Below are 57,671 nucleotides of genomic sequence, written 5' to 3'. Positions count from 1 at the left end.
CCAGACTTCTCCTGTGTGAACGGATGGAACAGCTCTTTTTCGATAAATTCGCTGCTCATTCCGATGCCGCTGTCCGTGATGCGGAACTCGTAGACGACCCGGGTTCCGTCGCAGGAGACTTCGCCCGCATACGTATCGATCATTCCGCCCGGCTTGTTGTACTTGATTGCATTGCTGAAGAGATTCAGCATAATCTGCCGCAGGCGCAGCGGACTGCCGATCAGTCTCGTGTGCGTCAGCTCACCGCGGTGCGTACAGTGGGTAATACCCATCTCCGTAATCTGCGCATTGACAAGGGATGCCACATCATCCATCAGATGCTTCAGGTCAAAAGAAGCGCTCTCGATCGTCTCTTTTCCGGACTCCAGCTTATTCATATCGAGCACATCGTTGACGAGTGCCAGCAGATGGCTTGCGGAAAGATTGATTTTATCGAGGCAGTCGTCCACTTTTGCCTCATCCTGCCGGTTTTTGCGGATGATATCCAGCATGCCCATAATGCCATTGATCGGCGTGCGCACATCGTGGCTCATGCGGTTCATAAATTCTGTTTTTGCACGACTTGCACTGTCTGCAGCTCTAAAGGCATCCTGAAGCTGTATCTTCTCCCTCTCTTCCCGGCTGTGGAACTCTGACGTATCACGGAAAAGGATCATGCCGTGTACCACAACGCTCTCCCGCTTTGTCTTTCGGTCGTAGACGGTATCCTGTGACATAAGAACCGTCTTCTGCAGCCATATTCTTCTGCCGGACTCATCTGTTTCCTGATACTCCACGACTACCTGCTTATCTCCGTTTTCAAAGCGCTGCAGCAGTTTCTTCGAGGAATCCACAATGCGGTATGATTCCAATGTCTCCTCCGCGACAAAAGCACTGCATTCCCCGCAGTATTTCTCGTAGGAACACGGCAGATCTATATTGAGGCCAAATTTCTTCTGCCCGCTGTGGTAAAAAATCTGCTCCAGCGAATCATTCGTCAGATCAACGGCGAACACGGCCTCGGCCGTCTCGAGAAGTGCCTCGGCGTAGTGGCTGTTTTCAATGATCGACTGTTTCATCTGTTCATAGTATTGGTCGAGCTGTTCTTTTTCATTCCGAGCAGCTTCCTCATTGAAGCGGAACCGCTCAAAGCCCATCAGAAAATGGTGCAGTCCGCCGTCCTCGGCCGCGTCGTAGAACAGAATGGTGACTTTTCCCCGGCAGAGCGCTTCCCCTTCGCTGCCCTCCCGATACTCGCACAGAATTTCTACGCTCTCTTCTCCCTTCTGATAGCACTCCTTCAGATGGGTAAGATCCAGCATTCTACGCATTTCCTTTCTCTTTTCCTCATCCGTGATGCCCTGCACAATATGCTCGGCCGCACCGGTATAGCTGCCGTCCTCGGCAAGGAAAAAGCCCGAAACGGCGCGCAGAATCCGGTACTGGTCCTGTCTTGCATTACAGTAAATACAGTTGGAAAAATGGTATCCCTTTTTCTTTACGACGTCCAGCGCTTCCAGGCTGATCTTCCGCTCTGCGGCGGATTCTTCCATCTTCGCGCGGTTTTTGTCGATATACATGTTCTGGTCCGCATGGCGGAACAGTTCCCGGATATCACAGTCTTCAAATTCCGTGGACAGTGCATAGCCTCCGGCGTAGCTGATCGGCATCTCCGGGTGCTGGCGGGAATATTCTGCCGTCTGCGTGCGGATGTGATTCATGCACGCTTCCACTTCTTCGCGGTTCAGTCCGCGCAGAATGGCAAGAAACTCATCTCCGCCGTTTCTTCCGACGAAATACTCCTCCGGGACTGCTTTTCGAAGCTGAACGGCAAAGGAACGGATATATTCGTCTCCCTTGTCGTGACCCAGACTGTTGTTGATCGTGCGCAGATTGTTGAGGTCAAACACACAGACCGCATACACGCCGGAAATTTCTTCTCCTCCGTCGCTTCCCTCCAGAATCTCTTCGCATTTATTTTTATTTGGCAGGCCCGTCGCCTCATCGAGATAGATTTTCTTCTGCAGAATACGGTTCATCGCCGCATAGCGGACGGCCTTGATCAGCTCCATGCCGATGACAAACACCAGACCGATGATATCTCCTACTACTACCTGCTCCAGCTTCTTCAGCGAAGACGCCATTCTCTGCGAATACGCTTCCGCAAGGCCCGTCGCCTCGTCACAGATTTTGAAAAAGGTCTCACTCTTTTCGATAATCGCGGTATTCTCATATCCTTTTTCACGCACCAGCAGAATCTCTGCCTTCAGCTCTTCAAAATACGATGCCAGCTCAGTCATCTTATCCTGAAAATCCCGGTCATCCAGGCGCACCAGATCCAGCTCGCTGCTTCCGTTCTGCAGACCGTCGATATAAGCGTTGATGTCTGCAATCATCGTATCCTGCGGTTCTCCCGCATCCTCCAGCTTGATAATCCGCTGCGTTTTTCCGCGTACCAGACCGGCATAGTTGACAACGCGGGCCGTTCCCTGTATTTTCTCGACCATCGACATAATGCAGAAAAACAGAATAATCAGAATGATCGTCAAAACCGTCATTGCGGTTTTGGAAATAAAGGATGTTTTTTTCTTACTTTTCTTTTTCTTCATCGCTCTCCATCAGATCCTGTGTCATTTTTTGTCATATAGATCATATTATAAGCGCAATCCTCTCTTCGCGCAACCGCAAACCGGGCGCAGAAAAAATTTCAAAATTTTATCTGCTGTCTGACACAAAAAAACGGACACCGGAGAGGATGTGCTTCCTGTCCAGTGCCCGATCTTTTCTTATTTTGCTTTTTCTGCCGTCCAGATTTTACCGTCGCGGATGACAACCTGTTTTTCTTTCATCAGATGGCCGACCGCGCGCTTAAATGCTGCTTTGCTGAGGCCAAATTCTCTCTGAATCACTTCCGGTGATGCTTTGTCATCAAACGGAAGGACACCTGCAAATTCCTCGATCACAGAAAGAACGCTCTCTGCATCGATTGCGATCTGCTCGTACGCTTTTCCGCGTGCGGACAGGGAGAGTTTTCCGTCCTCTTTGACTTCTGTAACGCGGCACTCAAGTTCCTGGCCGACATGATAGTCTGCCTGTGCTTCTCTCTTTGGAATCAGGCCGGAGTAGCGGTCATCAACAGCAACGAAAACGCCGAAGTTTCCGCTGATCTCGTAGATTCTTCCCTTTACGGTATCGCCTACGACGTACGGAGAATTGGTTTTCAGGAAATGGTAAACCTTCATCGTTGCGCAGAGACGGTCGCTCTTGTCGATGTAGAGGGAAACCAGAACCTCATCACCTGGATGGAGGCGGCGGGTCTGCTGTTTAAACGGAAGAAACAGATCTTTTTCCAGACCCCAGTCCAGAAATGCTCCGATCTTTCCGGTAGCAGCTACGTTTAAGACAGCCAGCTCTCCAAGCACCAGCTTCGGCTCTCTGGTTGTCGCAATCAGACGGTCGCTGGAATCGCGGTACAGAAATACTTCCAGCTCATCTCCCTCTTTTGTTCCTTCCGGCACCTGTTTGATCGGCAGAAGAACGCGTTCCTTCTCGCCTGCTTCCCGGGTCTCCCCAAGATAAATACCGAATTCTACTTTCTTTACTACTACCAGCTTTTGCTTTCTTCCTATATTTAACATTTGACTTCCTTTCTTACTGCTCGCCGAGAGCCTTCATGCTCATCTCCTCGAGCAGGTCGCTCTTGATGTGGTACAGCTTGTCGGACAGATCCACGTAAACCTCATGCGGATTGACCAGACGTTTGGACTCCTCCCAGAGGGTATCTTTCTCTCTGGTGCAGATGTCGCGGATCTCCATGACGGATGGAGAAGTGTAGACGCATGCGCCCTTCTGGAAAATCGGAACGAGGAGCTCGCGTAAGGTGTAGGTTCCGCCTTTGATCTTTGTCTTTTTCCAGGTCTCGATCGGGTCGAAGATGATCATATCTTTGCTCTCGTCGAAGGTCTCGTCTGCGAGGCAGATCAGGTCGGCACGGATCTTTCCGGTTTCTTTATCATAAATACGATAAATCGTCTTATTGCCCGGGTTTGTTACTTTCTCGGAGTTCTCGGACAGCTTGATCTTCGGTGTGAATTCTGCGTCATCTTTATCTTTTGCTGCTGCCAGCTTGTAAACGCCGCCGAATGCCGGCCAGTCACCGGATGTGATCAGGTTGGTGCCGACGCCCCAGGAATTGATCTTCGCACCCTGGGTTTTCAGGCTGTCGATCAGGTACTCATCGAGGTCACTGGATGCGGAAATGATGGCATCGCCGAAACCTTCTGCCTCGAGCATCTGATATGCTTTTTTCGACAGGTAAGCCAGGTCACCGCTGTCGATGCGGATGCCGTAGCCCTTCATCGGTAAGCCCTCTGCTCTCATCTCTTTGAAGACGCGGATCGCATTCGGAACACCGGATTCGAGAACATCGTAGGTGTCTACGAGAAGAATGCAGGCTTTCGGATACATTTTCGCATACGTTTTGAATGCGGTGTACTCATCCGGGAAGCTCATGATCCAGCTGTGTGCGTGGGTTCCCTTGACTGGAACGTCAAACATCTGTCCGGTCAGGACATTGGAGGTTCCGATGCAGCCGCCGATCATGGCAGCACGCGCGCCGTAGATACCGGCATCCGGTCCCTGTGCACGGCGGAGTCCAAACTCCATGATGCCGTCGCCCTTTGCCGCGTAAACAACGCGGGATGCTTTCGTCGCGATCAGGCTCTGATGGTTGATCATGTTCAGAATCGCGGTCTCTACAAGCTGTGCCTCCATGATCGGAGCGACAACTTTTAAGAGCGGTTCTCTTGGGAATACGACGGTTCCTTCCGGGATCGCATAGATATCTCCGGTGAAATGGAAGCCTCTTAAATACTCCAGGAAATCATCGTTGAAAATATGGAGGGAACGGAGATAGTCGATGTCATCCGGTGAAAAGTGAAGATCGCGGACATACTCGATTACCTGCTCAAGTCCTGCACATACGGCGTATGCGCCGCCGCATGGATTCTTTCTGTAAAATGCATCAAATACCACGATCTGATCGGACGGGTTCTCGTAGTAGCCCTGCATCATGGTAAGTTCATATAAATCGGTTAACAGTGTAAGGTTCTGCGCTCTCATGGCAAATTCCCCTTTCCTCATTGTGTTTATTACGTTCGTATCGTATCTTATTCTTTCCGATTGTACCACAATCATTGAAATTCCACAACTACGTATGGCTGTCCTTTTTCATCGTTCAGCGAGATAAAACAGCCGTTTTCCGTCTCGGCGCGCAGCGGATGCAGGACGTCACCGAGGTGCGCCTGCTGTTTGTATTCGGCGCGCATCCGGCGCACGGTGAAGTTCTTCGGAAGGCATTCACCGGCAAGGGAAATGAACTGTGCGTTGTTGACGTGGTGGTTCGTATCGAGGTTGTGCGGCCGCACCGGGAACGGTTCGCCGATGAAATCTGCTTCCGGCATTTTCACTTTGCGCTCGCCGAAATCCTCGTCGATCGGACCGTCAATGCCGTAGGCGTCTGTCGTCTCTTTCGGTGCGCGGACGGGATGACCCGTTTCCATATTGACGTAAGACCAGATGGAGTTGGCACAGGCGAGCATTTCGCCGTCTTCTGTTTCCATCGTGAAGTTACGCATGCCAAGAAATCCTTTGAAGCCGCTCGCCCATGTAGTGATTTTTACCGCTTCACCGAGGGATGGATTGCGGCGCACATGAATCTGCCACGCGGACAGCACCCAGGCACAGCCTCGTTTTTTGAGCTCCGCAACGCCCTCGCCGATCGCTTCCGACTGGAAGGTACTGCAGTCCTGAAAGTAATTGATCAGCCCCGGCAGGGTGAGATTTCCGTCCTCACCGATTTCGCTGTAGCGGATTCTGCTTGTAAAGGAATACTTCATCGTTTGGTTCCTCCTGCTATATTTTTAATCTTTGACCGAAAATGTTTTGTCAAGCGGATGTTCGCCAAAGTTTCGAGCAAACACAGACTTTGGCTCATTGCCTGCACAAATCGAAAAAGGCCTCAGGTACGAGACCTGAGACCTTTCAATGAGCTGGGCTACCTGGATTCGAACCAGGAACTGACGGAGTCAGAGTCCGTTGCCTTACCGTTTGGCGATAGCCCATTGCCTTGCGACAAGATGTATAATACACTATCGCAAGAGAAAAGTCAACACCTTTTTTGAAATTTTTTTATTTTTTTCAAAAAACTGACTTTTGGAACATTTTGGAAGGGATTTGACGGCTCAACCCGGCCGTTGTCACTCTCCCGCCACGTATTTTTTGTCGATGTTGACGACGCATTCATACTTCTCATCCATTTCCTTCATCAGCGCCCCGATCTGCCCGATCACGCGATCACAGTCTTTCTTCTTATAAGAATACGGGATTTCAAGATCAAAAATCAGCTTCTTTTTCTCCGCCCCGTTGATCATACGGAAATCGTGGAAGGAAAGCTCCGGATCGAGAATGGAAATTACGTTTCTTACCTTCTCCTTTGTCGCAAGAACCGTCGCATCGTGGATCTCCACCGGATCCATGTGGATGACCAGCAGAATCCCCAGTTTTTCACCGACCTCATGTTCAATGCGGTCGATAATATCATGCGATACCTCGATATCGACATCTCGCGGCACCTCCGCATGGATCGATGCCATACTTCTGCCAGGCCCGTAGTTGTGGACAATCAGATCATGGGTTCCTACAATTCCTTCATAGGAAGCAACCTCTTTCATGATCCGTGCATACAGATCCGGATCCGCGCCCTGCCCAATCAGCGGTTCCAATGTATCTTTTGCAATGGAAATACCGGACCACATAACGAGTACCGCCACAACAAGTCCTGCGATTGCGTCGATATTAACCGAAAGGAAATGGCAGATCAATGTAGAAGCGATCGTTGCGCTCGTCGTGATCACGTCGCCCATGGAATCCGCCGACGTTGCCAGCATCACCTTCGACTGAATGCGGTTTCCCAGTTTTCGGTTGAAAAGCGCCATCCACAGCTTTACACCAACCGAGAGCACCAGAATCAAAAACGGAACCATCTGAAATGTGATCTCTTCCGGATTGCGGATTTTCTCCAGGGAGCTCTTTAAAAACGTAAAGCCGACTTCAATAACCAGAAACGAAACGATCAGCGCTGCAATATACTCGATCCGCCCATGCCCGAACGGATGCTCTTTGTCGGCCGGTTTGTTTGCCATCTTCACACCGACGAAGCTGATGACCGAAGATGCCGCATCGGAAAGGTTATTGAACGCATCCGCCATGATCGCCAAAGAGTTCATTCCGGCACCGATCAGCAGCTTTGCCGTAAACAGCAGAATGTTGCAGCAGATTCCCACGATGCTTGACAAAATGCCGTAGCTCGTGCGCACATCCGCGTTGTCGGTTTTCTCATAATCTTTTACAAAACGTCTTACCAGAAAATCTGTCATGGTTCCCCCTTCTTTTAAAAAAAGGCCTCCTGCATTGCCGCGGAGCCCTTACGTTTTCTCTGTCTTTTTCTATAGTAGGCAGTGTCGGAAAAAAAGTCAAGCCTAACATATTTTCGGGATTTCTACTAATAATTACAGGGGACTCTTCCGGCAGCATTTGACAATTGAATGAGAGTTTTTCTTTTCCCTCTGCCTTTTGAGTCCCCTATAATTTGATTTTTATTTTACTTTATAAATTTTCGCCATATCCTGCACATACAGCGGATAGAACCGATAGCCCGCAAAGTCGCTCCGAAGAGCAACCTCACATGCCATATCCTCGATATACAGGTTTGCCGCATCGTCACAGAGCAGTGTTTCCATTTTTTTGTAAAGCTCAACCTGCTCCTCTTCATCCGTGCTGGTCTTAACCTGCTGATACAGTTTATCATACTCTTCGTTGCTGTAGTTGATAAAGTTCTTGGATGATGTTGAGGTAAACCGTTCCAGCAACGCGCGTCCGGTCAGATATGCCGCGTCAACGCCGACAACCGTGGACTGGAACTTCCGGTCTGCATATACATCCGACAGCCAGCTGTCCCACTCGACCTGCTGAATTTTGGCAGTAACACCGATCGCTTTAAGCTGCTCTACCAGAACCTGGGCTGTATCGATATGCTGCTGATAATTGTTTGGCACTGTAATCGTAAGCTCAAATCCATCTGGGTATCCGGCTTCTTTTAACAGTTCTTTTGCCTTCTCAATATCCTGATTATATCGCTCTGACAGTTCCGGCACATAATATTTTCCAAATGCCGGGAACATGCTGCTTCCGATGATCGTTCCTTTTCCGTCCGCAATCATATCCAGCACTTCCTGACGGTTTGCCGCATAGCAGAGCGCCTGGCGCACCTTCACATTGTTGAGCGGTTCCACGGCATTGTTCAGATACAGCGCCTGTACCAGGTTCATACCGCCGTCATAAATCGTAAAATCGGAATCTTCGGCAAGCTGCGCTGTCTGTGTGGAACTGAGACGTGCATACATGTCCAGTGTACCGGATTTCAGGTTTGTTACGACTGCATTGCTGTCCTTGACAATTCGAAATGTTACCTTGTCCAGATACGCCTGATTTTCCGTATCCCAGTAATCGCTGAATTTTTCAAGGACAATGTTTTCCTGCGGGGACCGTGATACATAGTGGAACGGGCCTGTTCCGACCGGATCTGCTTCCAGATCTTCCACATGCTCAGGTACAATCGCCACCGTCAGATAGGCAAGAAACTCGGTGTCTGCCTCTTTTAAATAGATGTCGATCGTGCTCTCGTCCGGAATTTCAACCTTGTCTACATTGGAAAATGCCTCTACCAGAGGCGTTCCGTCTCCGTTGATACCCGCACAGCGTTCGATTGAATATTTTACATCCTCTGCAGTGACGGTCGTTCCATCGTGGAATTTGACACCATTCCGGAGCTTGAAGGTATAAACCTTTCCATCCTCCGAGATCGAATGGCTCTCTGCCACCGCATCGTTCAGATTTCCTTCTTCATCGGGCTTTACAAGGCCCTCATAAATATTGAATAGGATTTCTTTCGTTCCTGCCGCAACAGATTTGTGTGGGTCAAGACTATCCTCAATGTCCTGAGGAATTCCTACCGTGATGGAACCTCCCATAACAGGCTCCCCTGTCGGGGTTGATTCCGTTGATACCTGAGAACTTGTGGTATCGGAAGAATCTGCTTTCCCATCCTTGCCATCCTGGCATCCGCCAAGTACAACAGTAAGAGCTGCAACTAAAAGCAGCGCAAGTACGCTTCTTCTTTTCTTCATGATTTCTCCTTTTGATACGAGTTCTCTCATTTTGTAATTGTCACGCCTATTGTATCCGACCTGTTCCCAAATAGCAAGTACATTATTGTATACAATTTATTTTCCGAATCCGAAAATCACGTATATCCGCCCCGCGTATTCCGGATTCTTTCCTTCAGGATGTACCGGAAAAAATAAAAATTTTGCCGCCCGGGAATGTTAAAATTCCCGGGCGGCAAACGCTTTTGCTTTTTTTCTTTTATCCTTCAATGGAGATTGTCTTTTTCTGCTCCACAGCCGGTTTTGCTTCCTTCTTCGGTACGAAGAGTTTCAGCAGACCGTGTTTAAATTCAGCCTTGATATCCTCTTCGGTAATATCCTCACCTACATAGAAGCTTCTGCTGCATGCACCTGCGTAACGCTCTTTACGGATGTAGCGGCCGCTCTCTTTTTCTTTCTCGTCTTTGTCAAGACCTTTCTCTGCACTGATGGTCAGATAACCATTTTCCAGTGTGGCCTGAACTTCATCTTTTGTGAAGCCCGGAAGGTCAACCACTACCTCGTAGCCATCATCCAGCTCGCGAATATCTGTTTTCATCACATGGCTGGCTTTGCGGCCATACAGTTTCTTTTCTGTATTCTTCATCTCTTTGTCATAATCATAGAACGGAAAATCGTTGAAAAAGTCATCAAATAAATTTTCTCCAAAAATACTAGGCATTAACATAAGTCATCGCTCCTTCTTATTCTTCTCATGGAACCTGATCCATGCTTTTTCTCCGGTTTTTCTTTTCACCGGATCTTTTTGTTTACCTGTTTCTTTGGAACGGAAAGGCTTCCGGGTACCGGAGGTTTTCTTCTTTTCCTCTCTTTGTATCCCTCTTCCTTTGTTCTAGCTGTAATATAACACTTATTATTAGCACTGTCAAGAGGTGAGTGCTAATTTTTTGAGATTTTTTTTGCAAACCTTGATTTTACGGGGTTTGCAACACTTTTTCTTCCTTATAATCATCACTTTTTCTTGGTTTGACACCATTTTGACACCAATTTTTTATTTTTGGTGTCAGCTAATTGCTACGCTTTCCAGTCTTGTGATTTCACTCTCAATTCTGGACATCTCACTTACATGGTTGTATACGTCCATCGTTACGTCTATGTGGGCGTGTCCCATAATATATTGAAGAACTTTTACGTCCATTCTTTTTTCTGCCATTCTGGTACAAGCCGTATGTCGCATAATGTGAGCGGATACCGTTGGTAACAATTCAGCATTTCTATGTTCAGTCTTTGCAATTTGAACTTCTTTTTTGTTATATGCGTCTACAATATTATATAAGATATTGTTTATTGCACTAGGCATGAGCGGTCTGCCGGACTTTGCCATGAAAATGAATCCTTTATAACCGTCTATCTCAACATCTTTTCCTTTTTGAAGCATAAAGTTTAATTTCTTTTGTTCTTCAAATGCTCTTTGTACATCTGATGTCATAGGGATAGTTCGGATTCCAGAATCCGTCTTTGGCGTGGAAATATGGAATTTATAGCCATCTCCTAAATCTTTATAAATCAACTGATGGTCAATACTTACCGCTTTTGTTCTGACATCTACATCTTCCCAAGTCAATCCAATCAGTTCTCCGCACCTTACACCTGTTCCTAACATGATTCTAAGCATTGGATAATAGGTATTGTATACTTGATTATTTTTCACAAATTCCAGCATTTTTTCCTGTTGTAAAACTGTTAAGGCAATACGTTCTTCTGCCTGTCTACCATAATCACTGATAGAAAACTTTGCCGGATTTTTGCGGATAATATCATCATCAACAGCCATTTCCAGTGCCGGATAAATCATATTGTTAATAAATTTTATTGTAGAATATGCGTATCCTGCTTTAGAAAGTTTTGAGTAAAACGATTTGATGTGTGATGGTAAAATCTGAATAACCTTGATGTTTCCAATTTCATCTTTGACACGATTCTCCCATGTTTTCAGATAATTTGCTCTAGTGGATTCTTTCAGCTCCCTAGTAGACATATATCTTTCAAACAATTTATTAAGAGTAAGTTTTTTGATTGCTCCATCCGTTAAAATGTTATCTTCCAAGTCTTTTACAATCTGCTTTTCCTTTTCCCTTAATTCCGGTAAATCCTTTGCATATACTGTCAGACGTTTTCCACTTCTTATATCTGTATAACGGTAACTATATCTACCATCTTTACGCCAGCTTTCGCCCTCTCTTAATTTTCTTCCTTTATGGTCTTTTCTGCTATTTGCCATGAGAAACATTCCTTTCTGTAATAGCCCCCTTTTTTGTTCTCATGACGTGGTTATGTCTATAAATATTATACCATATATCACAAGAAACATAAATGAAAAAGGGTGTTATTCTTCCAGATATGAGAGGTAATTTTTGACTTTTTCTACCGAATAAAGAACCCTACGTCCAATCACAATTTTTGCTCCTGCCTGTTCTCCAATCTTTCTTGCAGTAGCATGACCACAAGATAACATTGCAGACAATTTATCTATATTTACCGTTATCGGCTGTGAGGTTGGTCTTTCTTTTGTTTTGTTCATCTGTCAACCCTCCTTTTACCGACCTGTATTATCGTCATTTTCTGCACACCAGTAAAAGTATCACTCTCCTTTACTATGTGCTTTTTTACAAGCAGTCAGACGGCTTCGGCAAGCTCCGCTGGTATCTCAACCATTCCCATTCCTGTGGGCTGAACCGTGTCATACGGGTGTATCATTATCCTGTGTTGCAGGTCATGGCAGAACGACTTTTCCAACGGTCGCTCCCAGATCATTGCATGAATCGCTATCTCCCGATTGGAAAAGTCACGGCGTACAACCTCTGATGGCTCACTGCAAGCACAAACGTATCTGACTGCTTTATTCACTTATCAAAGAACTGTTAGGCTCTTGTCAGCCTGTATCAATTCATTTTTACAAATGGACTGATACAGAATGATAAGAAAAAGCGGAACAGGAAAGAGGGGAGTTTGTTAAATCATGCTCCGCTCAAATATTACTTAATGTTCGTCTATTTCAAATTCACATATCATTTTCAAAAGGGCTTCTCTGATACGTCCCTTTAATTCCATATCAACCACAATGTATACGTTGCCGTATTCATCGTAAAACGGGCGTAAACAGCATTTTGATATGTAGGCTTCATAGAATAACAACAGCTTTTCTATGGCGTTTTCGTTACCGTCCACGGCTGATGATATGAGAAAAAATGATGGAAGTGTGTGTTGCTTATTCTTCATTTGTTTTCTTCTCCTTTAACTGCTTTCTGATTTCTTCAAGTGAATTTCTTCTGTGTCTGTATGATGTGCTTCGGTTGATGTTCAGCTTTTCGCCTATCTCCGAATCGCTCATATCCAAGAAGAAAAACATCAATACAATGTTCCGACTCTGCTCCGGCAACTGTTTCAGTGCTTCTGCAAGTTCTTCATCAAGTACACGGATTTCTGTACCGCACACATCGAATGTTGTATATTCACTTTCGTAATCGTCCCATACAATCAATTTCTCAACAACAATCTCTGGAAGCTCACAAAAGGATACTTCCTTTGCCTGTCGTCTGGCTAATTCCTTGCGGTAATTACGGACAATTCCTTTCACAACTTTTTTGAGCTTACAGTCGAACTGACACTGTATCGTCTTTTGGAAGTCTGACGGTTTCACAATCACACCCCCTTTCCGTTATGAAGTAAAAAGTATGTATCCCTCTTTCCGCACCATATCTGTACAGCAGGGTGTGATTTGTTGCAGAATCAAAAAAATTCTTTATGTTATAAAAAAGACAAAATGCGTCTGCTCGCAGAACGCAAGTAAACGCATAGGAAATAAAAAAGCCAGTATATTGAATTGTCAGTTCGTATTTATAGTCGAAATTACCCGGAGAGGGAGCTACGCTTTTTTTAATTGATGTAACTCATGTACACTATGAATAACCAAAACAGACACGGTAAATCAACCTCCAATCGGCTACCGTGTCCCTGCAAGTCGTCATAGGTTTGTGTAAACGCAAAGAAACGGCGGCTCTGAAAATCAAAGTCGCCGTTTCATACGCGCATGAAAATATGTCTGCTCCACGACGGCTTTTTTTCTTTTGCCGTCGTCCGGCAGATTGCATTTTTATTCTTTACTTATATGCTATATGTTAATTTTGTGGATTTCATAAAGATTTGAAAAATAATGAGCGATACCGCAGTACCGCTCACCAAATTTCTAATATGGAATTTTGATAATAACCTGTGCGCCGCCAGTCTTTTTAGAATTGCTTAAAACAAGCTGCCCGCCATGTTGCTTGATAATGCTGCTCGTGATATAAAGTCCCATACCAAAGTGCATATTAGAAATTCTGCTTTTGTCGCCCATGAAAAACTGTTCCTGTGCATGGTGTAGGGACTCTGGCGTGAAGCCGCTTCCCTCGTCTGTTATGGATATGTGCAAAAAGCAGTCTGTCATTTGCACTGTTACATAAATTGTCCCCTGTGTTGGAGAGTAGTCTAACGCATTGCTTATCACATTCATAATTGCCCGTTCCAACAGCAACTTATCCGCTTTGAGTGCGCCCAAGTCAGCTCCCGTTTCCATGTGCAGACAAATTCCTTTAGTAAGGCATAAAGAGCTTGCCTGCGTTTCAATCCGTCTCATGTAATCAGCTATATCAAATTTTTCTAAATGAAGCTGATACCCGGCGACTGTCCGGGAAATGTCAATTAACGTCTTAATATAAATGCCTATCTGCTCGGAACTTTCAGTGATGTAACCCGCATATAGACGTTGCTCGTCGTCAAGCTCTGTTTCACTTATCAAATCAATATTTCCTTGAATGACGGTCAAAGGTGTTTTCAAATCATGAGCGAGTGCTGCAATCTGTTCTCTTTGTAATTGTTCCGCGTGCCATTGCTTCTCTAAAGATATTTTCAGATTATCTTTCATATTAGCAAAAGAACAAAGTACATCCTCAAATTCTTTGATTTTTGAATGTTCCACTTCAAAATCAAGATTTTGTCCGGCAACCTGCCTTGTTGCTTCAAAAAGCGGGGAGAGCTGCGCCCGCATATTTTTTGCAAACTTCGCTGTCAATATCACGCATACCGCAATACAGTTGATTGCTATGAGAATATAAAGCAGAATTTCCGGTGAGGGAAAATGTTCATAAAGCCATTCATTTGTAAATTGTGAGCCGATGTAATATTGTAGCACCACATATTCATTTTCGCGGGTCACAAGCAAATACTGTTTGTTGAGGTTTGTATTTATCTTCCCGGATATTGCGTATTCCATAGCCCGGTCTAAATCGTCGCCCTCTAAGGTCGTTTCTGTCACTTGATAATTCTTATCCAGCACCAAATACTTGCAACCCATAGGAAGCTGCACATCTGTCAAATCCGGCGTTGCAGCAATAACAGGAACAAGGTTTTTTGCACTGCGTTCTGAATAATCCGCATAGGTAATAAGTCCCGTACTGGTTCCGGCTAAAATAAGACTGAATGGTATCACCACCGCACCTATTAGCCCAATCAGAAGCATACATAAGAATTTCCAAAAAGACGCTTTCAGTGATGTTGTTTTTTTTATTCCCATTTATACCCAATCCCCCAGACTGTCGCTATCGGCTGAATATCCAGTTTGTTCAATTTTGACCGGATATTCTTGATATGAGTAGAAATCGTAGAATTATCACTGTCGCCCTCTAAGCTGAAAACAGCTTCGTAAATCTGTTCTTTTGAAAATACCTGTCCTTTATTCCTTGCAAGATATTCACAAATCAGATATTCGCTTTTCGTTAAGGCAACAGGCGTGTTATCTACCCGTAATTCTTTTTCAGATAAATCAATTTTTATGCGGTCAAAGGTAAGTGCGGTATGTCGTTCCCTACGTTCACGCCGTAAGTGGGCGTTTACTCTCGCCCGCAATTCTGCAATACGAAATGGTTTTGTCAGATAGTCGTCTGCTCCCAGACCAAGCCCAAATGTGATGTCATGCTCCATTGTCTTTGCCGTCAGAAAAAGAATAGGACAGTCTACAAGGGAACGAATTTTATCACAATAGGAAAAGCCGTCTACATCTGGCATCATAATATCCAGTATAATCAAGTCATATCTGTTCAGCTTATCAATCGGTACCTGTGCGGCAGAGGTATAAGTGGTCACGAAATGCCCATCCTTTCGCAGCCCGTTTTTGACAAGCTCTAAAATAGCCTGTTCATCATCAATCATAAGGATCGTTGCCATATTGTTGCCTCCTTTCGTTGTCCTTTTTAGTATAACACAAGCTCCAAGGGTAGGAAGGTAGGAAAGCTGTCATTGTCGCTTTGCAATATAGTAGTTATCATTTACATTGACCGCAACCGCTTCCGCTTTATCGGTTCCGTAAATCTCATAGACATCTGTGTAAAACCAAAACTCTCGCCCCTGTCCGGCATTTTCCCCGTACCAGTCAATCTTGCTTAAATCTTCTTTTGACAAAGGGATTTTCGTTTCTGTATCGAATGTAACACTTTCAGCGAGAATATCAATGTAGCTGCCTAATTCATCATCTGATACCATATCAGACGTTACTTGATAAACCGTCCCGCCCCAAAGAAGTTGTGTCGCATTTTCTGGATTGACTTCAAAGCTGTCATTTATAGATTCTTCTGTTTTCTTAAAATCAAAAACAGTATCGCTATCTTTGACATTTTTGCTGATAACAGCTTTATGATACCCTCCGTTTACATCTACAATAAGATAATCGTCTGCGTTAGGAGCCGCATATACATTGAGAAAAGGAATAATGTAAGCGGCTTCTGGTGCTTTCTCCGCCAAATCCGCTAAGGATTGAAAAGTCACCGTTTCAACATTTTCTTGCAGCAATATTTTTCCGTTCTCGTCTATGGCAGCCAGCTGCCGGATATATCCAATCCATTCTCCAAGCCCGCCATTTGATACGGTATCTGCCAAAATGGTGTAATCGTTACCTTTATAGGAAAAACGTGTTACATTTTCCGTATTCAAATAGCATTGTTCCTTGTCACTGGAATATTCTTCGATTCTGTCCTGTAAAGTACAGCCAGCAAGAGCCACACAAACGATAAAGGTAAACAGCAGAAGTAGCATTATTTTTTTGCTTTTATTCATAATTTTTTCTTCCCTCCCAATGAGAAAACCATAATAAGGTCAGCAACAAGCCACCTGTCGTTAATGCTGCAATCCATATTTTTTCTGTTCCATAGTTGAAAATTTGTCGGCTCAAAATATCCTGTACCCAATTCATAGACCATGCAAAGGGGATATACCGGGCTACACCTTTCAGCTCAATATTGCTATATAAGATACATTGCAGACTTTCAAACACGCCCCAAAACAGGGATAACCCTAATCCAAATTTGAAGCTAAGGAACAGGTGCAAGATGTATATTATAAAATTACAAAAAGCCATCCCGGCGGCGGCTCCAATGAGCATTCCGAGCTGCACTGTATCAGCCATTCCCAAAAGATGTATGCCAATCACAAATAACAGGAACAGAAAGAACAATGCAAATACCCCCGAACCATAAAGATAAGTTAATTTTGCAAGCATATTTTTGTGTCTGTTTGGTACAGCAAGCAGCGTTTGGAAGTGTGAAGCCTTTTCTTCCAGTGCAACGTTCAGACCAACAATAACGCTTATCAACACCGGAAAAAACGTTGTCGTAATTTCCAATATCATTTTGAGCTTTTTACTGTCTGCGGTGCTGGCATACTGGGAATAGTAAGCAAGAAATAACAATGCCCCCATAACGGGTACACAAAAATGAATAGCCCAAAACGATGTATGCTTCGTTTTTTCCTGTTCAGAACGAAGCGCATAAATAAAACCCATTTCTGTCTACCTCCCTTTGGAAAAATCCTTTGCGTCGGCATAGGATAAAATAAGAAACAAGAGTATTGACAACGAAATGGAAATCATAATGGCTATAGAAAATCCACAATTCCCCGCATAAGTTCCGTTTATTTCAATTCCCATAAGTGGCTCTGCCAGTTTTGCTGCCCAACAATACGGTACAAACCACCATGCTATTGTATTTCCTAATGCGGTAGCAGTAGATAGGACAATCCCAAGTATTGTATTTAACACAATCGGCACAAACATTCCCGTTTTGCGTGCTAAGTACAGACACAAAGGAATTTGCCAGACAGACGCAAGGATAATTCCGATACTTCCTGTAATGCTGTGTAAAAGAGAATATACTGCCGTTGCCGGAGCAATGATATTACTGATAGAAATAAGCAATGCTAAAAATATCGCTGAAACAAGCAGTTTTTCGACTAAGATAATGCCCTTGGCAAATTCAAATCTCGAAAGATTTACAGGCATAGAAAATACCGAATAGTATTTCCCGGCGTTTTCTTCTTTTCTGTGTGACAAAGAACACAAAATTGCGATTGCTCCCGGAAGCAGGAACGCATACCACCAGTAAAGCGTCATGTACTGATACCCTATATATCCACCCATAAGCCATGCAAAAATAGCCGTAATTAGCGGAACAATGAAAATCAGTTTGTTCGATATTGTCCTCTTGAATTTCAAATGTTCTGATTTTAGATAGTCCATGCCTTAACCCTCCCTGTGATTGCTTTTTACAACGTCCATAAAAAGCTGTTCCAAATTTTCGTTTGCATTAAGTTTTCCCTCATAGCCTAAGACGCCGCCCGCAATAATGCCGATGTGGTCAGCGGTCTGTTGTACCTCGGAGAGAATATGACTTGATAAAATAACGGTAATACCCTTTGCAGGAAAGGAACGGATAAGCTCTCTAAGTTCTTCAATCCCAATCGGGTCAAGCCCGTTGGTTGGTTCATCAAGTATGAGCAGCTTCGGGTTGTTTAGTAATGCAACTGCAATTCCAAGACGCTGTTTCATACCAAGAGAAAACTGTCCGGCTCTTTTCTTGCCTGTTTCCGTCAGCCGGACGATTTGCAGCACTTCGTCAATCCGCTTATCTGTCAGCCCTAACACGGTAGTTCTCACTTTCAGATTTTCATAGGCGGTTAGGTTCTCATAAAGCGGTGGCATTTCAATCAATGCCCCGATATGGTTTAAGTCGCTACGCTTCCATGTATGACCGTCAAATTCGATGTTTCCAGAAGTCGGTTTCAAAATGCCAGTAATCATTTTTAGTGTTGTAGATTTTCCAGCTCCGTTCGGTCCAAGCAGTCCATAGACAGAATTTCTTTCAATGTTCAGAGAAATATTGTTTACAACCGTTTGCCCGCTGAAAGATTTGCAAAGGTTTGTTGTTTTTAAAATCATTTCCATATTTTGTGATACCCTTTCTTTTGATTATGAATAAAGAATAGTTTCTATTTTTGAAGATTTCATAAAGAATTTAAAATTTATCCAATCATATATTAGGAATTATTTAAGCTAGATGTAGGAATTGTATAGACGTATCTTGAAAAAGTTAGGAACTATACAATATAGCAGGGTGAATAATTATGGCTAAAAGACCTGTACCACTTTATGACTTCGCAGCTTTCGGGCAAGCGATAAAAGCGGCGCGGACAGCGAGAAAGGAAAGTCGCAAAGATGTAAGCGACGCAATGAATATTTCTCCGCGTTACCTTACCAATATTGAAAATAAGGGACAACAACCAAGCCTGCAAATCTTTTATGAGCTTGTGACACGCTATAACATATCGGTAGACCAATTCTTTTTTCCGAATAGAGACACTGAAAAATCCACTCAGCGGCGGCAGCTTGATACTCTGCTTGACAATATCAGCGATAAGGGATTAAGGATTGTGACTGCTACGGCGAAAGAGGTTGCGGAAATCGAAAACTCGGACAAATAAGCTGTCCGTACACAACTGAATATGACAGAAAGAAACGTTGCAACCTTTACGGGATTGCAGCGTTTTTTCTTTGTTCTCTTTGGCAAAACAAACCATTCGTTTGTAATATATGACAGCAAATAAAAGGCTTACACCCTATACCGAAATGTAAGCCTTTTGATTTTATCCTACAATCTTCCAGTTATCGTCCTTATGAAGTAAAAGCTCATACTGTGAGATTTGTGTCATTTTCGACTTGTTATCCAGATATTTCACAGACACACTGACCTTGAGGTTGTTGCTGTCTTTGGTAAAGACAGGGTTTACCAGTTCTGAAAATACATAGTCGCCGGAGACAGGAGCAAGCACTCCGGCTTTAACATAATAGGCAAGTTCTTTTTCCGTAGCTGTCGGATAGAGCTTAAAGAATGTTTCCAAGAAAGCGGTAGCGTCCTTGACTGTATCGGAGCTGACACTGACATCGGCTTCCTGTGCTTTCGGTTCATACTTTGATTTCTGTACTGCCGGAGCGAGGGTAGGATTCTGGGTAATGACCATTGCACCGTCCTTATCCACATGAACGGTTACAGTATAGTTTTCTGTGACTGCCTGTGTCTGTTCTCCCTCTTTTACCTGCTGATCTACTTCGTAGGCAACGGTAAAATCGTCCGTTCCAGACTGCTTTACATTCCAGACCAGCACATTTGTAACGGTCGCACTGGTTGGTATGTCCGTTCTGATGGTATCGGCGTTCAAATCCTGTAATTCTTTGGTAAGGTATTTACTGATTTCTGTTGTCCTTGCTTCAATGGCTTCCTTGCTGGTATCCCATGAGTAGTAGGCTTTCGCAAAGTTCTTAACGAAATTCTCAATCCCATTGGTATCGTTCAATCGTAGCTGAATGATTTCTTTTTCATGTACCGTGTGGGTGTCAATGGCGGTAAAGTTCTTGTACACGCCAAAACTGGTGCTTGCAAGAAGTACCGCCCACAAAAGCAGGACAGATTTCTTGTGTGTCCCGACTTTCATGGTACGCACTTTCTTTTCTTTGGGTTCTTTCATTGTTTTTTCTTTCTTCTTAAACATATTTCAAGTCCTTTCTATTGCTTAATTCTTCCGGCACAAATGATGTGCTGTTGCCAGTAGGCAGAGGTCAAATCGGTATAACCAATGGGATTTCCGGCATGGTACATCTGATTATTTCCAGCATAAATACCCACATGGGTAACATAGTCACTGGTATTGTAAGTGGAATGGAAAAATACCAAATCGCCAGCCTGTGCCTGTGACAATGGGATATGCTGTGTTGCGTCATACTGTGCCTGTGCGGTTCGTGGCAAACTAATTCCGGCTTTTCCGTAGCACCACTGGGTAAGACCAGAACAGTCAAAAGAGGTGTTCGGATTACTGCCACCATAGACATATTTCCAGCCTTGATATTTCAATGCTTCATTCATAACCGCCTGTACGGTTGCGTTGCTGAACTGCTTTACAGTCAGATATTGGTTGACCAGCTCCACATAAAACATATTTCCGTAGTTATAACGCCAGCCACCATTTTTACTGACAGCTATCGGATTTGTATAGGTCACTTTTGTACCGCCGGATTTATTCTTTGCGAAATTCTCTGCAAGATTGAAGCTGTGCTTTTTCCCATTCTTCGCAACATAGTCTGCATAGCCACCACCATAGTTATAAGATTGAATAACTACGTTAATGTCCGTCATGCCTTTGGCTTTACAGGAAGAAAGCAGGGACGCAAAATATTTACACCCCTGCTTGATAGAATCCTCTGTACTTAATGAGTTCGGCGGTAGCCCCAGACTTTCACTGGACTGCATGACATCGGTAGCTGTACCGCCACTTTCCACCTGTATGATAGCAAGCAGGACGTTCACATACTCCGAGATACCGTTTTCTCTGGCGTATTTTTCTACCATTGGCTGATGTCTGAGGACATCGGCTGACAGGTTCATGCCAGAATAGACAGGCAAATAACTGTTGGAACTGTCGTCATCTTCGCCGGAAATCAATATCCCGAAAAAGAGAATGATGGAGAAAAGGACAGGAAATATCGTACCTATGATAAGGATACGCTTTAATCTCATTTCTTCCGTCCTTTCTCTGGTTGCTTCGTAACAGTCTTACGATTTTGTTTTTGGTTGACCTGTGTTTTCTGTACTGTAGATTTCTTATGATTGCTGATGGATTCTGCTACGTTTGGCTGGTTCGCTCTGGCAACAGATTTAACCTGCTGTTCCTGTCTGATATTGGTTTGGACGGTTTCTTTTCCAGCCTTGATTTCTGCATTTTTTATCACAGGAGAAGTAGCAGGACGTTTCATATCCGGCTTCGTAACTATATCGGTTTGTGCTGGTTTTGGAACAGGTGTGGCAACAGGGCGTTCATGGCTTCTGGTAGCTCCGGCTGTCGCTGATCCATTCGCATGAACTGTCTGTCTTGCTTCCTGTGCTTTCTGCAATTCCTGTTTTTTCTGTGAGATATTTTCCCTGTGCAGATTGCGTTTCTGTGTACGCTGTTCCTGTCGGTTTTCCCGTTCTTCCACAACGCCACGCTTAAAGTCTGATACATTATCCTTTGCTTTCTGTTTTGCAGAGTGGACAGCATAACCAGCCTGTGTCGGCAAGTCTTTCACATTTTCTTTCAGAGAGGAAGCACTGTCACGGACTTTATTTTTCGTATCCATCACAGCACCTACCGCAGAACCGACACGGCTTCCCATGCTGGAAGAGGTATTTTCACGTTTCTTTGGCGGTTGGTTCGTTGCTGGCTTTCCGGCTCTAGCAACACTTGCACCAGCCATCGCACCTGCAACACTTCCAGCACCGACAGCCCTTGCAATCCTGTGTTCCATACGTCTTGCCCTGTGTCGCATGAACACCATCGGTCTACGGAAAATCCGGCGACCTATCTGCTGGCTGTCATTGGCATTAAGGCTGAACATACTCATTAGTTCTCCGAGTTTCATATAGATTCCGGCAAAGCAGATTATCTGCAAAAATGCCACCATGAAGAACGGGTAATCCGTGGAAATGTTGTAGAACATACTGGAAATCGAAAATGCCACAGTCACAATCAGTGTGATTCCGGCTCTTGTCATAATGGCATTGAATACACGGACAACTGCCTGTTTCGCCATGTTCTCATAGGTTGGTATCATGGACAGTAAAAAACTGATAGGTAGAAACATGGCATATATGATAAATAGTATCTGGGAAAATAACATCATTCCGGTAAGCAGGAAGATAAAGATTGTGATACCGAGATTGAAAATGAGCAGGAAGAACACCATACCCAGACGGTTGACGACCTGTGGAATAGTAAGGTTATCATTGTCGTTATCCTCAATCTCTGTTTTCACAACATTTTCCCTTGTTTCCCCATCTTCATCGGACGGGCTTGCAGATACCAGAGCTTCCACACGTTCAGCCCCGATTTCTTCGGTATCGCTGTTCCCGAATTGCAATAACAGCCACGGTTTTTCTACCTGTATCGCAAACAGGCTGTCACGGATAAGGTCTACACTGTCCTTGCCTTTGCTTTGTGAATCTGGGAGCATGATTTTTGTCCCCAAGTCCAGAGAAGCGGTGCTGATGTCCGAACTGAAATCATTGATTTTCTGTATGTAGTTGGGAGCATAAGCAATAAAGGACGCAGACACAATGAACACCACCACAAAGTTGATAACAGCGTGAAGTGCTTTGCTTGTTTCCCGTTTGAGAAGCCCTGTATAGGCGGTGTAAACACCTACAATCAGAATGATAATGAGCAGGAATCCCACATAGAATCCACTGCTGGAAAATCCATGTTCGGTCACTCCGGCAAGTGCCTGGATACTTTTCCCGATACCATCTGCCATGTCATTGATGAAGTCCAGCTTATACGCCTGTTGCACCACATATCCTGTGGCATTGCTAAGATACAGGCTGATTGTCCAGACAAAATTTGTGATACAGTAAAGCCCGTACTGCACCGATTTTCCAATGCCGTCCAGCCAGTTCCACGGTAGCCAAGACCAGCTATTGTCCACATAGAAATCAAGCTGATAGTTGGAAAGCGGATACTTTGAATACAGGTTGTCTGCATTGACCGTATCATCGACCAGTCCAGACGCATGAGCTACCGTCCCAAGTAGGGACAGCAGTACCAGCGTAACGGTCACGGCGAGCAGAACCAGTTTCAGTACATGGAATACCTTTTCTTTTGTGACAGATTTCATCATTCCAAATCCACCTCACTTTTTATCGGCGGTCTGGTATCAAAGGCATGGAGCAGTTCTACAAAGACAGGGTGTATCTGTACCACACCGACACGCCCGTATAAATCCTGCATTAAGCATTGTCCGTTCTCCAAATCCCTCAACCGTTTCTGGTTGTTTTCGTCCTCACTGTCCAGCCCGAAAAACTCTAAGGTCTGCTTGATTTCATTGGTATCTGTGGAGCGGAAAGCAAACTTTAAACCGATGTTATTTTTCAGACTTTCTTTCGATACGTCCCCAGAGGATTGTGTCACGAAATAGACTCCGGCGTTCATGGCTCTACCAGCACGCACCAGTTTATTTGAGAGTGTTTCGCCCTGTGCCACATTTAAGAACGCCCATGCTTCGTCCAAATCCACGATTTTAAAAATGCTTCGGTCACTGTGAATAAAGTCAAGGGCAAAGGTACTGATAACAATTAAGATGGATACCGACAACAGTTCAATGGTCGTGTATTCCTCAAAGGTAGTATCCTTATCCGGCAGAACCAAATCTGCAACCTGTATAATGTTGAGCTGGTTATCCAGACTGATTGCATTTTCCACCGAACCGTCCGAGAACAAAAGCTGTGCAAAATCATAGTCCGTAAAACTTTCGATATGGTCTGCAATGTTACGGGATACGGCGGTATCCTCTTTTCGCAGTTCCTCAATGACCTGCAACAGCCCGTGGTTTGTGTTCTGGGATACCGTGCGGACAGCTTTTCTAAGGACAGGGAACTTTTCGCCGTCCCTTGAAGAAATTCCTGTAAGGAATGTCAGAATGTCGATGGCAAGACTTTCAGCGTCCTTGACATCTTTCATAATCACATACGGGTCTAACAGTCCTTGATTGCTGGAATCACTGGTAATGTTTACAATGTTGATTTCCTCTGCAATCTCCGGCAGTGTTTCTTTCCAGTTCCCACGCTCACTTTTCGGGTCTAGGATAACTGCCTGTCCACCGAACAGAACGGAATAATACACCAGCAGGTTATTACAGAATGATTTTCCACCACCAAGCGAACCGACAAAAGCAGAAGCCAACGCATTTGTGACCGTACCTTTTACCCCTTGACTGGCAAGGGACGGTTGCAGGTAGATATTTCTTCCCGTATCCACGGAATATCCGATATAGATTCCTGTATTTTCGCCCAACATCTGGGTAGCACCGAAGCCAAGTCCGGCTAAAAAATCGGATTTCACATACTGGATATAATCATTGATATAACGCTTGCTGGCTGGAAGAAACTCTCCATGCAGTCCCATCATATCTCCGGCAGGACGTACCAGCTTCACGTTCAAATCATCGTAAAAGTCCTTGACTTCATCACAACGGCGTTTCAGTTCGTCAAGATCGGGTGCAGATACCCGTATGACGTAACTTAACTTGTACATACTTTCCTTGCTCTGGTCTAAATCTGTTTCCAGTTCATCGACACTGTCTAAGGCTTCCACCACATTTGAACTTGTTTCATTTCCGGCTTGATAGGCGTGATTGTCCAAGTCCTTTAATTCCTTTTTCTTATTACGGACAGTGGTTAAGGCTTTCTTATTTCCGACAATCTCAACATTCATGGACGTATCCACAGGGAATGTGAACTGCTGTTGCTGGAAATAAAAGATTTCCGAAGATGGAAAGTCCAGTTCTCCGACAATCGCATTGACCGTAAAGTAGGACACATAGCTTTCACTGTCCTCATGTTCCAGACGCAAATATCGCTGGCTTTCTTCCACCACGCAACGGGTAGGACGGATAAGGTCATAATACTTAATTAGTGTTTCTCTTTTTAATTTTCTTTTTGGAAGAGGATACACATAATCTTCATAGGCTATCCCGTCCCTGCCGTAGAGGTGTTCCATCAGATAGGCAAAATCTTTGGCTTCCAGTCGGCGGATTTTGAATCTACGGGAGATTTTGTTTTCCAGCAGTTTTTCCATCTTCGCATAACGGTTGATTTCATCATTGCTCATGGAAACAAAGTCATTCATCAGCGTGTGCCTTACCTCATTCAAAAACTCACGGAATGTCAGAAATACCGATTTTTTGATGTTCTTCAGATTGACTTCGTCCTCTGTGACCATGAGCTTGAATCCCAGAAAGAAACGGTAATCCACTTGATTGTCGCCTATCATGGATACAAGGGCTTCGGTCTGGTCGTCTATCTTTTGGATTGCTACCTCACGGAGCTTTCCAGTTACCAGCTTCTTTGACTGTTCCTGTATGCTTCGGATTGAGCTTTCGGTTGCAATCTGCAACGCATGAATCTTTCCCTCACGGGACTGTGCGATAAGCTGACGGAAGCTGTCATGCACAAGGTATTTCTGTTCTGGGGATAAGAATGAATAATTGTACGGTATCAGCTCATAGTAGGCGAACACCTCATTGTCCTTATTCCAGACAAGGTTATTGTCGATATATTTAATCGGGAACATAGGTCACACTCCTTACTGCCGTGATAGTTTCCTCAAATTTCTGCTTATGTAGGTTCACGGCTTTTCCGGCATAAGTCACTTTGGGACGCAGAGCATACAGCACCATCGTCTTGATGTAACTGTATGGCTTTTTCCCGTCAAAGGTTTTCTGTGACATAAACCATGTGAGGGCAACGGGAATCCCGAAATATTTTAAAAATGCTCCCTCAATCATGGAAAGTGGCGGTACATCTGCAAACAGAATGATGATAAATTCCGTCAGCACGAACCATGTAATCTGGGTAAAGGTCACAGGGAATGGCAGGTTTACATCATTGATGGCATACAGTACCTTTTCCACGTTCCAGATACTTGTATAACTTCGGATTTTCTTCACTTGTAAATGCTCCTTTCTTCATTTTTATAACAATAGGGACAGCCGGATTTCCCAGACTGTCCCCAAGAGAAAAGCTGACAGTAGCACCAGTGGCGGTGCTGATCTGCCAGCCCTTAACGCAGTACCTCACAGATACCAGCGTTTGTTGCAATAAATGTCCCCTCTATATCGAGGTCACGCCCGTAGGCTTCGTAGTCGATATAGTTCTGTAAAGAGGACGGGATTTCTCCGAGTACCTGTTCTTCATCAATCAGATAGTAGGCTAAATCGGTCATCGTTTCACAGCCGGAATACAGAATGATGTCGTCCTTATGTTCCACCAGTTCTTCCAGACTTCCATAGCAGGATATAAAACTGTCCAAGTCGTCCAGCAGGTAATCCGGTAATTCTTCCAACTGCTCATAGATACGGTTCAGTTCTTCGATGGAAATGTATTCGCTAATCTCCATCGGGAAGTTGTCCGTATCATGGATTGCGTATTCTTCGTACTCTGCATTTAAGCCGATACGTTCTGCAATCACTTCTTCGTCCAACGGAAAAGAGAACCAGTCCCCGACCAGTTCTCCCTCATTGTACTTGCCAAGATTGGCTATATAGACTTGCATATCATCAATCATAAGCGGTCACTTCCTTTCACTCATTGTATTCATAAAATCTGCCATGCACACACAAGAAATGTTCCGATGTTTCTTCTATACCTGACCAGTTCCGATGGTATGTAACATTGCAAAGTCCGGCTTCCAGCTCTTGCAGGTTTGAAAACCATTCTCTTTGAATTAAAGGTATATCTTCGGGTGGAATTTCACACTCCGAAATCGCAAGGCAGATATTGTTTAACAGGTCAAGGTCTGTATCTTGCAGGATTTCAAAAGGGAAATCATAATCACTGATAAGATAACGGTCACTGTCCGGCGGTAAGCCAATGGATTGTTTTAATGTTTCTATGTTGCAGGGCAGTGTAAACCATGCACAGCCTGTATCTTTTTCCTGTTCATCAAGATTGATAACAAATACTTTCATTTCTGCCATAAGCAATACCACCTGTCAAAGTTTGAACATACCGTTGTTGCAGAGAGCATAACGTCCTTTTTCTTCCAGTTCATGGGCGTAGGCTTCCAGATTAAAATATTTCTTTCCTTTTTCGGAAAGAGCAGAAAATTCAATGTTATGCTCCAAGCGGTAACGGGCAACGTCCATGATGTTGTGACACTCTGGATAAAACAAAAATTCTTCGGATTCCTGCAACAAATCCTCAACACCGCCAAAATAAGGAATCAAGTCTTTGTATGCCTGCTGAACTTCTGGCGATAAATCCGTGTAAGCAAAGTATAGCTTGTTTAATCGTCTTACAGAAGTTGTCCTTACAATATCGCCAGCAAAGGGGAGCTTCATATCTGTGATTTGATAGTCTTTGCTGTCAGCTTCCACACCGAGCAGGTCACGGAACAGCTCATAATCAATGGGTAAATCAAACCAGCGAGAGGTTTTATCCTCTGCTGATTTGGTCGTTTCAATCAATACGCTACATTCTTCCATAGGCTTTACGCTCCAATAATCTTATTGAATAACTGTAACAATACGTCTTTTACGCCGGACGCATTGAATACAAGACCAACGGCTACTAAGGCAACTACCAAGAATCCGATAAGTTTGGAAAACTCACGCTTGAATCCCAAGTAGATACCGATAACAACAATCGCCATCAGCACAAGGCTCTGTGCGTTGCTTAAAAACCAGTTATAAAGGTTCTGTCCAAAATTCATACTTTCTTTTCTCCTTTCAGTTCCATCATTTTTCGGTCAGACTGTCTGCCAGCCTGTAAAATACACATGGCAATCACGCCAACTGTTCCACCTAAAGAGAAGAACAGGAAGTCAAATAATAATCGTTGCATTTTTCAATTCTCCTTTTCTAAAATCACATCTTCGGTTGATGTGGTCTGTTGTTCGATTATCTTGTAGTGCTTTTCCGTCAGTTTCGTGGATTTACGGATTTCTTTCAGATAATCAATCCCTGTTTTCGCTGTGATTGTTTCCAGCATTTTGAGTGTCGGGTCAACCTGCCGTTGAATCCAGCGTAGGGTTCTGTCCAGTGTATAGGGTTCGGGTTTGGTCGTGAGCTTTAACGGCTCTCTGTTTTCCCCGATGAACCACGCCCAGCGGACAGATAATTTCCAGTCGCTCCGTTTCTTGTCTGCTTCCTTATCCACAAAGCGTACATAACGGTTGATGATAGAAAATGCCGTCCGTTCAGCGTCATAGTAAGTCAGCAGGTCACGGACAGCATAATAAGCACGTTCATTTTTCAACCGTATTTCAAATCTGTTTTTTATGGGTGCTTCCTCAATGGGAATCCCCAGTTTGATGTACTGCTCATAGCTTTTTTCATAGACACAGAAGTACACCTCACTTTTCAATGAGCCGATATAAAGCGTATAGCCCATGCCAGCCTTGTCCTGTTCCTCATGCTTGACCAGTTCGCCGGAAGCGTAGGACTTAAAGGAACGGAACACCGATACACATTCCTCATTCCGGCATTTTTCGGTCAGTTCTGGAATATCCAACATTCCTGTATGGTCATTGATGGCAAGGTCAAGGCGTTTCATCACACCACCGTCCACCAGAGCGTCCATAAGGAAATCATACCAGCTCCGTTCCTGTGCCAGCAGATAACTTTCAAACTGGCGACAGCCTTTTCCTTTCAGTTCCAGCAGGACACCTTTTTCTTCATCGGGAGAAGTATATACGAAAATATCTCCGATGTAGTAGTGTTCTGTATAACTGTAATGCCCGAAGTCCTCATGTATCATGTACTGAATATTGAGCTGTAAAATATCTTTGATGATATGTCCAATATCCAGTGTCGGAAACCGTATCCTCACATAATCAAACAGCATGGTAAGCGGTGCTTCTGGATTGAATTTTTCCAGAGCTTCCAAAAGTTTTACTTTCATTTCTTCTGTGACTGCCACCTTGCCGGATTCGATACGGCTTAAATGTTCACGGCTGATTCCAGCCATGACCGCAAGTTTCGTCTGGGATACACCGTATTGCAAACGTCTGTCTGCAAAATCCTGTATCCACTCTGTATCATTCAGTGCGATACCCCCTTTACGAAAAAACTGTGACATTTTATATCCGATGTCACAGCAGTAAAAAAAGCTACCAAACGCTTGATTTGAGCCAAGAATCGGTAACTTTTGTGTATGTTTCCTTGTGATTTGTGCCCCTCTGTTAGATACCGAGGGGCTTGATATATGCTGGCGTGGCTACCGCCACACCAGCAAGGCTAGTCCGTACCTGTGGCTTTCGCTTCGCACGCCACTTGTCCGTCCTGCCTTATGTGTGTAAGTTCCCCAATCGTACCTAAGAAATCATAGCCTTTGGGTACAAGGGGAGTGTAAAATTCTGATATGACACTTGTTCCCACATCACAGTATCCACGCCCTTTGATTCGCTTCTGGAAAAACTGCTTTTTCACATCACTTCCAAAGAGCATACCGTAACCGAGTTCACTCATGCGACCAAGCCCCACACGGAAGTTGAAGTTATCTCTGATACCGTCCCCGAAATACTTTGCGTCTGGACGCTGGCAAGCCACAATTAGAAAGTATCCAGCCTGTCTGCCGAGCATGACAATTTTCTTTAGCTGGCTTAACAGGGCGGTGCTTTCCTTTGTCGTGAGCATTTCCAAGAACGCCACATATTCATCAAAGATAAGGAACTGTGGAGCAAGCCCCAGATAGGCGTAGTTTTCTCCTGTGCGGTAATTCGGGTGCAGTTTCATTTCTTCCGAGCGTGTGACCATGCCCTCATAAAAGGCATTGACGCAGTCAATCATATCGTCTTTCGTGTGGTAGACGTTTCCCATGACCGTTCCCAAGTCCGCAAGGTCAGCGTTCTTCGGGTCAAGAATATATAAATCCGCATTGGTTTTAAGCAGGGCTTCAATGATGGTCAGCAGAAAATAGGTCTTTCCACCACCTGTACCACCGCAGATAAGGGCATGGGGAAGTGAATCATATTCCCACACCAGATTTTTCATTAACCGCAGACCGCCGTTTTCAGTAATCACTTCATCAATCGAAATACGGTTCGCTATCATATCATAGAGCAGGGTATATTCGATATAGCCGTCATGCAGTGTCTTGTCGGTCAGTTCACAGTACAGCCCCGATTCCAGTTTATCCTCTAAGGACAGGAGCTGTTCTTGATATTTTCCCATTGTGATTTCACAGCGGATATGAAGCAATCCCTTTTCCATTTGATAATAAATCTTTGGAAACCACACGATTTTTTCTCTTGATCTGCTTTGCAGGTCAGTGAAAAAACCGCTGTCTTTGGTGTTTTCCGCTTCATACCATTTATTTTCCAGCACCATGCGAGCCAGTTTTTGCCTGTGAAACAACCGCTTGATACGGTCATATTCGTAACGGTAGTAGAGAAAAGTGACCAATACACAAATACCAGTCGCTATCAGAACCGTAATGGAGTTGTAGGCAGTCCAAGTAATTCCGGCATGGAGCAGGTTAAATTCTTTCCAGTCTGTAACAAGGAGCTGTCGCAGATTCAGTAGCAGGAACACCGCAACGAACAGGAGCAACAGCCAACCGATACAGAAGTGATAGACCAGCGATTTGTCACTGGCACGAATCCTGTTACCTTTCTTTTTCCACGTCATACGCTAACACCTCTTATTTCTTCGGCGGTTGCTGTGAAGCATTGTTCTGTGGATTTCCGGCATGAGTGCCTTTGTTCTTCAAAACAATATCGTCTGCTTTTACATACCAGTCCACATCTGCACCACGGTAATTTGCATTTGCCACTGTATCCGCAACAGGATTGATAAGTTCTACTTCGGCATTATAATCATAATCCTTTAACGGAATAGTCGCTGGAACTGACACCTGTATCATGCGTCCTTGTGTGTTGCATTTTAAATCATAGGTACGCTCCTTGATTTCCTCACTGACCGTTCCATCTTCATTCTGTACATGAACTTCACGGCGTAATGCGGAGAACTTCAACACTCCGAAAGTCTTTTCTTTATCAATGACGATTCCATTTGCTAATCTCATAATCTGAATCCCCCCTTATTTACTTTCCACTGGTAACATATCGTCTGCAAGTAAGATGTAATTGACAAATCCACGTTCCCCGATTTTATAGCCATCGGTAGTGATTCGTGGGTTGATAAGTTTTACTTTCTGCTCCGGCGAGAAATGTTTTTCGCCAGCTTTGGCAGGAAGCACAACGACAACATCATCGGCTCTCTGCACATCGGAATACAGGTTGTAGCTTCTGTTAATGACAGCCATACGCCCGTTGATTCTCTGCTGTTCCGTAGTGTTTTCTCCGGCAAACTCCAAGTTTCCGAATGTCTTTTCCATATTTGGTACGACAAATCTTAATTCCATAATAATTGACCTCTTTTCTTTCTATTTGTAAGTTCTTTCCTGCTGTACATTGTAGGGAGCTACACTCCCCACGCCCCTAGTGGACTTCACGCTCCCGTAAATCAGAGCTTCACGGGAGCGTGAAGTTGCAAAAAGGGTGGCGACCTTGAACGTTCCACCAACCGCTACATTACCGCCTTATGATTTCTTTCTACGGCGTTTGAAGTAAAGCATACCGCCAAGCCCTACGCAGGAAAGACCGAGCATGGCAAGATAAGCATAGATATTGGTATTGTCGCCTGTTTTTGGGCTGTCACTTGTCTTAGTAACCGTAGATGGTGTATCCGGCGTGTCAGTATCCTTTGGTGTGTCTGGGATTTCCGGCACTTCCTTGATTGTCACAGTCTGTCCATCGTCTGTAATGTCCTTATGTTCCGTCACTTTCTTTGGTTCGTCTGGATTGGTCATATCGTATAATTCCTCAAATGTGACAAGGCTCTTTCCACCAAGAGAAGAACCATCAAAGGTAAAGGCAATCTCTACCGTCATTTTTTCATTGTCGGCTGTAAACTCATAATTATTGGATACTTTCTTTCCATCAATCAGAAGTTCGGCATTTTTCTCTTTTAACATCTGCCAGCCGGAAAGTTTGTATTTTGTTCCAACTTCCAGACCATCTAATGTGACTTTATCCACAATCGTTACATCTTTTCCGGCTTCGATTTCTTTCTTGCCGTTCTTGTCCGTAGCGGTCGTATGGATTTTGATGATACGTTCTGTGATAAGAACAGTCTGTCCATCATCGTTGATGTCTTTATGTTCGGCAACCTTGACAGGCTCTTTCGGATTGCTCATATCGTACAATTCCTCAAAGGTAACAAGGTTCTGACCACCAAGAGCTGAACCATCAAAACTGTAAGTAATCTTAACCGTCATTTTTTCGCTGTCAGCAGTAAAGGTATAATCACTGTCTACACGTTTCCCATCAATCAGAAGTTCGGCGTTTTCTTCCTTTAACATCTGCCAGCCGGAAAGTTTATATTTTCTGCCTGTTTCCAAGCCATCAAGTGTGACTTTGTCCACGATCTTGATGTCTTTTCCGGCAACAATCATTTTTTCGCCTGTTTTCTTGTCGGTCGCTGTGGTATGGATTGTGATTTCTTTTTCGTATTCATCAGTAAGTGTCCCTAAATCTACGGTCACTTTATTTCTGGATACGACCACCTCAAAGGCTGGAATCAGCTTAAATCCGGCGTTGGAATCACACTTTAATTCCTCAATCACATAGGTATCATAGAGTAATGCACCTTTGCTGTCGTCTGGTTCAGAAGTTCCAAACCATACACCGTCCTCACTGGATTTTCCGGCATTAGTATTGACCTTATGGGAAGCCCAGCTTGAAGCAGTGGAGAACTGACCGTTGTTGTCAGTAACTACAATATGGGATTCTCCCGTTGTCTTGCTTGTAATTCTGAATGGAACACCTGCAAGACGTTTGTGTGTACCTGCACCGATTTTTACACCCTCAATATCGCCACGTTTAATCTGGTTGTAGACAGAGTGAGATTTGTCGGTCAAGTCCACGATTTTTCCATCTTCCGTGATAGAAAAGTCGATTGTTTTTGCACCGTCTGTCAAGTAGCCCTCTGGTGCTTTGCTTTCTTCTAATCTGTAATTTCCGTAAGGAAGCAAGTCAGCAGAAGTAGAAGCAATTCCATCAACGCCTGTCTGAATCTTCTTGACAGTTTCATTCTTGTTGTATAATTTTCCCTCTACCAGTACAGGACTGTCATTTAAGGAAATGATATTAAATTCTGTGTACTGTAAGGTCGCACTTCCCTGTGCTTTGGTATCCTTTGTTTCAAGGTCACGTTTCTGGATTTTTACACCGCCACGGATAACCTTGTCAGATACGGAATACTGGTTACTTCCAGAAAGTATGGCAAGTTCGCCATCTTCGGAAATCTGTGTAAGGTACGTCCCCTTAATCTGTTCAGAACTTCCGTCAGCCTGCATATATGCACCATCTAATAAGTAGCCGTTTGGTGCTTTTGTTTCTGTGACAGTGAGTGTACCAAGTGGCAGTACATTCTTACCGTCCTGTGTATAGAAGCTGTCGCCGGATACTTTGTAGCTGTCGGCAAGTCTGGATACATAATGGATAGTTCCGTCACTGTCTTTTTCGGCAACGGTTTTGGTTGTCCATGTACGGGTAGCCTTGGCAGGAAGATTGTCTGCATTGTAGTATCCGTCATAATAGCTCCATGTGAACTCTGCACCCTCTAAAGAAGCAGTTCCCTGTGGAGTGGATTTTCCTGTTTCCATGTCGATTTTAAATAAATCAATCAAAGTTTCTGTGACCTTTGGAGTGTCAGCAACAGTCAAAGTCACTGTTTTTCCAACTTCCACATTTAAGGCATGGACAGTAGAATCCAGCTTGTAACCCTTTGGAGCAGAAAGCTCTTTGATGTAAACTGTTCCGGCTTTTACCTCAACTTCTTTGGTATCGCCGTTTCCATCGGCAGTAAGTGTGGCAAGCTGGCTGTTACAGCCCTTATCAGAATAGACACCAAATGTCGCACCCTCAAAGGAATAGCTGGCGTTACCATCTGTGACCGTTGGATTGGAAGAAGTCTTTTTGACTTTTGCATTTCCCACATTTAACTTCGCCCAGAACTGTCCGATGTCCTGTCCTTCGCCAGTGTAGATGTAACCGCCACATTCATAGCGTCCCTTATTTGCTTTCACAAATGCTTTCGCACCAGCGTAAACTTCATTCTGTACTGCCTGTGAGATTTCATTATAGGAAGCTCTGACGTTATCGCACTGCCAGCCGAGCTGTTCACTCAACCTCTGCCAGACAACACACTGTTCCAGCAAGTATCCCTGTTTGTAATTCAAGTTCGTATGAGAAGCGGTATATTGCTTGACGTACTCTAAGGAAAGAGCAACGTCCGCAATCTGATCGCTACTCATGCGGGTGCTTGCGTCAGAACGTGTTTTATATCCATTCTTAAAACTGGTGTTGATATCCACGCAGTAGGCAGTTTCGCCCTCAACTTTCATGTGTCCCTCATTGAATGTAGATTTGATAGAACCATCATTCATAACGTGTTCAATGTATCCGACACGTTCTGCTGATTCTGTCCAGTATTGATTGCCGGAAGCATGAACCGCCGTCACTGGTAATGCCGTGAGAATGGTTGCAAAAGCAAGAGTTCCTGTCAGCAATCGCTTTACTAGCTTATTCATATTTTCTCTTTCTCCTTTCGATTTTGGGTATGAAAAAAGCCGTCCATTTCTGAACGACTGGAAATAGAAAAGGAACGCCAAAAGTGTACGTTCCGTAGTCTATAAAATATTTAATTTTTCTCTCTGGTGTGCTATCTGACGCCAATTTTGACCCCAAATTTCTGAAAAATGACGATTTTTGATGAACAGCTACAAATTTTCAAAATCCGTGAAGCCCTTGTAACTAGGGCGTTACGAGACTATATGAAACTAGACAAAACCAACGTCACAATAACAATAGGTGAGTGCTAATTATTTTGTGAAAAAATTGTGAAGCCTTGATTTTACGGGCTTCACAGGGATTTTTCACTTGCTTTCGCACTCTATTTTCTTGATTTGACCACATTTTTACGACAAATCTTTGGAAAAATATATTCGTCTGATTTTGTTACCACATTTTACGACAACGACTTATGGTTTATACCACAGCAGGTACGGTTTCCGGCAGGTTCATTTTAGACATCTCGTTCTCCACATGAGACTTCTCTGCAATATGATTGTAGACATTCATTGTGATCTGTGCATCTGAATGTTCTTCGCTCCGCTACGGCCGGTGCTAAACGGATGTCCCCCGAACATCCAGCACCCCATCACATACTGCATAACTTTGGGATTGACATTATTCTCACCCAGTCTGGTACATCCCGTATGACGAAGGGTATGCGATGAAATAGGAGGCATCAGCTCCAGCTCTCGCTTCTCTCCTTCTGCCAGTTTGCTTTCTTTCTTATTATAGGTATTAACAATGTTTTTCAGAAAACTGTTCACTCCCGCCGGCATAATCGGACGTCCATGCTTTGTATTGAAAATGAATCCACTACGTCCACCGATCTCCACATTACTCTGCAAATCAAGCATCAAGTTCAGCTCTCTCTGTTTACGGAACGCATCATATACCATCTGTGTCATAGGAATGTCCCTGATTTCTGCATCTATTTTGGTTTCTGAATCATGGAAACAATATCCTTCATCACCTTCATAATATACAAGCTGTCCACCTACATGGATCTCCCGACAAACGGTTTTCAGTGCTTTTTTCATGTTTTTCCTATTAAATTTTCCTCAGACACCTACATAAGTGAAACTTAGATTATGCCCAATACACAGTATTATTACTTATAACAACTAAATTACTTCTTGTCGTGCAATCTATTATTTATTCCAATACATCAGGTGTCCACTTTGTTCCAATATCTTTAGTTGGAAGTCGTTTTGTCTTGTATACAAAAGCCACACTATACCGTGCTCTCGTCACTGCAACATAAAACTTAGAAAGACTTTCATCCTTCATGTCTTTGGACTTTCCTGACAACCAATCCAGCATTGGTTTCGTCGGGTATATCAAGACTCTATTAAAAGTAAGTCCCTTGGACAATCCAAAATTCATCGTTTTTGGGATGGAATTTACCTTGGTTCTTTTATCATACCGCAACTGAACAGGATTATATATATCTATATATTTATCAATATCATTCTCGTGAACCCAAAATATTCCATCATGTCCCGTTTTTTCATTCATGGCAGAATCGCATGGCTTCATATCAGGATACATCTGATTTGCAAGATCACATATAATCTGATTATTTCTATGAGATGTCGATAATGTTGTGGTATCAATATTCATTCCGGCAATATTATCCTGCACAAAAATCACTATTTTCCCACCTGCATATTTTTTATATTTTGCTTCATAATGAGTTCGATACGTCGTCTGACGAGGATCTCCTACTAAAGTCATGTTGCAACCAACCTCATGCAACTTTTTTATAACTTCTAAATCATATCCAACAAAATCTTGTATTTCATCTACAAAAACATAAGAAAAAATTTTTCGTATTCTGCGAAATACACATCCATTCGATAATTCGTCCAAAACACAGGGCAATTTTGAAATCATATTTGAATATACATTACCGGAAGCCGTGACATATTTTTTCTCATTTGTATCCTTTAGTCTCAACAAATTTTTATCTGCCTTATTCACTAATAACACACCGGATACCCTATTATTTATAAGATAGCTTTGGTAAGGTCGTATACCATGCTTGATTAGCAGCGAAAACCACGGCATAATAGTTACATTGGATGGAATACAACCATTTATTTCGTAAAATTTGTCTCTAATGCTTTGTTCATTAGCATCGGTATAAGTTGTTATCAAAACATTTTCAGAAATCTCCAATGCCTTCTTTACAAGAAATGTTGTTTTTCCTGCCCCTGCCGCCGCAATAATTAGACTACTCATTTTTTATCGCCCTCATTATATACTTAGGATATTTAATTTTCGTAGCCGATTCAAAAATTGCTATGGCACAATCCGTCTTATGAGCGTGCATATATTTGTGCATCTCATCATCCGTATCGTAGTTAGTTCCAAAAATATTGTTCATTGCTTCTCGTCCATTTTCTTTTAATATTTTCGGCTCTAAGGTATTATAATTAAAATCCTTATCTGACAGTTTCAAATCACCTGTATCCACTACCTCATCAACACATATATGAATACATTGTATTTCTTCATATTCTTTGTACTTTTTCTTAACAGATTCAATATTTCCATCATTATCCGTAACAACAGCTGTTTCTTTGTTTAGTGTCTGTGCAATTTCAAGATACCGCTTAAATGTCACCCCACCTACGGTCATTACATCTATTCCATCTTGGATAGGAAGCCGCCCCTCATGAGTATCCATATATGCCCGCTGAACAACCAGCTCATCTGAATCGCCCTCTACTAAGATTGATTTTTTACAAAGAATCAATCGCAGTGTATCATAACCTGCCACTTTTTTGAAAAATTCAAAAGTTTCCTTTTTGAGCGATTGCATCGAGCAACAATTATCGCCTGAAAGCAAAATTAAATTTTCCAGTCCGAGTTTATTAGCGACAAAGCTACTATGCGTTGATGCTATAATTTGTCTACCAGATGCAGCCTTTTCAATAACTCCCATTAGTTCGCTTAATCGGGAAAAAGACAAATGACTTTCAGGTTCTTCAATCAAAATAATACTTGCTTTTTCTGCCTGTTTATGACTTAAAGCTAATTGTGTTTTTATGATACATTGTGCACCTTTTCCAGCATGAGCAAACGGGATTCCATCCACCTGCGTAACCAAACTTGACTCCCAAGAATTTTGAACTCCCTGATCGGCACTCAATGATAATTTTCCATTCATAACAGTAGACGCTGCACTAATTTTCTCATTGATTGACTGAATTGCTTCATTTTGTGCAAACTCATCTATCATATTTCTATGGGCTTGTGTTATTGCTGTTATGTCCTCTGGTTCAAGGAAATCCTTTACTACTCTGGAAATATATACATCAGACCCATTTTGGTATCTGTAATTTGACGAATCAATCATTACAGACTTTATTGGTATGAATCTGGGCATTTTTTCATCTCGGCTAAAAGAAAACCATTTAGCTTCATAAAATTCAATAGGCAAACTTATAATTTTTTCTGTTTTCAGCAAACTTTCATATTCTGAATTAAATTTATCAGAAAAACTAATTGTGAATCTGATTCCCTCTATACCATCACTTTTTTCGGAATTACCATTTCCTTCATATTCAGGCAATGTTCCACTTTTGAAATATAACTCAATCATTATTTCTGGAGGTGCAATCGGCTGTCCATTTTCCACTGATGCCAGGTATTCCTCAACTGCTTCTCTATTAAATAAATATGTTGATAGCTGATTTCTAATATTTCGACCAGCATACATACCCGTTAAAGCCACATGAATGGCTTCAAGAATAGTAGATTTTCCAGATTCATTATCACCAACCAGAAGATTGATATTTTCATTAAATTTTACTTCAAACGGATTTTTAAACTTCTTAAAATTTTGAATGATTACCTTCTCAATAGCCATTCGTAGCCTCCTATCTTCGATTTTACTCTACCCCTAACGCCTTAAACACTGCATCTTCCGCACTCTGATACGGAATCAGCTGAAATGCACTCATCAGATCAGCTGGAACACTTGCAAAATCAACAAACGATGTACTTGGAATCAGCACCTTCTTTGCGCCGCTATCCAGACACACCTGAAGTGTATTGGCAAGTTCATCCACCTTTATCATTGTGCCACTAATTGTTATATCTCCCAACACTGCCAAGTTGCTGACAACAGGCTTTCCAAGAGCAATCGAACAAAGTGCAATCAATGTTGGAAGTGCCAATTTGTCTGTCATACCGATACCCTGCAAATCCTGATAATTGATGATGTAATCCTTGGTCGAGGTGCTGATAGAGCCACTGATCCGATTGCCGTTGGCTTTCAGATAATTAAATGCCGTGTTCACAGCTTCCTTGCATTTAGAATCGCTACCTAAGCCAGTCCGTTCAATTTTGCCATTGCCTGGAAGCATCTGGCTTTCCAAACGAAATACACCAATCATGCCACTTTTTCCTCTGGATACGGTATAAACCTGTCCCGGATTACACATTCCATCCGGTATCAGCTTACCGCCACCCTGTTCTGGTACGGAAACATAATGTTCTGACATATCTTCTAGATCTATATAAGAGAAGTTTACATCATAAAATTCCATACCGCCCAGTTTCTTCAATTGCTCCTTGACACGGCGACGCATTTCCAATGCAATCTGAATAATTTCTTCCAGTTCTTCTTTGGTAAACTCACCATTTGGGTACATCAACTTCAGATAACCGTCTATCATACGACGAACCGCAATTGTATCACGCTGATTCAGATTTCTCCCCAGACGGAAGTAGTGATCAAGTGCATCTCCATACTGCTCCTTGCGAAGCTCTCGGATGAACTCTGCCAAATAGTCACTGATAAAACCATAATCATTAGTAAAATGCTCCGGTCTGAACTTCGGTATCTCCCATCCTGGAAGATAACAGTGCATACGATCAAGAAATGCTGTATCTGTTCCCATTTCCTGCGGGAAAGGTGCAAACAGACTGGATGTTTTCAACAGCACGTCTACACTCTGATTGATATTTCCCACAAATACCATGGACGCAGTAGCAGCTTTTTCTTCTTTGCCACGGGCAAAAGAGCCGGATGCCATGTAATCCTTCATAATCTGAATGCCATCTTTATCTTTAAACTTGATACCAGCCACTTCATCAAAGGCTACACAGTCCCATAAGCCGACCAGTCCGACCGTTTTGCGTCCCATATTGTAAAACAGGTTTGCAACCGTCGTCTGTCCACCGGAGATTAAAATACTGTTCGGTGAAATCTCTTTGTAAAGATGAGATTTACCGGTACTTCTCGGTCCCAACTCACAAAGATTAAAGTTATTTTCAACTAATGGAATCATACGGGTCAAAAGTAACCATTTCTCACGGTATGTAAATTCATCTGGCTCCATGCCGATAGAACGAAGAAGGATATCCAACCATTCATCTTTCGTAAAAGCTTTTCGTCCCTGCTTCAGTTCATCAATATCAATGTGCGGCATCTGGATCGGTGTCAGCTTACGGATACTGATTGGTGAAATATCTTTCTGCTTTTTCTGTTTGGAACGAAGTGGATTTCCATCAATGTCCTCAATACCAAAATTATTGTCGCCTTCAACCTCATAATCCAGCTGAACAATACACCAGATACCGCCGCAGAGCAGGCGATCAAATTTTTCTGGATATTCATCGGCAATCGGTACATTACCAATGCCCAAATTAGAAAACTCTGCAAAAAAGCAATCTTTTTTCATATCCAGTCGAACAGTCACCATATCAATGATTGTGTGACTGCCTTTTTTACGCAGCTGAGACAGAATTTTCTGTGATTCATCCGGGCGTACAAAGTTGTCAGCAAGAATACGCTTCACATTCTGTACGCCTTTCTCTATAACCGTCTCATCATCTGAACTGCAATACTGTCCCAACAAGAACTCAAGAACATACACTGGGACATTCGCCCCTTCTTTAATTTTCTTTGTCAGGTCTTTCCGAACAATCTTACCGTCAAAGTTCTGACGGAGCTTGTTCTTTATTTCTTCACGGGTACTTTCACCCTCTGCAAATTGCTCCATCTTTCTCTCCTCCTGCGGCATTAACTAAAAAAATCAAACTCGTCCACCGCAAAGGCGATGTCAATCTGGAATGGCTCCCGCTGTGGCATCTGTAATCCCTGTTCATCTGCAATTACCAGATAATAAGTAGCTGTATTGCTGTATTTTAGAGATTTTAGATTAAACTGACAACGGAAAGTTCTTTCTGCACCGCTATCGCTGGTCTTATCTGCAATAATCTTCTGAATATCACTAATCTGTTTGCCGTCCTCATCTGTAAAATAAACTTGATAGGTTGCTGCTTCACGATTTGTACTGACCGCATCTTTTTGATAGAAGTTCAACGAAAAAATCATATTGCTGATCTTACGGTTTGCGGACAGTAAATTGACCGTTACCGGCTTGGTATCATATTTCTGCTTATTTCGCCTATATTCCATAGAATCATTGCGGAGATAATGATACTCAATCACCGGAACAACCATTTCCTGTAAACTGATACCACCATGCACAAAATTCATACCGCCGCCATTCATTTTGATACGAATACTTTCTCTCGGTGCAAATCCATCGAATTCCGTATTTCCGCCCAAGAATTTTACAGGCATCAAGTAATCTGGTTGCACACCCTTCTGCATAATTGCATATCTTCTGCCATACTCCACACATCGCTTGATGCTTTCTTTTTTTGTAATGTCAGGGTTTGTTACATCCACATCAAAAAAACCTCTTTTATCTACTTTGTCCTCTTCCTTCAAAGGACTGTATGTATAAAGAAATCCATGATCTGCTGTAATTAGAATATTTGTTCCGCCAAATTCATTTACGATAATACGCACAAGATTCTTCAATTCTGAAATCGCCTTGTCACAGGCAGCAAAAACAGCAGTATCCGAAGTGTGGCTGGCTTCATCTATGGTATCGTGGTAAATATAGACCACATCCATCCCTTTCACCAAAGCACTTCTTTCCGCTCGTTTCATAGCAATGATGTCATTATACTTTAAAGCCACGCTTGCCGAATCTTCTGTTTTCAGAACCTTATCCCTATAAGTACTTGCCGTAGACTGTCCATCTGCCAAAACCGTCAAAATATCGTTCCGAACCTCTACTGTCAGTTCTTTGTGCGGCAACAAAGCTGCCATACCAAACTTTGTAGTAGAAGGAAAGATGCTCTGCATACTGCTGATAGAAACCTTGCTTTGCGTTTCTCGCTGAAGCTGATCTGCCATCGTAGCCGCCACTTCATAACGCATGGCATCTGAGATAATTACAAATACTTTCGTATCCGAGGTTTGGATACGGGAACGGTAAAAATCCTCCTGTTGCGGTACTTCCAGAACTTTACCGTAAGTTGCCAGTTCATCCGCACATACATCCGACCAGTTGTTGCCCAACTCACCTAAGAACCAGTGCGTATAAAGTCCTTCCACCTTATCGACAACATGCTTGAACAAATCATCCAGCAGAATATTGGAAGTCTCCAAACTCTTTTGAAAACTAAGATGGAACAAACGGTAATAAGTGTCCATCTGATAGTAACTCTCAGTATATTCTTTCCAGATACTTTTCGCTTCTGCGGTATGGAATCCGGCAGAATGTTCCTTAAAGAAACTTTGCATATTCGCCACTTGTAAGATACCGTCATAAAAATTCTCAAATGGCTCATACCATACACAAGTTCTACGTTTTTCAACGGTATTCGTAATGGTATCCACATCAATAATATGGTCACTAATCTCTGTCATTAGCTTTGTCAGAATTACTTCGTTAATACACGGAAAGCACTCTGTTCCTACCAAATCTTCTACTGTCAGCTTTTCAAAACGCTGATACAGACAAGCTTCATCCTCAACATAACGTGCCACATCATATAATTGCGGAATGTTGTCACTATGAAGCCATTCTGAAATAAAATCATAGCAATATGCCTGATGTGGCATGGAAATAAAACCGTCCAGTCCGGCAAGATATTCCTGCCGCATGGTACGGGTCGCCGCGGTTAAAAGTAGATGAATTGCCAATCGCCCAAGGTCTGGTTCCTCCTCCACAAATCCGCATCCCTGACGAACCATCGCCCAAAATGCTGCGTCTGCATGATATTTTACAAAATCCTGATAAACCGTATTATTATTCAAATCCAGTCCCGCCTGGAACACACTACGGAGAATCATATTAGGCTGTGCATCTTTCAATCCACAGATTGCCGCCATGACAGCCATGTGTAACTGTGCCGGTGTTTCCGGAACTTTATTCTGCGTGCTAACTTTCAAACGACGGTCTTTCGCATTAAAATAAGCACGATAGTTTTTAACCTGTTTCCTCATTGCCGGATTTGATATAAGTCCCATCTCATCCATCCAGATAGAAATCAGATCTGCCCGAAACTCTTCACTGTAAAGCTCTACATCCAGAAGCCAGTTATCATCAGGGCAGTTATAGACACACGGACTGTAAACCAGATAATTTGTGGTCAAATCATCTACTGAAAGCAGTTTTTTTACAGAAAACGCATTATTTCCTGTCAGCGCAATCACCTTTGCATTTTCTAAAACCACTTCATCCAATTTATCCTCAAATTCCTTATCTTCATCGTACCAGAAAATGATACGACGCTGATAAAACTCAGGAAGAGGTGCAGCAAACCTGCGATTTAAATCTTGTATTATTTTGTCTGTATCCATGCTGCATTATCTCCCTTCCGTATTTTTTACATAAATAGTGCTTCGTGCCGCACCCTCTTTTCTCAAATAACCATCCTTAACCATATTCAGCAAGACAGCTCTGGCTCTACGATGTTTTACATCCAAAATCTCTACTGTTTCAGCAGTAGTAATAGAGCCATTTTCCAATACATATTTATAGATTTGTTGTTCCTGTTCACTATCCGGCATTTTCTTTGTCGTATCTGGCACTGTTTCTGTTTTATCCGGCACTTCATTGCCACTATCTGGCATTTTATCAATAGTATCCGGCACTTTAATGGCGTTATTGAGGTCATTGAGGTCAACAGTGCCGTCAACCTGACCTCGATAAATATTGATACGCAAATCCACTTCGCCACCAATAAACTCCGGCTCCCGAAGTCCGGCAGCTTTCACTTTATCAATAATTCTCGGAATACCGCTTCCCCAATGCTCGATCAGATTCATGTAAGCAAACGCATGGGCAAGGGCTTCATTTCTGATTTTGGAATAACCTTCTTTCATACGCTCCATCGTTTGTCCCATTGGCAGCTTCCCAGGAGAAGTGATTTCCAATCGGTTGTCATATACCGCTACCTGTATCGTACCATGATCCAGATAACTACGATGTACCATAGCATTGATAATCAACTCACGAATGGCATCCGGTGGAATCTCATAAACATCCTGGCGATAAATTCCCACAATAGTAGCACCCAGATGAATATTTCTTAAGACAAACTGAAATGCTTCGTCTATCTGTTCCCAAAGCGGTCCGGTATATTCTCTACGATCAACAAATACCGCTTTCGTTGTACCTTTGAACACACCACATTGCGTTGCAACATGAAGGCCTCCGTTGCCTGTCAAAATTGCAAACGCATTGGATGGAAAATCTTTTCCATCACGCTCGATTAAAATTCCCCAGGAACGCAACTGCTGTCTGCCTACATCTTTAATCGATGCTTTCTGTTCCTCTGTCCGAGCATTTCTGACAGCCTGCTCTTTCATAGCTTTGCAAAGGGTATCAATATCTTCATCTGTAACATTTAACCCAGTACATAAAGCCTGATCATAGTAGCGGTTACTGCCCTCAAACAACAACTCCTTTACCATATACTCATCGGCAAGGCGGGTAGTTCCGGCAACACGGACATATACACCGCCATCTCTACCAAGGGCTTTGATATAATACGGGCGCTGTCTGCCCTCAAAAACCTCTACCACAATGACAGTCTTACCATCAACCGTCTGTAAAGTGATATCTGGGATAATTGCCGGTTCACAGCTGTCTGATACGGCATTGGCAATGGCATCCATTTTCTTGAACACATCTTCCTTGTCAAAGCCAACAACCTCTCTGGTTTTATCGGCAATTCCGAAAATGATTTTTCCGCCGGTTCCATTGGCAAAGGCAACCACAGATTTCATATATTTGAGGCTTTTCTCCGGCAGGTTCTCTTTGAACTCCACATCCTTCGATTCTCCTGCAAGAATTTCTTCTATAGTCATTGTAACACCTCGCTCTCTTTGGCAGCTATTGCCACCATTCATATTATAAAATACCCGCAGTTTTCTTATTTACCACTTTGGAAATCAGCTCATTCATCAAGTCGTTCTTAATATCAATCCACGTTTTCGTATTGTCGATAGCGAGCTGACATTTAGATTTCTGCATAATTGCAGTAATAGTCTGACGAACATAATTTTCCATTTCAATGAGGTCTTGCTTTGAGATATTGCTTCCATCACCTTCATGTAAGGATTCTGAGCGATAACGATAAAAGTCCAGCATCTTATCATGTATTCCTACAACTTCTGCATCATTCTTTCCAAGCAAAACTGCAATGCGATTGGATAACATTTGTTTTTTACCTGGTTGATTTACCGGCAAAAGTGCCATTTCTAATGCTGTCGTATACTGTTCAAATCCAGTTGGAGCATCTGTCTGCTCCAATCCCCACACAAACTCATCAATAATAGGTTTCATCATGGAATAAATTTGTAATTTATAATCTCTTAAAAACTGATTACAGCGTTCAACATCTTCTGTTGCAAGTATATATTTTCGTTCATCATAAGCATTTCTGGTACTATTCTTGCTCGTATGGTTCTGAGTATTATTTATAAAACCCAACACCTTAAATCTGTAATTGAAAAATGTTTGATATAATCCAATGTTCCCGTTTTTATATAAACGCAACAACGAAAATATTTTATGCAAATATTGTACCTCTTGCTCTTGGTAAGCTCCAATTTCATCTTCACATTGGCAAGTCTTATTCGTGATTACAGCACCCGGAACAATCTGAGGACCATCTATCAAAAATACATCTTCTTTTTTTAGGCAGATAAAGTATGAACCATTTTCATCATGTAAACGTGAGCCTATATACTCAATACATAGTTGATTTTTTCCATTTTCAATTTCTGATTTGAATGGGAAATCATCATAATAGCACTTCTCGATAGTATAACCATTTCCCAATTCAAGATTAAGTATACTTTCATCGCAATACATTATAATCGCTGTAATTTTCACAGTAACATCAATCAAAATACCACCCCCATTAACGCAAGCCCTTATCCTTCAAATATTGACCAAGACTAAGTTTCTTTTCAACTTTCCAAGCCTTATACCCATTTGTACTTCGCCCCGTCACAAACTGAGCCGCTGTTGAAGAGCTGGTAAACTCACAGTTTTTAAGAATCTTACCATTCTTATCCACATACTCTGGATTGTCTCGATATGCTTTAGCGGTTTTCCCACCTCTGATATGATTTGCAAAATCCGGACTTATTTTGCCACCTGCCAGAACAGTAATTATCTTTCCATCATATTCTGCCGTTGCATATGCAACTCCTGTACGCTGTGTAAGTGTAACCATAATTTTCATGATTCTTCGTCTCCTATTTATAATTTTTTTAATACTGTATCAAATATTGCATAATTCTTCTTCACACCATCATCCAGATCAATGGAAATCATCTGGTCGGCAAGGTGATGAATCTTTTCCTCGTAAATTCTGATTTCAGTATCCTGCGCCTGCAAGGTATTCAACTTTTTGTTCAGCTTCACACGCTCGCCAGTGGAAGCATTGACCATACGCTGTTCCAAATCCGCAATAGCAGTACGATAACGAGCCTGCTGTTCATGCACATAATCGGTACGGATACGGGCAATGGTGTCCGGCTGATAGCGGTGCATATAAATCAGAGCCTTAAATCCATTCTTCTTGCCGCTGTCAAATAGCCAGTAAATCGGGCGTTTCTGATAAATCTTACAATGATCTTTATAAAAATCATTCAGAAAATAATTCCGAATCACATCTTTCGGCTGACCTTTTCCCCCCAGTGCATCGGCAATGAATTTCAGGTTTTCGTCTAAGGTATCTACACCGTAAACAGTTTTTACGAACTCCACGAATAGACCGACAATATCATCCTCAAAATATTCATCGTCGCAAATCGGGATAATGTTATCCTTATCCGCAGCAAAAGAACTATATTTGCTGTTATCCCATTCTCCACCTGCATAGACAAGACCATCCGCATCCAGAGAGTGGCGACCGAACATACAGCCAACCGCATAGGAAATGAACGAGCGAATATCTCTGCCAAGATCAGCTTTGCGGACAGTAACGTCCTTGTCCTCAACCTCTGGTGTCAGCTCATCCTGTAAACCGTAAATGTCGATGAAAATACGGTTCAATTTTTCCTCATTGGCTTTCAGCTGGTTAAAACGGTCATTGCATTCAGTCTGCCACTGGTCAAAGGCTTCCGCAATGGTAGAAACTTTGCGAAGCAGTGGATGCTTTTGAAAATCCCATGAGGTTTCAAAAGCATCCCAATCCTGCTTTGAAATACTAATATTATATTGGACTAAGGATTTAACCTGCGGATAAAAATTCATATCTTTGATAAATGGCATATTGAGTATATCTTTGATATTATTATTCATTGTCGGGTTTATAATTCTTAAAAGTGCTTGTGACACCTTGGAATTTAAAAATCCTAACACATAATCTATAATAGTTTCATCATTAAACAATATTGTTGCTGCCGCTTTATTAAATGTCAAATTTTTACCAAGTTCTCTTACGCCAAACAAAGGATTCATCGAAACAAGGGTCCATGTGATTCCTCTCCTAAAAAGGATTTCATCTTTGGGGAATCGTGCAATTTTATCTCTTTTATAATGCTGAATCGTGATTGGATCAAACTTTACTACGGTATCAATATTGCCATACCATCGCCTAAATTCACCTCCTTTAGCGTGTAACGCCCACTTCCTTGCTTCAATATCATGAGCATTCACTTCCCACAACAATTTCAAATACTTGTCATTATTACCAGTTAAAATTTGTCCATCAGAAAATGCAACTTTCTCCAATAACTCATTATCATAACAATTAGCAAACTGTTCACTAATCCAATAAGCTATCGGTTCACCTGGTATCTTTTGAAATCGTAGTTGATTAGATATATACCGTTCTTTTCCTTTAATGAAGAGTTCCTCTTTTCCAGTTTGTGTCGTCGGATCAACAAGTCTGCAATATGTACCAAGATAATTGTTCAAAAATGTGTTTCCTATTACAAAGCTGGTTGTTTGTACAATTTCTCCACCAATTTCTTCAAAGGCACGAGCTCCCAAATGCGCCATATTTATAATAGCTTTTTTAGAAATTTTCTTTCTAATATTCTCATAACTTGCAAGGAACATCCAAGCGTGTTGTGTAATCATTGCCTGACAGCCATTTTTCTTTGTCATTTGTCCGCAACGTTCAATAAACACAGCAAACAAATCACTTTTACTATCTGGGTAATCACTTTTAACATAATCAGAGAGCTTTATACTCATACCAGAGCTACCCATATACGGCGGATTTGTCACTACCACATCATACTTCTGCGCCAGTGCTTCTGCCACCTGCACCAACGGCAACAATTCTCTCAGTGCCGTCTCACGGGACATATTTATATCTTCCGTAATCTCTGCAAAACGGTCATACAGTGTAGACCAATCCTGCGGTGTTACGGTCAGAATCGAGCCGTATTCTTTTGCATCATGCAATTCTTTAATGATGGTATCCATAGCTGTCGTGAGCTTTGCATCCCCATTGCAGAAATAGTCCACGGCAAATTCATCTACATGATTGCTCTCTACAATAGCATACACATGGGGCTGAATGCCACGGCTGAAGAAGCGTCGGTCATACTGACGGGCTTTCATCATTACCGCAAAGTAAGCCAGCTGTGTTGCACGGTCATCAATATCCAGACCATAAATATTGTTCTCTACAATGCTTGCCACTGCTTCACGGGTGGTATAACCGTAAGATTCATATATCTTCATCAGCACATCAAACATATACGCAAGAATATGACCGGAACCGGAACATGGATCAATAACTTTCAGCTGATCCGGTGTCAGCGCGGCGTATTCCTTGCGAATCTCGGCAAGCTGTGCCTGCACTTCCGGCTCCTGCTCAGCTTCTTCCAGATAGTAGTGCCATTTGGTATCTTCCGGATCACGGTTTCCGGCAGCATAGGCAGACTGTTCTTCCTCGGTAGGAAGAAGCTGCTCTTTCACATCCGGATGTCCCTCCAGCCATAAACGACCAAGACTGTTCTCTACCATGTAGCGAACAATCCAGTCTGGTGTGAAAAGCTGAGTTGCTGCGGGGATGTTTTCTTTTGTGATTTTCACATTCTTTTTCAGTGCTGCGAAAACGTCATCCTTTTTCTCACTGTTATAATACTGATACAGCCAGCCGATGATCTGGACAGCATCCTTCCAGTCATCCTCCGGTATCAACTCGATCATCTGCTGAATGACACTGCCTTCACGGAGCAGATTGTCCGGCAGAAGAAGCTCGGTGTAGTCCGCAATCTTCTGGAACATTCCCGGCAGAATCTTATTCAAGGCGTTACACTGCACGATCAGCAGATATTTATACAGTTCTTCGGTCTTTTCGGCATCTTTCAGTTCATAGACCTTTTCCATATCCAATCCATCCAAATCCAGATGAATGGCTTCGGTTATAATCTGCGGCTTAAAGTTGTTTTCCTCGTCCGTGAATACACGCACATGGGAAGGAATGTAACCGTTGACTTCCATAAATCGTAGAGCAGAGAAGCGGTTGAACCAAGTGTAGGCAACCTCCTCCATGACCTGCTTATAGCCTTTATCGTTAATCTCGGCAATCAAAGCCTGACGTTGTTTCTTTTCATCAGCAGTGAGGACTTTGCCGCCAACGCTGTCCGCATTGGCGGCCTCGATATTATCCTCTGTGATACCGTATTCCACGCCTTTTAGGGAAACACGGGCGATCAGCTCTGTTCTTGCCCAGACAGCAAATTTTTTAATCGCATTCTTATCCATACTCGTCTCTCCTCGTTAGTTCAGCTTGATCTCATCGCAATTTTTCAAGAGTTGCTTCAGCTGAGAACGAATCTTCTCTACATAATCATCAATGTCTTCATCCGTTTGTAAGGTCTTTGCCTGGAATACAACCTGTCGGTTATAAGCACGGACAACCTTTTTCTTTGCCGGAGCAGTTTCTTTTCCTGGCTGTGTCGGCTGTACCTGCGGCTTCGGTGCAGGCGGAGCCAGAACTGACTCGATATTGCTGATAGTATCATCCTTGTACTGGCACATCGGCAAGAACATAGCATCCAGAAGGGCAAGGCTCTTTAATTCTGCGATTTTCTCCTTGCACTGACTGAAATACCGATCCGATTTTTCAATCAGATGGGATGCCTTGGAATCGCCGTTTGCAGCAGTATGGGTCGCTTCCATACACTGACGAACCGTTTCCAGAACCTCAGCACGTTTTTCTTCCAGCATCTTGTCATGGGCGGTGCGAACCGTATCCATCAACGGATTCAGTTCACGAATCCGGTTATAGTTGAACTTGCTTCCGGTCTGAACCATCGTAATCAATCGAATAGTATTCAGTGCCTTATGTGCTTCCTCATTTTCTGCAATCCGGTCAAGGTCATCATGCAGAGATTTTTCAAACTGCACTGCCTGGTCGAATACTGTTACCTGGGTTTTGAAGAAGTTTTCAATGCCGTTGCTCATGGCTTCTTTATTGTTGAAAAGAGCATCCTCTTTTTTCAGCACACGCTCAATCAGGGCAATATTGTCTTTCTTCTGAGAAAGAACATCATCCATCAGATGAATAGCTTCCTGCACTAATGCACGATCCGGGTATTTATGTCCGTCATAACAAGCATCCAAAGAAGCATAGTAATCACGCTGCTCGGTAAACTTCTCCGTCACAAAGCGAATCAGACCATCTTCATCATCCGGCACATCCATAATGTCGAAATACTCTCGGAGCATCGCTTTTACATCACGCATCATCGTAGCAGAAATGTTTTTACGCTTGCTGATGGAAGTCTTGCCGATCTCACTCTTTTTGCGGAGCATATCCGGCAACTTCGGGTCATCCGGCTGAATGGTATTGCCTGCATACTTGATGGTTACTTTCTGGGAATAAATCAGTTGTGCCGCAACCGCAGCAATATCGATTTCTTTCCATCCATACGGAATCGCACTGTATTTGCTTTGCACATCTGCCATAGAAGTCGGCAACTTTTTCACATCCTGCATTTCCAGATATTCTTCCATAGCAGAAGCAGCATCACGGTTCGGTTCCATGCCCGGAAGTGCCGTTACCGCACCTGTCAGAATCGCAATAATATCTACATCACTGCCTGCATTATCTGTAATCAGGTCGAGCTTGCTATATACATGGGCAACCAGATATTCAAGCAACTGGTCAATCTTGCTCTTAGCATTTCCAGCTCTGATTTCCAGATGCTCACCGTCTACATAGAACTGCGCCCCTTCAATAGCATTTTGCAATTCGCTCATGGCACTCAGCTCATATTTTCCGGCTTCGTCTTGCTGGTCACTGATAATTTTCTGCACAGTTTTTGGAAGCTGGCTTACATTTCTCTGCTTTACGTACTTACGAATCTTCATAGCAGATTCCAGAGATTCATAGTAAGGCGTATCAGCCAGAACCACGATTGCTTCATTACCTTTGGACTCCGCCATCAGACGGTAATCTGTTTTTTCAATAGCATCGGTAGCAACGGTCAGGAAACGCAGACGCATACCACCTGTTGCCACTCCAACTGTAATGCCGTCCACCATCTGATCGAAAGCAAAGTCATATTTTCCATAACGGAACTTCTTGGTTGTGAAAATATCACCGTAAATCATCTGAGCGATACGCTCTACGATAGAAGCGGTATCTACATTGGTATCCCGGATTTCACGCTGAATATCCTGTTCTTCATCCGTCAGGAAGTTATAAGTGTCTCCGGTTCTGCCGATATAGTTCTGGCTCATCAGACGGTCAAGGCATCCACGGACAGCTTCACGCATGATAATCTTATCCACACGAATATCATCTGCCATAAGGATAACGATATTGTCCAGATTGGAAGGAATATCATCAATATACCGAATCAGATACAGGAGTTTCAGTACATCTACATCCTGCTGTTCGATGCCATCACCGTTGTCGGCAGCTTTTTGGCAACGTTCAATTACACGACGAATTGAACCATCCAGAAAAGTATGTACGGTATCATAAAAACGGAAGAACGGAACAAGTGCATACTCATCCTTCTCCTGAATTTTCTGTGCAGCTTCCTGGAAACCGGACAGCATGGAACGCTCACCACCGGAAAGGTGCTTGCCGGAATTTCCGTGCTTGCGGATTTCAGCAAATACCTTCTGCATAATAATAAACTGATACGGCACGAACGGGAAGTTCTCAGTAAATTCCCTCGGACCGGAATAGCCTTTAATATCCAGAATAGAGCCATTGAAGCTGAACAGGTTACGCAGGACAGAATCATTCTGCTCATAAACGGTTTCCAAATCCATTGTTGCTTCCGGTTTCTTTTTCAGAATACGCTTCTGGATGACTTCATCCACGGAGGAAGAAGATAAGCTCAGTCTTGTTTTGAAACGAGCCTGGATACGGGAGAACTCATCGGCACGAACTTTGATGATTTCATCAATGGCTTCCTGTCCGGTGCAGATCACCCAAATCTTTCCTTCACACTCACTTCCGATTTTTTCTGTCAAAGACTGGAGGTTCAAAAGCATATCGGTGTCTGTGCCGACATACTGACCAACTTCGTCGATCATAAACAGCAGACGGAAGTTCGCTGGTTTAGTATCCACATAGGCTTTCATATCTTCCACAAGCTGAGCAATAGATATTTCTGTTGCCGTTTTATCATTGAACCATGCCTTGGCATCGTCCTCACTCATATCCAGAACTTCCATTAAAGTCGGAATAATAAACTTTCCATTGAATGCAAAGGCACGGCGCATTTCCATCCAGGACTTGCCTTTCTTTTCTTCAAAAACTCTGCGAAACTCCTCAGTTTTTCCCTGCTGGTCAATATAACGCTCCATCATGGCAACTTTCAGATTCTCACCGTAAAATCCCAGATGGTTGTAGAACATTTTGGCAAATACACGAAGAACCGCAGTCTTATCTTTATTGCTGAATCCCTCAATATCAATATTGAACAGAATTGTCTCGGTCTGTCCCTTTGTGGCACGATCAATCAGCATAAAGGTTGCCGGGTCGTCCTCAAACTTTTTACGGAAACGCTCCACACTGCGAATGCCTTTTACCTCTTTATTTTCCAAAAGGTAGGAAAGCATTTTCAGGAAGTGAGATTTACCACTTCCAAAGAAACCGGAAATCCAAACACCCATATCGGCTGTCGGCTGGTCAAAAGCATCACCGTAATAATTGAAGAACGTAATGAAATGTTTCTTCAATTCTCTGGTAATGACATATTCATTTAACTCCTGCTCGATTACATCATCAGCAGCCTGATCTACTTTAATTACACCATTGATTTTGCGGTTAATGTCATCCGCAAACATATCTCGAATCATCATGGCTTTATCCCCCTTAATCTATGACATTGAATGCCCGGTAATAATCATTTGGTGTCAGACGATTAAACAGTTTTACATGACGACCATCAAACTCACCCGGATACATAACCAAAATCGGAACATCCGAAAAATACGGTTGCAAGGCTTCCAATAACGTATGGATTCTCATAAACGGGAACACCTCGCCCACACCTGTCAGCATCAGCACATCACCCGGTTCGTGTGGCTCATACTGGATTTTATCAATGAACTCTCCATTGCCGATTGCGGAGTTAAGCTGCTCCAGAAGATAAGCACTTCCGTCAGCTTCTTCCATATCGGGAATTGCATCTGTGATGTCCATATCATCGCAGATAGAGAGAAATGTTTTATATAAATTACAAACGATCAAATGGCAATCTAAGGACTGATCAGTTTCCAGCTGATTCACAAAATGACGGACAACCATTTCATTCTCCGGTTCATAACAGAAGATTCTGATATTCACCTCATTGCTGAGTCCTTTGCCTTCCAGGAACTCCGGTTCCTGAATCAATGCCCGAACTTTGTCCAGGCGTTCTTTTATGTCACTCATTGGCTACCTCCTAAGAAAAGCAATTAAACGCCGGCAGTATCGCCATATCACCATTGCTTCTGATGGCATTCTCCAAAACAGGATGCAGCCATACTGGATTCAAATGATCTGCCCCCCGGTTGTCGAGATATTCTGTTTCAACAAGCACTCTGGCAATTATCTGTTTTAACTTTGTTATTGTAGTATCGCTCCAGGAAGCCACGGTATCATTCTGCTCCTGCAAGCGCATAAAAAATGTATTCAAATCTATCTTACCAAAAGACGTGTCCCTTAATCTGTACTTCTCGCCAATGACGGTCAGCATAAATTCCCAGACCAGTCGGCTCTGCTTCATCAACGCATACAAACAAATCTGTTTTGCCACATCCGTCGGCTGTGAAGCAATCGCAGAAACCAGAGAATCATCTTCCAGTGCCTGAAGCCGTTTGATGCAGGCTTTCGCCATGCGTGTAATAGATTTTTCCGTTGGATACTGAAAAAGATTCTGCTCTACAATTTCTTTAACAATTGCATCATCGGAATTTCCTTCTGCCATTAGCTTTGCGGTAGAACGCATTTCGTAGAAAAGGAACGGCTCTCTGGTCAAAGACGCAATATAAGGATAAGAATGATCCATGTTCCCGTACCTCCTTACTGCTCCTCTTTTTTATCAGGAACAAATTCCATGATGTCTCCCACATCACAATTCAAAGCAGAACATATCTTTGACAGAATCTCTGTACTTACATTTTCATCTTTTGATAATCGAGACATCGTTGTTGTACTAACTCCTGTCATTGCACGCAAATCTTTCTTCATCATTTCTTTATCAATTAACAATTTCCACAATTTCTTGTAACTAACTGCCATTTTTTCACCTCAATCTTATTTGCTTGAAATATCTGTTCACATGGTATTTATCATCATATCATAAAAATGCGTTTCAAACAATCTAATCTACCAAAAATCGTAATTCAATTCTGAAATATCGCATTTAAAATCACAAGAAACACATCTTAATAAGACAAGCTGAAAGTACAAGTGCCACTATATATCCGATTCCACAGAAAAATTTTATCTCGTTTATTTTCTCTGATTGCAATCTTATCCTTTTTTTCAATTTTTGCACTTCGTTCTCAGCTGTCTTTCTATTCTGTTCCGCCTGATACTTTAAACTTAACATCAGCGATAATAGACCTTTCGCTTTCAATGTCAGATTCTTATTCTTGAAATGATGATTACTCATTACCGTAAAATTCTTAGTTCTCTCTACACGAAAAATCTGTGCCATGCTCCCATCCTTCTTTCCAGTTCAAAAGGAAAAGACGCAAGCCATATCTTATGACTCACGCCTTACTTCGCTCACAATATTCTATTTTTATCAGTTACCTGCCAGATTAGTTACTGGCAATCCTTATACATAAATCAATTCTTTCAGGATAATCTCTTCTGCAATCGCTCTGTGCTGATTGGCAGCTCTTACCCATGCCATCTGATCTTTCTCCTTATCCGGCAGTGGTTCTTTTTCTTCCAACTGTTTCAGAATCACTTCTTCCCGTTCCCTGGCTGCCTTGTCCACTTCCAGAAGATGCTCTCCTATCGTATCCTGCAGAAGCATCACCTGATAGGTTGAATTTCGATGGTTTTTCAGATAATCTCTGCGAAGAAAACCATACTTGCCAAGTTGCTCCATCTGTTCACCGGATTTATAGGTGAGATTCGGGATTACTTCAAACTGTCTTACTCCACTTCCTCCAGTTCTGTTCCTTCTGGAAGAATATATCCGCAGTTATCACATACTCCATCCTCTGCAAGTATCCCGTCTTTCACAAAGGCTTCAATGCCTCCCGGTTCATGACAGTGTGGACAATCTAATTCCTGTATCTTTTTCTGATTTCTTACATCCTGGCAATTGGCAAATTCAATTTTACCCATAGTGATTCCTCCATTTTCATTCCATATCAATTTGTCTTCGCAAAAAAGTTCCTACTATACGGGAAAAATTGCTGATATTACGAATATAGGCAAAGTCTTTTCCATAGATTCTCTTTTCCACGGAGAGCTCTTCTTCATTCCCTACAAAAATACCAATTACGAAAATTCCCTGATTTCTGGCCCGACGTACCTCATATGCAGTATCTTTCACAGCTTTTTCTCCGTCATAGATCTTGGGCTGGCGGGTTCCTGGTCGTTGTATGCTCATATCACAGGGTTTTCCATCACTTAATACGATTAAAATCTTATTTTTTTCCGGTCGCTCCATGAGAGAGGAACCGACTGTTTTCAGTGCAAGCCCATCTCTGTTATTGGCATATGCACGAAATTGAAAGATTCTTTCATTTGTTTCCCTTGGTTCTTCATAATTCCGAAATCTCTGAAGAGGCAAAAGCATATCTTCTCCAGCAGAAAAATGTAATTTTTTCATCAAATACATGCCAAGTTTCTTCTGATCAAAATATCGTGCAAAGGCACCCTGCTTCACTGCCTCATACAGAACCGTTTGTTTTGAATAAACATATTTTTCTGTATCCGGTTCAAATTCCGTATCATAATCACCACTGACTGTCCAAAAAAGATTTCTGATACGATTGCTGATCTCCAGATGATGTTCTTCCAGTTGTTCCGCCGGCCATCTGACATCCTCCATACAAGTTTACCCCCATATGTCTTTTCCGGTCCAGGAAGATGGGATTCTGGTAGAAACCACATCTTCTACGATCTCTTTTTCAAATACATCAAAACTTTTATTTATGATTCCCATCTGGATTGCATCAATTGGAGAAAGTCCGCTTCTTGTTGCTTTTACAGCAGAAACCAATCCTCTCAGGTCAAGAGATTTTGTTGAGATTTCTCCATGGTAAGCTTTGATCTGCAAATCCAGAAACAGTCCTGCAAAAGCTTTCAGTGCACTTTTTTCCCCATCTGGAAAATGTTGTCTTAATACAAAAAGGACACTATCCTCATCCATTTCAGGCATATCAATTACCATAAACCTTGAAACCAATGCTTCATTTAGCTCTCTGGTACCTGCGTAACCATAATTCATCGTGCCGATAAATCGTGTTGCCGGATGAAGTAAAATCCTGTTATATCCTGGAATATCGATTCTGCGCCGATGATCCAGTGTGGCATGCAGTACAGAAACCGCATCATTTTTTGCCATATTGATTTCGTCCAGGATTCCAAATCCTCCAAATTCCGCGCATTGGTAGATGGGGCCTTTCCGAAGGCGAACCTCATTATTTATAAAGGTATCCGTTCCAATCAGATCGGCACTGTCTGTATTTACATGAAAAGAAATATCATATTCCGGTCTTCCGAATATCCATGTCAGTGTCTCACATAGTACATTTTTTCCTGTAGCTTTCGCGCCGGAAAGTAAAAGGTTATCTCCCTGAAGAAGCGCTGCTATTGACATTTCCAGAATCTTTTTCCCATAAAATAGGATATCCGGTTTTTCTACTCGTTCCTTTACCTGATCCTCTACCTCATAACGCATGTGAAAATCTCTCAGTTCTCCAATCAGTTCCTGCGCTACCTTCTGGTCTTCTAAATATTTTTCTATTTCTGTCCAATGACTTCTCATGAAGATTTTCCCTTCTTTGCAATTGGTTATATCAAATCAGATAATATTTCTGTTTACTCAATCGTGAACCTCACATGACTAAAGCCACGTGCTTCCGGCCGCTTTAAGCGGCAGACCAAATA

The 57,671-nt window shown here is 42.8% G+C and carries 50 protein-coding genes, 1 tRNA gene and 1 pseudogene (1 of these 52 running past the window's edge); 1 reads left to right on the top strand and 51 read right to left on the bottom strand.

What is annotated here, in order from left to right:
* The 18 genes from DW915_RS10915 to DW915_RS10825 form a co-directional block, all read right to left on the bottom strand.
* Window positions 1–2,588: the 5' portion of an ATP-binding protein gene (locus tag DW915_RS10915; RefSeq protein WP_118742125.1), read on the bottom strand. Its footprint begins 589 nt before the window's first position; the window shows 2,588 of its 3,177 coding nt (coding positions 1–2,588); the start codon lies at window positions 2,586–2,588; its stop codon lies beyond the left edge, outside the window.
* Between the two features lie 177 nt (window positions 2,589–2,765).
* Window positions 2,766–3,617, bottom strand: coding sequence for a CvfB family protein (locus DW915_RS10910; protein ID WP_055218974.1), 852 nt, complete (start codon window positions 3,615–3,617; stop codon window positions 2,766–2,768).
* A 13-nt stretch (window positions 3,618–3,630) separates the two neighbouring features.
* Window positions 3,631–5,100 carry a nicotinate phosphoribosyltransferase gene (locus DW915_RS10905; RefSeq protein ID WP_118742124.1) on the bottom strand — a complete coding sequence of 490 codons (1,470 nt, stop codon included), beginning with the start codon at window positions 5,098–5,100 and terminating at the stop codon, window positions 3,631–3,633.
* Window positions 5,101–5,171: 71 nt separating this feature from the next.
* Window positions 5,172–5,876, bottom strand: a complete 705-nt coding sequence (locus DW915_RS10900) for an acyl-[acyl-carrier-protein] thioesterase (RefSeq protein WP_118742123.1) — start codon at window positions 5,874–5,876, stop codon at window positions 5,172–5,174.
* Between the two features lie 153 nt (window positions 5,877–6,029).
* A tRNA-Gln gene (locus tag DW915_RS10895) sits at window positions 6,030–6,101 on the bottom strand.
* Window positions 6,102–6,236: 135 nt separating this feature from the next.
* Window positions 6,237–7,415 carry a cation diffusion facilitator family transporter gene (locus DW915_RS10890; RefSeq protein WP_055226259.1) on the bottom strand — a complete coding sequence of 393 codons (1,179 nt, stop codon included), beginning with the start codon at window positions 7,413–7,415 and terminating at the stop codon, window positions 6,237–6,239.
* A 219-nt stretch (window positions 7,416–7,634) separates the two neighbouring features.
* The gene (locus tag DW915_RS10885) at window positions 7,635–9,224 is read right to left on the bottom strand and encodes an ABC transporter substrate-binding protein (protein ID WP_055218982.1); all 1,590 of its coding nucleotides are present in this window, start codon (window positions 9,222–9,224) and stop codon (window positions 7,635–7,637) included.
* A 238-nt stretch (window positions 9,225–9,462) separates the two neighbouring features.
* On the bottom strand, window positions 9,463–9,930 hold the full coding sequence (locus DW915_RS10880; RefSeq protein WP_118742122.1) for an Hsp20/alpha crystallin family protein: 468 nt from the start codon (window positions 9,928–9,930) through the stop codon (window positions 9,463–9,465).
* A gap of 336 nt (window positions 9,931–10,266) precedes the next feature.
* Window positions 10,267–11,484 carry a tyrosine-type recombinase/integrase gene (locus tag DW915_RS10875; RefSeq protein WP_044925121.1) on the bottom strand — a complete coding sequence of 406 codons (1,218 nt, stop codon included), beginning with the start codon at window positions 11,482–11,484 and terminating at the stop codon, window positions 10,267–10,269.
* 105 nt (window positions 11,485–11,589) lie between these two features.
* Window positions 11,590–11,784, bottom strand: coding sequence for a hypothetical protein (locus DW915_RS10870; RefSeq protein ID WP_005423220.1), 195 nt, complete (start codon window positions 11,782–11,784; stop codon window positions 11,590–11,592).
* 458 nt (window positions 11,785–12,242) lie between these two features.
* On the bottom strand, window positions 12,243–12,482 hold the full coding sequence (locus DW915_RS10860; RefSeq protein WP_005423216.1) for a helix-turn-helix domain-containing protein: 240 nt from the start codon (window positions 12,480–12,482) through the stop codon (window positions 12,243–12,245).
* Entirely contained in the window at window positions 12,472–12,903 is a 432-nt protein-coding gene (locus DW915_RS10855) for an RNA polymerase sigma factor (RefSeq protein ID WP_044925118.1), read from the bottom strand. The genes DW915_RS10860 and DW915_RS10855 overlap by 11 nt, the downstream gene beginning before the upstream one ends.
* A gap of 546 nt (window positions 12,904–13,449) precedes the next feature.
* A complete protein-coding gene (locus DW915_RS10850) occupies window positions 13,450–14,814 on the bottom strand; it encodes a sensor histidine kinase (RefSeq protein WP_005423212.1) in 1,365 nt (454 codons plus the stop codon).
* Complete coding sequence (locus DW915_RS10845; protein WP_005423211.1) at window positions 14,805–15,464, bottom strand: response regulator transcription factor; 660 nt, start codon at window positions 15,462–15,464, stop codon at window positions 14,805–14,807. Before DW915_RS10845 ends, DW915_RS10850 begins: the two co-directional genes overlap by 10 nt.
* Window positions 15,465–15,533: 69 nt before the next feature.
* The gene (locus tag DW915_RS10840) at window positions 15,534–16,349 is read right to left on the bottom strand and encodes a NisI/SpaI family lantibiotic immunity lipoprotein (protein WP_005423210.1); all 816 of its coding nucleotides are present in this window, start codon (window positions 16,347–16,349) and stop codon (window positions 15,534–15,536) included.
* Window positions 16,342–17,073: a lantibiotic immunity ABC transporter MutG family permease subunit gene (locus tag DW915_RS10835; protein WP_005423209.1), complete on the bottom strand. Its 732-nt coding sequence runs from the start codon at window positions 17,071–17,073 to the stop codon at window positions 16,342–16,344. Before DW915_RS10835 ends, DW915_RS10840 begins: the two co-directional genes overlap by 8 nt.
* A gap of 6 nt (window positions 17,074–17,079) precedes the next feature.
* Window positions 17,080–17,805, bottom strand: a complete 726-nt coding sequence (locus DW915_RS10830) for a lantibiotic immunity ABC transporter MutE/EpiE family permease subunit (protein WP_005423207.1) — start codon at window positions 17,803–17,805, stop codon at window positions 17,080–17,082.
* Between the two features lie 3 nt (window positions 17,806–17,808).
* The gene (locus DW915_RS10825; protein ID WP_005423205.1) at window positions 17,809–18,510 is read right to left on the bottom strand and encodes a lantibiotic protection ABC transporter ATP-binding protein; all 702 of its coding nucleotides are present in this window, start codon (window positions 18,508–18,510) and stop codon (window positions 17,809–17,811) included.
* Between the two features lie 179 nt (window positions 18,511–18,689).
* Here DW915_RS10825 and DW915_RS10820 point away from each other — a divergent pair, with 179 nt between their 5' ends.
* Window positions 18,690–19,046, top strand: coding sequence for a helix-turn-helix transcriptional regulator (locus tag DW915_RS10820; protein ID WP_005423204.1), 357 nt, complete (start codon window positions 18,690–18,692; stop codon window positions 19,044–19,046).
* 162 nt (window positions 19,047–19,208) lie between these two features.
* On the opposite strand, the gene DW915_RS10815 is transcribed toward DW915_RS10820, so the two are convergent.
* The 33 genes and pseudogenes from DW915_RS10815 to DW915_RS10650 form a co-directional block, all read right to left on the bottom strand.
* Window positions 19,209–20,111 (bottom strand): conjugal transfer protein, encoded by a 903-nt coding sequence (locus DW915_RS10815; RefSeq protein ID WP_005423203.1) that lies wholly within the window; start codon window positions 20,109–20,111, stop codon window positions 19,209–19,211.
* 14 nt (window positions 20,112–20,125) lie between these two features.
* Complete coding sequence (locus tag DW915_RS10810; protein WP_005423202.1) at window positions 20,126–21,133, bottom strand: bifunctional lytic transglycosylase/C40 family peptidase; 1,008 nt, start codon at window positions 21,131–21,133, stop codon at window positions 20,126–20,128.
* A complete protein-coding gene (locus DW915_RS10805; RefSeq protein WP_005423201.1) occupies window positions 21,130–23,268 on the bottom strand; it encodes a CD3337/EF1877 family mobilome membrane protein in 2,139 nt (712 codons plus the stop codon). The genes DW915_RS10810 and DW915_RS10805 overlap by 4 nt, the downstream gene beginning before the upstream one ends.
* A complete protein-coding gene (locus DW915_RS10800) occupies window positions 23,265–25,718 on the bottom strand; it encodes an ATP-binding protein (RefSeq protein WP_118742121.1) in 2,454 nt (817 codons plus the stop codon). Before DW915_RS10800 ends, DW915_RS10805 begins: the two co-directional genes overlap by 4 nt.
* Window positions 25,705–26,094: a conjugal transfer protein gene (locus DW915_RS10795; RefSeq protein WP_005611098.1), complete on the bottom strand. Its 390-nt coding sequence runs from the start codon at window positions 26,092–26,094 to the stop codon at window positions 25,705–25,707. Before DW915_RS10795 ends, DW915_RS10800 begins: the two co-directional genes overlap by 14 nt.
* Before the next feature lie 113 nt (window positions 26,095–26,207).
* Complete coding sequence (locus DW915_RS10785; RefSeq protein ID WP_005423194.1) at window positions 26,208–26,711, bottom strand: antirestriction protein ArdA; 504 nt, start codon at window positions 26,709–26,711, stop codon at window positions 26,208–26,210.
* 16 nt (window positions 26,712–26,727) lie between these two features.
* Entirely contained in the window at window positions 26,728–27,123 is a 396-nt protein-coding gene (locus DW915_RS10780) for a hypothetical protein (RefSeq protein ID WP_005423189.1), read from the bottom strand.
* Window positions 27,124–27,138: 15 nt separating this feature from the next.
* Complete coding sequence (locus DW915_RS10775) at window positions 27,139–27,630, bottom strand: antirestriction protein ArdA (RefSeq protein ID WP_005423187.1); 492 nt, start codon at window positions 27,628–27,630, stop codon at window positions 27,139–27,141.
* A gap of 5 nt (window positions 27,631–27,635) precedes the next feature.
* A complete protein-coding gene (locus DW915_RS10770; protein WP_004844214.1) occupies window positions 27,636–27,857 on the bottom strand; it encodes a hypothetical protein in 222 nt (73 codons plus the stop codon).
* The gene (locus DW915_RS10765; RefSeq protein WP_005423185.1) at window positions 27,854–27,988 is read right to left on the bottom strand and encodes a DUF3789 domain-containing protein; all 135 of its coding nucleotides are present in this window, start codon (window positions 27,986–27,988) and stop codon (window positions 27,854–27,856) included. Before DW915_RS10765 ends, DW915_RS10770 begins: the two co-directional genes overlap by 4 nt.
* 3 nt (window positions 27,989–27,991) lie before the next feature.
* A complete protein-coding gene (mobT, locus tag DW915_RS10760; protein ID WP_005423183.1) occupies window positions 27,992–29,224 on the bottom strand; it encodes a MobT family relaxase in 1,233 nt (410 codons plus the stop codon).
* 158 nt (window positions 29,225–29,382) lie between these two features.
* Window positions 29,383–30,774 (bottom strand): FtsK/SpoIIIE domain-containing protein, encoded by a 1,392-nt coding sequence (locus tag DW915_RS10755; RefSeq protein ID WP_118742120.1) that lies wholly within the window; start codon window positions 30,772–30,774, stop codon window positions 29,383–29,385.
* A gap of 13 nt (window positions 30,775–30,787) precedes the next feature.
* Entirely contained in the window at window positions 30,788–31,171 is a 384-nt protein-coding gene (locus DW915_RS10750; RefSeq protein ID WP_118742119.1) for a YdcP family protein, read from the bottom strand.
* A gap of 15 nt (window positions 31,172–31,186) precedes the next feature.
* Window positions 31,187–31,510: a YdcP family protein gene (locus tag DW915_RS10745; RefSeq protein ID WP_055200570.1), complete on the bottom strand. Its 324-nt coding sequence runs from the start codon at window positions 31,508–31,510 to the stop codon at window positions 31,187–31,189.
* A gap of 177 nt (window positions 31,511–31,687) precedes the next feature.
* On the bottom strand, window positions 31,688–34,741 hold the full coding sequence (locus DW915_RS10740; RefSeq protein WP_118742118.1) for a VaFE repeat-containing surface-anchored protein: 3,054 nt from the start codon (window positions 34,739–34,741) through the stop codon (window positions 31,688–31,690).
* Between the two features lie 546 nt (window positions 34,742–35,287).
* Window positions 35,288–35,821: a tyrosine-type recombinase/integrase gene (locus DW915_RS10735; RefSeq protein WP_243033820.1), complete on the bottom strand. Its 534-nt coding sequence runs from the start codon at window positions 35,819–35,821 to the stop codon at window positions 35,288–35,290.
* 115 nt (window positions 35,822–35,936) lie between these two features.
* Window positions 35,937–37,025 carry a UvrD-helicase domain-containing protein gene (locus tag DW915_RS10730; protein WP_118742117.1) on the bottom strand — a complete coding sequence of 363 codons (1,089 nt, stop codon included), beginning with the start codon at window positions 37,023–37,025 and terminating at the stop codon, window positions 35,937–35,939.
* Window positions 37,018–38,658, bottom strand: a complete 1,641-nt coding sequence (locus DW915_RS10725) for an ATP-dependent nuclease (RefSeq protein WP_118742116.1) — start codon at window positions 38,656–38,658, stop codon at window positions 37,018–37,020. Before DW915_RS10725 ends, DW915_RS10730 begins: the two co-directional genes overlap by 8 nt.
* A 22-nt stretch (window positions 38,659–38,680) precedes the next feature.
* Entirely contained in the window at window positions 38,681–40,798 is a 2,118-nt protein-coding gene (brxL, locus tag DW915_RS10720) for a protease Lon-related BREX system protein BrxL (protein WP_118742115.1), read from the bottom strand.
* A 20-nt stretch (window positions 40,799–40,818) separates the two neighbouring features.
* The gene (pglZ, locus tag DW915_RS10715; protein WP_118742114.1) at window positions 40,819–43,461 is read right to left on the bottom strand and encodes a BREX-1 system phosphatase PglZ type A; all 2,643 of its coding nucleotides are present in this window, start codon (window positions 43,459–43,461) and stop codon (window positions 40,819–40,821) included.
* A 6-nt stretch (window positions 43,462–43,467) separates the two neighbouring features.
* Entirely contained in the window at window positions 43,468–44,973 is a 1,506-nt protein-coding gene (locus DW915_RS10710; RefSeq protein ID WP_118595776.1) for an RNA-binding domain-containing protein, read from the bottom strand.
* Window positions 44,974–45,016: 43 nt separating this feature from the next.
* Window positions 45,017–46,018 carry a hypothetical protein gene (locus DW915_RS10705; protein WP_118742113.1) on the bottom strand — a complete coding sequence of 334 codons (1,002 nt, stop codon included), beginning with the start codon at window positions 46,016–46,018 and terminating at the stop codon, window positions 45,017–45,019.
* A 13-nt stretch (window positions 46,019–46,031) separates the two neighbouring features.
* Window positions 46,032–46,358, bottom strand: coding sequence for a DUF4357 domain-containing protein (locus DW915_RS10700; RefSeq protein WP_118742112.1), 327 nt, complete (start codon window positions 46,356–46,358; stop codon window positions 46,032–46,034).
* Between the two features lie 17 nt (window positions 46,359–46,375).
* The gene (gene pglX, locus DW915_RS10695; protein ID WP_118595779.1) at window positions 46,376–49,846 is read right to left on the bottom strand and encodes a BREX-1 system adenine-specific DNA-methyltransferase PglX; all 3,471 of its coding nucleotides are present in this window, start codon (window positions 49,844–49,846) and stop codon (window positions 46,376–46,378) included.
* 15 nt (window positions 49,847–49,861) lie between these two features.
* Window positions 49,862–53,410 (bottom strand): BREX system P-loop protein BrxC, encoded by a 3,549-nt coding sequence (gene brxC / locus DW915_RS10690; protein ID WP_118742111.1) that lies wholly within the window; start codon window positions 53,408–53,410, stop codon window positions 49,862–49,864.
* Window positions 53,411–53,423: 13 nt separating this feature from the next.
* On the bottom strand, window positions 53,424–53,984 hold the full coding sequence (locus DW915_RS10685; RefSeq protein ID WP_055219002.1) for a DUF1788 domain-containing protein: 561 nt from the start codon (window positions 53,982–53,984) through the stop codon (window positions 53,424–53,426).
* Window positions 53,985–53,994: 10 nt separating this feature from the next.
* Window positions 53,995–54,600, bottom strand: a complete 606-nt coding sequence (locus tag DW915_RS10680; protein WP_055219004.1) for a DUF1819 family protein — start codon at window positions 54,598–54,600, stop codon at window positions 53,995–53,997.
* A 14-nt stretch (window positions 54,601–54,614) separates the two neighbouring features.
* Window positions 54,615–54,833 (bottom strand): helix-turn-helix domain-containing protein, encoded by a 219-nt coding sequence (locus tag DW915_RS10675; RefSeq protein ID WP_002578407.1) that lies wholly within the window; start codon window positions 54,831–54,833, stop codon window positions 54,615–54,617.
* 301 nt (window positions 54,834–55,134) lie between these two features.
* Window positions 55,135–55,254: pseudogene (locus DW915_RS10670) on the bottom strand (helix-turn-helix domain-containing protein); the annotation flags it as partial.
* Window positions 55,255–55,377: 123 nt separating this feature from the next.
* Window positions 55,378–55,746: a TnpV protein gene (locus tag DW915_RS10665; protein ID WP_118601697.1), complete on the bottom strand. Its 369-nt coding sequence runs from the start codon at window positions 55,744–55,746 to the stop codon at window positions 55,378–55,380.
* Window positions 55,704–55,898: a hypothetical protein gene (locus DW915_RS10660; RefSeq protein WP_118247149.1), complete on the bottom strand. Its 195-nt coding sequence runs from the start codon at window positions 55,896–55,898 to the stop codon at window positions 55,704–55,706. Before DW915_RS10660 ends, DW915_RS10665 begins: the two co-directional genes overlap by 43 nt.
* Before the next feature lie 16 nt (window positions 55,899–55,914).
* Window positions 55,915–56,610, bottom strand: coding sequence for a cobaltochelatase CobT-related protein (locus DW915_RS10655; protein ID WP_118595781.1), 696 nt, complete (start codon window positions 56,608–56,610; stop codon window positions 55,915–55,917).
* A 6-nt stretch (window positions 56,611–56,616) separates the two neighbouring features.
* Window positions 56,617–57,549: an AAA family ATPase gene (locus tag DW915_RS10650; RefSeq protein ID WP_118742110.1), complete on the bottom strand. Its 933-nt coding sequence runs from the start codon at window positions 57,547–57,549 to the stop codon at window positions 56,617–56,619.
* Window positions 57,550–57,671: the final 122 nt, after the last annotated feature.

This window comes from Blautia sp. AM42-2 (assembly GCF_003480245.1).
GTDB classification, from domain to species: Bacteria; Bacillota; Clostridia; order Lachnospirales; family Lachnospiraceae; genus Fusicatenibacter; species Fusicatenibacter saccharivorans.
The sequence above is the reverse complement of the archived record's forward strand: the minus strand, read 5'-3'. Positions and strand labels throughout refer to the sequence as shown.

Excerpts from the sequence above, each read along its gene's own strand:
- DW915_RS10745 (WP_055200570.1), bottom strand. The coding sequence starts at position 31,510 with ATGGAATTAAGATTTGTCGTACCAAATATGGAAAAGACATTCGGAAAC.
- DW915_RS10685 (WP_055219002.1), bottom strand. The coding sequence starts at position 53,984 with ATGAGTGACATAAAAGAACGCCTGGACAAAGTTCGGGCATTGATTCAG.
- DW915_RS10700 (WP_118742112.1), bottom strand. The coding sequence starts at position 46,358 with ATGAAAATTATGGTTACACTTACACAGCGTACAGGAGTTGCATATGCA.
- pglZ (WP_118742114.1), bottom strand. The coding sequence starts at position 43,461 with ATGGATACAGACAAAATAATACAAGATTTAAATCGCAGGTTTGCTGCA.
- DW915_RS10730 (WP_118742117.1), bottom strand. The coding sequence starts at position 37,025 with ATGAGTAGTCTAATTATTGCGGCGGCAGGGGCAGGAAAAACAACATTT.
- DW915_RS10680 (WP_055219004.1), bottom strand. The coding sequence starts at position 54,600 with ATGGATCATTCTTATCCTTATATTGCGTCTTTGACCAGAGAGCCGTTC.
- DW915_RS10870 (WP_005423220.1), bottom strand. The coding sequence starts at position 11,784 with ATGAACAAAACAAAAGAAAGACCAACCTCACAGCCGATAACGGTAAAT.
- DW915_RS10775 (WP_005423187.1), bottom strand. The coding sequence starts at position 27,630 with ATGGAAGAATGTAGCGTATTGATTGAAACGACCAAATCAGCAGAGGAT.
- DW915_RS10830 (WP_005423207.1), bottom strand. The coding sequence starts at position 17,805 with ATGGACTATCTAAAATCAGAACATTTGAAATTCAAGAGGACAATATCG.
- DW915_RS10820 (WP_005423204.1), top strand. The coding sequence starts at position 18,690 with ATGGCTAAAAGACCTGTACCACTTTATGACTTCGCAGCTTTCGGGCAA.
- DW915_RS10890 (WP_055226259.1), bottom strand. The coding sequence starts at position 7,415 with ATGACAGATTTTCTGGTAAGACGTTTTGTAAAAGATTATGAGAAAACC.
- brxL (WP_118742115.1), bottom strand. The coding sequence starts at position 40,798 with ATGGAGCAATTTGCAGAGGGTGAAAGTACCCGTGAAGAAATAAAGAAC.
- DW915_RS10885 (WP_055218982.1), bottom strand. The coding sequence starts at position 9,224 with ATGAAGAAAAGAAGAAGCGTACTTGCGCTGCTTTTAGTTGCAGCTCTT.
- DW915_RS10815 (WP_005423203.1), bottom strand. The coding sequence starts at position 20,111 with ATGTTTAAGAAGAAAGAAAAAACAATGAAAGAACCCAAAGAAAAGAAA.
- DW915_RS10810 (WP_005423202.1), bottom strand. The coding sequence starts at position 21,133 with ATGAGATTAAAGCGTATCCTTATCATAGGTACGATATTTCCTGTCCTT.
- mobT (WP_005423183.1), bottom strand. The coding sequence starts at position 29,224 with ATGTCACAGTTTTTTCGTAAAGGGGGTATCGCACTGAATGATACAGAG.
- DW915_RS10750 (WP_118742119.1), bottom strand. The coding sequence starts at position 31,171 with ATGAGATTAGCAAATGGAATCGTCATTGATAAAGAAAAGACTTTCGGA.
- DW915_RS10850 (WP_005423212.1), bottom strand. The coding sequence starts at position 14,814 with ATGGGAATAAAAAAAACAACATCACTGAAAGCGTCTTTTTGGAAATTC.
- DW915_RS10675 (WP_002578407.1), bottom strand. The coding sequence starts at position 54,833 with ATGGCAGTTAGTTACAAGAAATTGTGGAAATTGTTAATTGATAAAGAA.
- DW915_RS10710 (WP_118595776.1), bottom strand. The coding sequence starts at position 44,973 with ATGACTATAGAAGAAATTCTTGCAGGAGAATCGAAGGATGTGGAGTTC.
- DW915_RS10825 (WP_005423205.1), bottom strand. The coding sequence starts at position 18,510 with ATGGAAATGATTTTAAAAACAACAAACCTTTGCAAATCTTTCAGCGGG.
- DW915_RS10845 (WP_005423211.1), bottom strand. The coding sequence starts at position 15,464 with ATGGCAACGATCCTTATGATTGATGATGAACAGGCTATTTTAGAGCTT.
- DW915_RS10660 (WP_118247149.1), bottom strand. The coding sequence starts at position 55,898 with ATGGGTAAAATTGAATTTGCCAATTGCCAGGATGTAAGAAATCAGAAA.
- DW915_RS10650 (WP_118742110.1), bottom strand. The coding sequence starts at position 57,549 with ATGAGAAGTCATTGGACAGAAATAGAAAAATATTTAGAAGACCAGAAG.
- DW915_RS10880 (WP_118742122.1), bottom strand. The coding sequence starts at position 9,930 with ATGTTAATGCCTAGTATTTTTGGAGAAAATTTATTTGATGACTTTTTC.
- DW915_RS10770 (WP_004844214.1), bottom strand. The coding sequence starts at position 27,857 with ATGAATTTTGGACAGAACCTTTATAACTGGTTTTTAAGCAACGCACAG.
- DW915_RS10735 (WP_243033820.1), bottom strand. The coding sequence starts at position 35,821 with ATGAAAAAAGCACTGAAAACCGTTTGTCGGGAGATCCATGTAGGTGGA.
- DW915_RS10875 (WP_044925121.1), bottom strand. The coding sequence starts at position 11,484 with ATGGCAAATAGCAGAAAAGACCATAAAGGAAGAAAATTAAGAGAGGGC.
- brxC (WP_118742111.1), bottom strand. The coding sequence starts at position 53,410 with ATGATGATTCGAGATATGTTTGCGGATGACATTAACCGCAAAATCAAT.
- DW915_RS10860 (WP_005423216.1), bottom strand. The coding sequence starts at position 12,482 with ATGAAGAATAAGCAACACACACTTCCATCATTTTTTCTCATATCATCA.
- DW915_RS10780 (WP_005423189.1), bottom strand. The coding sequence starts at position 27,123 with ATGGCAGAAATGAAAGTATTTGTTATCAATCTTGATGAACAGGAAAAA.
- DW915_RS10840 (WP_005423210.1), bottom strand. The coding sequence starts at position 16,349 with ATGAATAAAAGCAAAAAAATAATGCTACTTCTGCTGTTTACCTTTATC.
- DW915_RS10910 (WP_055218974.1), bottom strand. The coding sequence starts at position 3,617 with ATGTTAAATATAGGAAGAAAGCAAAAGCTGGTAGTAGTAAAGAAAGTA.
- DW915_RS10740 (WP_118742118.1), bottom strand. The coding sequence starts at position 34,741 with ATGAATAAGCTAGTAAAGCGATTGCTGACAGGAACTCTTGCTTTTGCA.
- DW915_RS10835 (WP_005423209.1), bottom strand. The coding sequence starts at position 17,073 with ATGGGTTTTATTTATGCGCTTCGTTCTGAACAGGAAAAAACGAAGCAT.
- DW915_RS10905 (WP_118742124.1), bottom strand. The coding sequence starts at position 5,100 with ATGAGAGCGCAGAACCTTACACTGTTAACCGATTTATATGAACTTACC.
- DW915_RS10805 (WP_005423201.1), bottom strand. The coding sequence starts at position 23,268 with ATGATGAAATCTGTCACAAAAGAAAAGGTATTCCATGTACTGAAACTG.
- DW915_RS10800 (WP_118742121.1), bottom strand. The coding sequence starts at position 25,718 with ATGTTCCCGATTAAATATATCGACAATAACCTTGTCTGGAATAAGGAC.
- DW915_RS10765 (WP_005423185.1), bottom strand. The coding sequence starts at position 27,988 with ATGCAACGATTATTATTTGACTTCCTGTTCTTCTCTTTAGGTGGAACA.
- DW915_RS10655 (WP_118595781.1), bottom strand. The coding sequence starts at position 56,610 with ATGGAGGATGTCAGATGGCCGGCGGAACAACTGGAAGAACATCATCTG.
- DW915_RS10900 (WP_118742123.1), bottom strand. The coding sequence starts at position 5,876 with ATGAAGTATTCCTTTACAAGCAGAATCCGCTACAGCGAAATCGGTGAG.
- DW915_RS10755 (WP_118742120.1), bottom strand. The coding sequence starts at position 30,774 with ATGACGTGGAAAAAGAAAGGTAACAGGATTCGTGCCAGTGACAAATCG.
- pglX (WP_118595779.1), bottom strand. The coding sequence starts at position 49,846 with ATGGATAAGAATGCGATTAAAAAATTTGCTGTCTGGGCAAGAACAGAG.
- DW915_RS10725 (WP_118742116.1), bottom strand. The coding sequence starts at position 38,658 with ATGGCTATTGAGAAGGTAATCATTCAAAATTTTAAGAAGTTTAAAAAT.
- DW915_RS10785 (WP_005423194.1), bottom strand. The coding sequence starts at position 26,711 with ATGATTGATGATATGCAAGTCTATATAGCCAATCTTGGCAAGTACAAT.